General features: G+C 62.7%; 50 protein-coding genes (1 of these 50 running past the window's edge). 39 read left to right on the top strand and 11 right to left on the bottom strand.

The window, feature by feature from the left end; all coding sequences use genetic code 11:
* On the top strand, positions 1 to 13 hold the 3' portion of the coding sequence (locus DOM54_RS05715) for a TetR/AcrR family transcriptional regulator (protein WP_110715428.1). The gene continues 596 nt to the left of window position 1, outside the view; only the last 13 of its 609 coding nucleotides appear in the window; its start codon lies off the left edge, out of view; the stop codon is at positions 11 to 13.
* Positions 14 to 74: 61 nt separating this feature from the next.
* On the opposite strand, the gene poxB is transcribed toward DOM54_RS05715, so the two are convergent.
* Together poxB and rph are read right to left on the bottom strand one after the other, a co-directional pair.
* Positions 75 to 1,811 carry a ubiquinone-dependent pyruvate dehydrogenase gene (gene poxB / locus DOM54_RS05710; protein ID WP_110715427.1) on the bottom strand — a complete coding sequence of 579 codons (1,737 nt, stop codon included), beginning with the start codon at positions 1,809 to 1,811 and terminating at the stop codon, positions 75 to 77.
* Between the two features lie 295 nt (positions 1,812 to 2,106).
* Positions 2,107 to 2,829 (bottom strand): ribonuclease PH, encoded by a 723-nt coding sequence (gene rph, locus DOM54_RS05705; RefSeq protein ID WP_110707233.1) that lies wholly within the window; start codon positions 2,827 to 2,829, stop codon positions 2,107 to 2,109.
* A 173-nt stretch (positions 2,830 to 3,002) separates the two neighbouring features.
* Between rph and DOM54_RS05700 the strand changes: the two genes are divergently transcribed.
* The 6 genes from DOM54_RS05700 to DOM54_RS05675 all read left to right on the top strand — a co-directional run bounded on the left by DOM54_RS05700 (position 3,003) and on the right by DOM54_RS05675 (position 9,521).
* Positions 3,003 to 3,866 carry a YicC/YloC family endoribonuclease gene (locus DOM54_RS05700; protein ID WP_110715426.1) on the top strand — a complete coding sequence of 288 codons (864 nt, stop codon included), beginning with the start codon at positions 3,003 to 3,005 and terminating at the stop codon, positions 3,864 to 3,866.
* Positions 3,867 to 4,499: 633 nt separating this feature from the next.
* Positions 4,500 to 5,360 carry a tripartite tricarboxylate transporter substrate binding protein gene (locus DOM54_RS05695; RefSeq protein WP_240613786.1) on the top strand — a complete coding sequence of 287 codons (861 nt, stop codon included), beginning with the start codon at positions 4,500 to 4,502 and terminating at the stop codon, positions 5,358 to 5,360.
* Positions 5,361 to 5,493: 133 nt separating this feature from the next.
* Positions 5,494 to 5,979, top strand: a complete 486-nt coding sequence (locus DOM54_RS05690; RefSeq protein WP_162619772.1) for a tripartite tricarboxylate transporter TctB family protein — start codon at positions 5,494 to 5,496, stop codon at positions 5,977 to 5,979.
* A gap of 12 nt (positions 5,980 to 5,991) precedes the next feature.
* Entirely contained in the window at positions 5,992 to 7,503 is a 1,512-nt protein-coding gene (locus DOM54_RS05685; protein WP_110715423.1) for a tripartite tricarboxylate transporter permease, read from the top strand.
* Complete coding sequence (locus DOM54_RS05680; RefSeq protein ID WP_110715422.1) at positions 7,500 to 8,510, top strand: amidohydrolase family protein; 1,011 nt, start codon at positions 7,500 to 7,502, stop codon at positions 8,508 to 8,510. The genes DOM54_RS05685 and DOM54_RS05680 overlap by 4 nt, the downstream gene beginning before the upstream one ends.
* A 66-nt stretch (positions 8,511 to 8,576) precedes the next feature.
* Entirely contained in the window at positions 8,577 to 9,521 is a 945-nt protein-coding gene (locus tag DOM54_RS05675; protein WP_110715421.1) for a tripartite tricarboxylate transporter substrate binding protein, read from the top strand.
* Positions 9,522 to 9,559: 38 nt separating this feature from the next.
* On the opposite strand, the gene DOM54_RS05670 is transcribed toward DOM54_RS05675, so the two are convergent.
* The gene (locus tag DOM54_RS05670; RefSeq protein ID WP_110715420.1) at positions 9,560 to 10,441 is read right to left on the bottom strand and encodes a LysR family transcriptional regulator; all 882 of its coding nucleotides are present in this window, start codon (positions 10,439 to 10,441) and stop codon (positions 9,560 to 9,562) included.
* Positions 10,442 to 10,606: 165 nt separating this feature from the next.
* Between DOM54_RS05670 and DOM54_RS05665 the strand changes: the two genes are divergently transcribed.
* The 13 genes from DOM54_RS05665 to acuI all read left to right on the top strand — a co-directional run bounded on the left by DOM54_RS05665 (position 10,607) and on the right by acuI (position 23,943).
* Positions 10,607 to 11,599, top strand: coding sequence for a hydroxyacid dehydrogenase (locus tag DOM54_RS05665; protein WP_240613785.1), 993 nt, complete (start codon positions 10,607 to 10,609; stop codon positions 11,597 to 11,599).
* A 56-nt stretch (positions 11,600 to 11,655) separates the two neighbouring features.
* On the top strand, positions 11,656 to 12,330 hold the full coding sequence (locus tag DOM54_RS05660) for an RraA family protein (protein WP_110715419.1): 675 nt from the start codon (positions 11,656 to 11,658) through the stop codon (positions 12,328 to 12,330).
* A gap of 427 nt (positions 12,331 to 12,757) precedes the next feature.
* The gene (locus DOM54_RS05655) at positions 12,758 to 13,705 is read left to right on the top strand and encodes a Bug family tripartite tricarboxylate transporter substrate binding protein (protein WP_110715418.1); all 948 of its coding nucleotides are present in this window, start codon (positions 12,758 to 12,760) and stop codon (positions 13,703 to 13,705) included.
* Positions 13,702 to 14,178, top strand: coding sequence for a tripartite tricarboxylate transporter TctB family protein (locus DOM54_RS05650; RefSeq protein WP_110715417.1), 477 nt, complete (start codon positions 13,702 to 13,704; stop codon positions 14,176 to 14,178). Before DOM54_RS05655 ends, DOM54_RS05650 begins: the two co-directional genes overlap by 4 nt.
* Before the next feature lie 27 nt (positions 14,179 to 14,205).
* Positions 14,206 to 15,687: a tripartite tricarboxylate transporter permease gene (locus DOM54_RS05645; protein WP_110715416.1), complete on the top strand. Its 1,482-nt coding sequence runs from the start codon at positions 14,206 to 14,208 to the stop codon at positions 15,685 to 15,687.
* Between the two features lie 3 nt (positions 15,688 to 15,690).
* Positions 15,691 to 16,494, top strand: a complete 804-nt coding sequence (locus DOM54_RS05640; RefSeq protein ID WP_110715415.1) for an amidohydrolase family protein — start codon at positions 15,691 to 15,693, stop codon at positions 16,492 to 16,494.
* 531 nt (positions 16,495 to 17,025) lie between these two features.
* Positions 17,026 to 18,012 carry a TRAP transporter substrate-binding protein DctP gene (gene dctP / locus DOM54_RS05635; protein ID WP_110715414.1) on the top strand — a complete coding sequence of 329 codons (987 nt, stop codon included), beginning with the start codon at positions 17,026 to 17,028 and terminating at the stop codon, positions 18,010 to 18,012.
* Between the two features lie 17 nt (positions 18,013 to 18,029).
* Entirely contained in the window at positions 18,030 to 18,584 is a 555-nt protein-coding gene (locus DOM54_RS05630; RefSeq protein WP_110715413.1) for a TRAP transporter small permease, read from the top strand.
* On the top strand, positions 18,584 to 19,879 hold the full coding sequence (locus DOM54_RS05625; protein WP_110715412.1) for a TRAP transporter large permease: 1,296 nt from the start codon (positions 18,584 to 18,586) through the stop codon (positions 19,877 to 19,879). The genes DOM54_RS05630 and DOM54_RS05625 overlap by 1 nt, the downstream gene beginning before the upstream one ends.
* A 3-nt stretch (positions 19,880 to 19,882) precedes the next feature.
* On the top strand, positions 19,883 to 20,818 hold the full coding sequence (locus DOM54_RS05620) for an SMP-30/gluconolactonase/LRE family protein (RefSeq protein ID WP_110715411.1): 936 nt from the start codon (positions 19,883 to 19,885) through the stop codon (positions 20,816 to 20,818).
* 55 nt (positions 20,819 to 20,873) lie between these two features.
* Positions 20,874 to 22,013 (top strand): alpha-hydroxy acid oxidase, encoded by a 1,140-nt coding sequence (locus DOM54_RS05615; RefSeq protein ID WP_110715410.1) that lies wholly within the window; start codon positions 20,874 to 20,876, stop codon positions 22,011 to 22,013.
* Between the two features lie 29 nt (positions 22,014 to 22,042).
* The gene (acuR, locus tag DOM54_RS05610) at positions 22,043 to 22,891 is read left to right on the top strand and encodes an acrylate utilization transcriptional regulator AcuR (RefSeq protein WP_240613784.1); all 849 of its coding nucleotides are present in this window, start codon (positions 22,043 to 22,045) and stop codon (positions 22,889 to 22,891) included.
* A gap of 62 nt (positions 22,892 to 22,953) precedes the next feature.
* Positions 22,954 to 23,943 carry an acrylyl-CoA reductase (NADPH) gene (gene acuI, locus DOM54_RS05605; protein WP_110715409.1) on the top strand — a complete coding sequence of 330 codons (990 nt, stop codon included), beginning with the start codon at positions 22,954 to 22,956 and terminating at the stop codon, positions 23,941 to 23,943.
* A 262-nt stretch (positions 23,944 to 24,205) separates the two neighbouring features.
* Here the strand turns inward: acuI and DOM54_RS05600 are convergent, their stop codons facing one another.
* A complete protein-coding gene (locus DOM54_RS05600; RefSeq protein WP_110715835.1) occupies positions 24,206 to 25,108 on the bottom strand; it encodes a LysR family transcriptional regulator in 903 nt (300 codons plus the stop codon).
* A 218-nt stretch (positions 25,109 to 25,326) separates the two neighbouring features.
* On the opposite strand from DOM54_RS05600, the gene DOM54_RS05595 reads away from it, so the two are divergent.
* The 3 genes from DOM54_RS05595 (at position 25,327) to DOM54_RS05585 (ending at position 27,415) form a co-directional block, all read left to right on the top strand.
* Positions 25,327 to 25,893: a carboxymuconolactone decarboxylase family protein gene (locus DOM54_RS05595; protein WP_110715408.1), complete on the top strand. Its 567-nt coding sequence runs from the start codon at positions 25,327 to 25,329 to the stop codon at positions 25,891 to 25,893.
* Positions 25,894 to 25,969: 76 nt separating this feature from the next.
* Complete coding sequence (locus DOM54_RS05590) at positions 25,970 to 26,644, top strand: peroxiredoxin-like family protein (protein WP_110715407.1); 675 nt, start codon at positions 25,970 to 25,972, stop codon at positions 26,642 to 26,644.
* Positions 26,645 to 26,698: 54 nt separating this feature from the next.
* The gene (locus DOM54_RS05585; RefSeq protein WP_110715406.1) at positions 26,699 to 27,415 is read left to right on the top strand and encodes an SDR family oxidoreductase; all 717 of its coding nucleotides are present in this window, start codon (positions 26,699 to 26,701) and stop codon (positions 27,413 to 27,415) included.
* A 1,297-nt stretch (positions 27,416 to 28,712) separates the two neighbouring features.
* Here DOM54_RS05585 and DOM54_RS05575 read toward each other — a convergent pair.
* Positions 28,713 to 30,164 (bottom strand): aspartate ammonia-lyase, encoded by a 1,452-nt coding sequence (locus DOM54_RS05575; protein ID WP_240613783.1) that lies wholly within the window; start codon positions 30,162 to 30,164, stop codon positions 28,713 to 28,715.
* A 430-nt stretch (positions 30,165 to 30,594) separates the two neighbouring features.
* On the opposite strand from DOM54_RS05575, the gene DOM54_RS05570 reads away from it, so the two are divergent.
* The 3 genes from DOM54_RS05570 to DOM54_RS05560 are packed head-to-tail and all read left to right on the top strand — an operon-like array spanning position 30,595 to position 37,177.
* The gene (locus DOM54_RS05570; protein WP_110715404.1) at positions 30,595 to 32,772 is read left to right on the top strand and encodes a type I restriction-modification system subunit M; all 2,178 of its coding nucleotides are present in this window, start codon (positions 30,595 to 30,597) and stop codon (positions 32,770 to 32,772) included.
* Positions 32,769 to 34,100, top strand: coding sequence for a restriction endonuclease subunit S (locus DOM54_RS05565; RefSeq protein ID WP_110715403.1), 1,332 nt, complete (start codon positions 32,769 to 32,771; stop codon positions 34,098 to 34,100). Before DOM54_RS05570 ends, DOM54_RS05565 begins: the two co-directional genes overlap by 4 nt.
* Positions 34,100 to 37,177 carry a type I restriction endonuclease subunit R gene (locus tag DOM54_RS05560; RefSeq protein ID WP_110715402.1) on the top strand — a complete coding sequence of 1,026 codons (3,078 nt, stop codon included), beginning with the start codon at positions 34,100 to 34,102 and terminating at the stop codon, positions 37,175 to 37,177. The genes DOM54_RS05565 and DOM54_RS05560 overlap by 1 nt, the downstream gene beginning before the upstream one ends.
* Positions 37,178 to 37,353: 176 nt before the next feature.
* Here the strand turns inward: DOM54_RS05560 and fic are convergent, their stop codons facing one another.
* Positions 37,354 to 38,439, bottom strand: coding sequence for a protein adenylyltransferase Fic (fic, locus tag DOM54_RS05555; RefSeq protein WP_110715401.1), 1,086 nt, complete (start codon positions 38,437 to 38,439; stop codon positions 37,354 to 37,356).
* Positions 38,440 to 38,830: 391 nt separating this feature from the next.
* On the opposite strand from fic, the gene DOM54_RS05550 reads away from it, so the two are divergent.
* Both DOM54_RS05550 and DOM54_RS05545 read left to right on the top strand, forming a co-directional pair.
* Positions 38,831 to 40,078, top strand: a complete 1,248-nt coding sequence (locus tag DOM54_RS05550) for a CynX/NimT family MFS transporter (protein WP_110715400.1) — start codon at positions 38,831 to 38,833, stop codon at positions 40,076 to 40,078.
* An 83-nt stretch (positions 40,079 to 40,161) separates the two neighbouring features.
* The gene (locus DOM54_RS05545; RefSeq protein ID WP_110715399.1) at positions 40,162 to 41,001 is read left to right on the top strand and encodes an inositol monophosphatase family protein; all 840 of its coding nucleotides are present in this window, start codon (positions 40,162 to 40,164) and stop codon (positions 40,999 to 41,001) included.
* A 148-nt stretch (positions 41,002 to 41,149) separates the two neighbouring features.
* On the opposite strand, the gene DOM54_RS05540 is transcribed toward DOM54_RS05545, so the two are convergent.
* Positions 41,150 to 42,223, bottom strand: a complete 1,074-nt coding sequence (locus DOM54_RS05540) for an SDR family oxidoreductase (RefSeq protein ID WP_110715398.1) — start codon at positions 42,221 to 42,223, stop codon at positions 41,150 to 41,152.
* Positions 42,224 to 42,396: 173 nt separating this feature from the next.
* On the opposite strand from DOM54_RS05540, the gene DOM54_RS05535 reads away from it, so the two are divergent.
* The 7 genes from DOM54_RS05535 to DOM54_RS05505 all read left to right on the top strand — a co-directional run bounded on the left by DOM54_RS05535 (position 42,397) and on the right by DOM54_RS05505 (position 50,037).
* A complete protein-coding gene (locus DOM54_RS05535) occupies positions 42,397 to 43,353 on the top strand; it encodes a LysR family transcriptional regulator (RefSeq protein WP_110715833.1) in 957 nt (318 codons plus the stop codon).
* Between the two features lie 42 nt (positions 43,354 to 43,395).
* Entirely contained in the window at positions 43,396 to 43,845 is a 450-nt protein-coding gene (locus DOM54_RS05530) for a MarR family winged helix-turn-helix transcriptional regulator (RefSeq protein ID WP_110715397.1), read from the top strand.
* A 107-nt stretch (positions 43,846 to 43,952) separates the two neighbouring features.
* Positions 43,953 to 44,381: an organic hydroperoxide resistance protein gene (locus DOM54_RS05525; protein ID WP_110715396.1), complete on the top strand. Its 429-nt coding sequence runs from the start codon at positions 43,953 to 43,955 to the stop codon at positions 44,379 to 44,381.
* 258 nt (positions 44,382 to 44,639) lie between these two features.
* On the top strand, positions 44,640 to 46,031 hold the full coding sequence (gene dcuC / locus DOM54_RS05520) for a C4-dicarboxylate transporter DcuC (RefSeq protein WP_110715395.1): 1,392 nt from the start codon (positions 44,640 to 44,642) through the stop codon (positions 46,029 to 46,031).
* 76 nt (positions 46,032 to 46,107) lie between these two features.
* Positions 46,108 to 47,481, top strand: coding sequence for a lyase family protein (locus DOM54_RS05515; RefSeq protein ID WP_110715394.1), 1,374 nt, complete (start codon positions 46,108 to 46,110; stop codon positions 47,479 to 47,481).
* A gap of 83 nt (positions 47,482 to 47,564) precedes the next feature.
* Positions 47,565 to 48,536 carry an alpha/beta hydrolase-fold protein gene (locus tag DOM54_RS05510; protein WP_110715393.1) on the top strand — a complete coding sequence of 324 codons (972 nt, stop codon included), beginning with the start codon at positions 47,565 to 47,567 and terminating at the stop codon, positions 48,534 to 48,536.
* A 295-nt stretch (positions 48,537 to 48,831) separates the two neighbouring features.
* Positions 48,832 to 50,037, top strand: coding sequence for an OprD family porin (locus DOM54_RS05505; protein WP_206019023.1), 1,206 nt, complete (start codon positions 48,832 to 48,834; stop codon positions 50,035 to 50,037).
* A gap of 39 nt (positions 50,038 to 50,076) precedes the next feature.
* Here the strand turns inward: DOM54_RS05505 and DOM54_RS05500 are convergent, their stop codons facing one another.
* Positions 50,077 to 51,024: a LysR family transcriptional regulator gene (locus DOM54_RS05500; RefSeq protein WP_162619771.1), complete on the bottom strand. Its 948-nt coding sequence runs from the start codon at positions 51,022 to 51,024 to the stop codon at positions 50,077 to 50,079.
* A gap of 124 nt (positions 51,025 to 51,148) precedes the next feature.
* A complete protein-coding gene (locus DOM54_RS05495) occupies positions 51,149 to 51,514 on the bottom strand; it encodes an RcnB family protein (RefSeq protein WP_110715390.1) in 366 nt (121 codons plus the stop codon).
* 212 nt (positions 51,515 to 51,726) lie between these two features.
* Between DOM54_RS05495 and DOM54_RS05490 the strand changes: the two genes are divergently transcribed.
* The 3 genes from DOM54_RS05490 (at position 51,727) to nfsA (ending at position 54,367) form a co-directional block, all read left to right on the top strand.
* Positions 51,727 to 52,923, top strand: a complete 1,197-nt coding sequence (locus DOM54_RS05490; RefSeq protein WP_110715389.1) for an MFS transporter — start codon at positions 51,727 to 51,729, stop codon at positions 52,921 to 52,923.
* Positions 52,924 to 53,015: 92 nt separating this feature from the next.
* Complete coding sequence (locus DOM54_RS05485; RefSeq protein WP_110715388.1) at positions 53,016 to 53,564, top strand: DUF924 family protein; 549 nt, start codon at positions 53,016 to 53,018, stop codon at positions 53,562 to 53,564.
* A gap of 80 nt (positions 53,565 to 53,644) precedes the next feature.
* Complete coding sequence (gene nfsA / locus DOM54_RS05480; protein ID WP_110715387.1) at positions 53,645 to 54,367, top strand: oxygen-insensitive NADPH nitroreductase; 723 nt, start codon at positions 53,645 to 53,647, stop codon at positions 54,365 to 54,367.
* Between the two features lie 13 nt (positions 54,368 to 54,380).
* Here nfsA and DOM54_RS05475 read toward each other — a convergent pair whose 3' ends face one another.
* Complete coding sequence (locus tag DOM54_RS05475) at positions 54,381 to 54,980, bottom strand: LysE family translocator (RefSeq protein ID WP_110715386.1); 600 nt, start codon at positions 54,978 to 54,980, stop codon at positions 54,381 to 54,383.
* Complete coding sequence (locus DOM54_RS05470) at positions 54,980 to 55,759, bottom strand: alanyl-tRNA editing protein (RefSeq protein WP_110715385.1); 780 nt, start codon at positions 55,757 to 55,759, stop codon at positions 54,980 to 54,982. The genes DOM54_RS05475 and DOM54_RS05470 overlap by 1 nt, the downstream gene beginning before the upstream one ends.
* 127 nt (positions 55,760 to 55,886) lie before the next feature.
* On the opposite strand from DOM54_RS05470, the gene DOM54_RS05465 reads away from it, so the two are divergent.
* On the top strand, positions 55,887 to 57,284 hold the full coding sequence (locus DOM54_RS05465) for an aminotransferase-like domain-containing protein (RefSeq protein WP_110715384.1): 1,398 nt from the start codon (positions 55,887 to 55,889) through the stop codon (positions 57,282 to 57,284).
* Positions 57,285 to 57,671 lie beyond the last annotated feature (387 nt).

Here is a 57,671-nt window from a genome sequence, read left to right as displayed (position 1 = left end):
CAGCCCGAGCTGATCGGAGATCACCGTCACCCACCGGCGAGAGGGCCGGTCGACGACGTCATCGCGGTCGTCGTCTACTTCTTGCGCCGCCACGGCCAGTTGGTCTTGGCCAGATCGACCACTTCGTCGCCGCGACCGCTCATCACCGCGCGCATGGTGTAGAGGCTGAAGCCCTTGGCCTGCTCGGCCTGGATACGCGGCGGAATCGACAGCTCCTGCTTGGCGGTGCGCACGTCGACCAGCGCCGGGCCATCATGCGCGAACGCCTCGCGCAACGCATCGTCGATGGCGTCGGAGGATTCGACACGGACGCTGAACATGCCCAGCGACTCGGCGACCTTGGCGAAATCCGCCGCCGGCAGGTTGGTGACTTCGTCGACGAAGCCCGCCGCTTTCATCTCCATCGCCACGAAGCCCAGCGTGTGGTTGTTGTAGACCACGATCTTCACCGGCAGTTGATGCTCGACCAGCGTGATCAGATCCCCCATCAGCATACTGACACCACCATCGCCGGCCAGCGCCACCACCTGGCGCTCGGGGAAGGTCGCCTGCCAACCCATCGCCTGGGGTACCGCGGTGGCCATCGAACCGTGCATGAACGAGCCGGTCAGCCTTCGCTGGCCGTTCATGGCCAGATAGCGCGCCGCCCACACCGTCGGCGTGCCGACGTCGCAGGTGAACACGGCATCGCCAGTGGCCAGCTCGCTCACTCGCGCGGTCAGATATTGCGGATGCAGTGGCTCGCCGCTGCCTCGCGGGGTGGCGAGATCGTCGAGCCCCTTGCGCGCCTTGCGGTAGTCCTTCTGGGCATCGTCGAGGAAATCCCGATCGGTCTTCTCGGTCAGACGCGGCAGCAGCGCCTCGAGGGTCGCGCCGATATCGCCCACCAGTCCCTTCAGCAACGGGCTGCGCCGGCCCAGGTGGGGGCCACGCTCGTCGATCTGGACGATCCTGCCGTGCTCGGGGAAGAAGTCACGATAGGGAAAGTTGGTTCCCAGCATCAGCAGGAAGTCGCAATCCTTGAGCGCGTGATAGCCGGAGCTGAAACCGATCAGCCCGGTCATGCCGACGTCATAGGGATTGTCATACTCCAGCGACTGCTTGCCGCGCAGCGCATGGACGACCGGTGCCTTCAGCCGTTCGGCCAGGGCGACGACCTGATCGTGATAGCCGTCGCAGCCGTGGCCGCCGAGAATCGCCACACGCTCCTGGCCATTGATCAATTCGGCCAACTCATCGAGCGCAGGCGCGGGCGGCACCGGCACGGCGCGCACCGGATCGGACCAGCTCGAGGCCTTGACCGGTGCCGGCTGCAGCGCGATGTCTCCCGGTATCACGATCACCGCCACGCTGCGCTGGGTGATCGCCACGTTCATGGCGGTCTCCAGCACCCGCGGCATCTGCGCCGGCGACGACACCAGCTCGCAGTAGTCGCTGCACTCGCGGAACAGGTTTTCGGGATGCGTCTCCTGGAAATAGCCCAGGCCGATCTCGCTGGACGGGATCTGCGCGGCGATCGCCAGCATCGGCACGTTGGCGCGTTGGGCCTCGTACAGACCGTTGATCAGATGCAGATTGCCCGGGCCGCAGGAGCCGGCGCAGACCGACAGACGCTTGGTGGCATCGGCCTCGGCGCTGGCCGCGAGTGCCGCCACCTCCTCGTGACGCACGCCGCGCCAGAGAATCCGGTCCTGGCGTCGCAGGCTCTCGGTCAGGCCATTGAGCGAGTCGCCCGGCAGCCCCCAGATGTTGCGCACGCCGGCGCGGTCCAGCGTCTCGATGATGAGATCCGCAATATTCGGTTCGGCCACGAGTGTCTCCCTGGGTTGACTGGACTCCCGGCGAGATCAGATGCCGGGCAGCCCCGATGACTGAAGAGAACAGCCACTGAGGCCTCAAAGCCGAGGCCCAAGCGCTTAGACTTTAGTCTAGTAGAAATACCGAGCCCTGCCGCCGGGCCCGAGCCCGCCGAGCGACGGAAACCAGTCCGTAAGCCGGAAGTCGAAACCCCTAAGGGAGAGAACCGCAAAATAGAGACGAGAGAATCGGAGGCAGTAGGAGAGAACCCAGGATGGCGGCCCACGCGGCCACCATCACGGCATCGAATCAGCGGCGAATCCCCAGCGCTTCATGCTGCTTGGCAAACAGGGCCTGGCAGCCGCTCTCGGCCAGGTCGAGCATGTTGTTGAGCTCGGCGCGGGAAAACGCTTCGGCCTCCGCCGTACCCTGCACCTCGATCAGCTTGCCGTCTTCGGTCATCACCACGTTCATGTCGGTATCGGCGGCGCTGTCTTCCGGATAGTCCAGATCGAGCACCGGGGTGCCCTTGTAGACGCCCACCGAGATCGAGCTGACCAGCTGACGGAACGGATCGGTCTTGATCATCTTCTTGCGCTGCATGTACTGCAGCGCCTCGATCAGCGCCACGCAGGCCCCGGTGATCGAGGCGGTACGGGTGCCGCCATCGGCCTGCAGCACGTCGCAGTCGACCGTGATGGTGAACTCGCCGAGCTTCTTCAGGTCCACCGCCGCGCGCAAGCTGCGGCCGATCAGGCGCTGGATTTCCAGCGTACGCCCACCCTGCTTGCCTCGCGCCGCCTCGCGGCCACCGCGGGTATGCGTCGCCCGCGGCAGCATGCCGTACTCGGCGGTCACCCAGCCCTGGTTCTTGCCACGCAACCAGCGTGGCACACCGGCTTCGACGCTGGCGTTGCACAGCACCTGGGTATCCCCGAAGCTCACCAGCACCGAGCCTTCGGCGTGACGGGTAAAACCGCGGGTCAGCGTGACCTCGCGGGGCTGATCGGGTTGTCGTCCACTCGGGCGCATGAAAGCCTCTCGATCCAAAACATCAATGACAGAAGCGCCATGCCTTCGACGCTTCACAGCAGGCTGGCCATTCTACACGGCTCGGCTGCACATTCACCGCTGGCGAGCGGCGGCCAACGGCTTCACGGATGGGTTACACTCGAGCGATCAGCTCGACGATTCAAGGAATTCCCATGCCCCACAGCATGACCGCCTTCTCACGCCAGACCCGTGATGCCGACTGGGGCAGCCTGCAGCTAGAACTGCGCTCGGTGAATCAGCGCTATCTGGAACCGCATTTTCGCCTTCCCGACGCGCTGCGCGATCTCGAACCGCACTTTCGCGACGCCATGCGCCAGCGCCTCGCCCGCGGCAAGGTGGAGTGCTCGCTGCGTTTCGATCCCGTCGAGGATAGCGCCGCCCCCGGGATCAACGCCGATCAGCTCGCCGCACTCTCCCACGCGCTGGAGCAGGTTCGCGCCCAGCTTCCGGAAGCGCCGATGCCCAACGCGCTTGAGCTGCTCGCCCACCCCGGCGTGATGGCCACCCAGCGCCTGGATATCGCTCAGGTCAAAGCCGCCGGGCTCGAGCTGTTCGACGCCGCGCTCAAGGACCTGGATGCCGGCCGCGTCCGCGAGGGAGAGCGCCTGGCGGAACTGATTCGCGAGCGCCTGAACGGCATCCGCGAACAGGTGGCGACCGTGCGCGAGCACCTGCCGGCGATTCTCGAGCGTCAGCGCGCGCAGCTACTGGAGCGGCTGGAAACCGCCAAGACCGAACTCGACCCGCAGCGGCTGGAAGCGGAAATGGTGATGCTGGCCCACAAGGCAGACGTCGCCGAAGAGCTCGACCGACTGGAAACCCACGTCACCGAAGTGGAACGCCAGTTGAAACAGAAAGGGCCGGTCGGACGGCGCCTCGACTTTCTGATGCAGGAACTCAATCGCGAAGCCAACACCCTCTCCTCCAAGGCCATCGTTGCCGATACCACTCGCTGCGCGGTGGAACTGAAGGTGCTGATCGAGCAGATGCGCGAGCAGATTCAGAACCTGGAGTGAGCATTCACCGCAATGGTACGAGGCAACATTGTATAAAAAGGCGTGTGAGAGACTTCCACAGCGGGTCGAGTCAATCCTCCAGCAGGGGAGCCATATAGTGGCCACTCAAAAAAACCTTGTGCTGTTTATATTCTCACCGCCTCTGACATGCTGCCACAATGTGCTCGATAAAAGCGCAGGGGCATTACCCGTCGGCCCTGAACTATCGACATCCCGAGAGAACACGAACTGTCTGGCCCCGGATCACACCCCGCCTGCCAGACGACATGTCGTCAACCTGACAATTTAGATATTCGAAGCATCTGGCACTCTCGACACCCCGCGTAGCGGACGAACTCGCCACATCATTAGTCTGATTGACACAACTCCGGACATCAGTTAAGAAAATCTGCAAAAATTTAGACCAAAGTCTTAATTTACGACCCTAATCCTCCGTGTGAAAAAAAATTAACCACGCCCAATAAAAATATTCGCTTTAGCCCCCCTTTGATGTGCCCTTAACTGGCCGGACGAATTGAGAGTCTTGAGGGCACAAGAATGGGATTCAAATCGCTTTCGGTCGCGGCAGCGCTTATCGTTTCATGCATCACTACCACGAGCGCACTGGCAGAATATCCTGAAAAGAAAATCGACATGATCGTCGGCTTTGCCGCGGGTGGCGGCACCGACGTCATGGCCAGAAATATCGCCCCTTATCTGGAGAAGTACCTGGGTAACGGCGTGTCCGTGGTCGTCAAGAACATGCCCGGTGCCAGCGGACAGATCGGCATCACGGCCGTGGCCGAAGCCGATCCGGATGGCTATACGATCGGCACCTACAATCTGCCGGGGGCGATGGCACGAACGCTCGACCGCAATGCGGATTACGACGCTGACAGCTTCACCTATCTCGCCAACATCGTTAACGATCCCAATGTGATCGTGACGCCAAAAAGTAGTGACATCGACACCATGGACAAGCTCGTCGAGGCTGCCAAGGCACGCTCGGGCGCGGTGACGGTCGCGATGTCCAGCCTCGGCGGCGACGATCATTTCTTCCTGCAGAAGCTCTCCAGCGCGACGGGCGCCGACTACATCACCGTGCCCTTCTCGGGCTCGGCGCCGGCACGCAGCGCGCTGATGGGGGGCCACGTGACGATGGGTATCATCAACGTCTCCGAAGTGGTCAATTTTCGCGACGAGTTGAACGTTCTGGGGATTGCCTCGAAAGAGCGCTCCAACATGGCCGAGGATATCCCGACCTTCCAGGAGCAGGGTTACGACCTGGTCAATGGCTCCCTGCGCGGCTTCGTCGCGCCGGCCGGCCTGCCCGACGATGTCGAGTCAAAGCTGCTCGCCGCATTCCAGCAGACCTACGACGACCCGGACTTTCAGACCGCGATGCGCAAGTCGGGCAATCCCACCGAACTTGCACTGGGTGACGACTTCGAGGCGCTCAACGCCGAACAGCTGGAGCTCGCCAAGCAGATCTGGGAAACCCAGCCCTGGAAGTAAGCGTCACTCGCCCGCGCTATCCGACACCTCAGTAATGAACCCTGCGACTCTCGCCCCGAGAGAGTCGTAGTAGTCGGCTCGCGCCAACGGCGAGGCACGTCGGCCCCTCGTCCCTCCATTGATGAGACAGACCATGAATCACGAGTCCAACGCCCCATCGTCCCCTCGTTCGCGCCGCCTCGATCCGGACCTGATCGCCGGCATCGTCATCGTCCTGGCAGCTGGCGCCCTGCTCCTGCGGACCGCCGGGATGCCGGCGATGACGGCGTTACTACCGGTCTCGATGCTGTCGCTACTCGTTTTACTCGGCATCTTCTTGATCGCTCGCTGCTTGATCCGCCTCAAGCGGCAAGGCGAGACCTACGTGCCCATACAGGTCTTCGATAACGCCCGCCGTTTCCTTGGAATCGCAGCGTCCATCGTCCTCTACGTCGTGGGCGTCGCCCTGCTCGGTTTCTATACCACGACCGCCGTGATGATACCCGTGGTGGCCTGGTGTTTCGGTTATCGCAGCCTGAAGGGATTGCTACTCGCCGATCTGATCTTCACCGGCGGCATCGCGATCATCTTCGTGCTGTTGATGGGCCAAGAACTCCCCATCGAATTCTTTCTCCGCTAGCGAGGGCATCCCATGTACGGCAATCTCATCGACGCACTGCCGGCAGTGCTGTCCCTAGGCAACATCTTTGCAGTCGTGATCGGCGTGATCGCCGGCATCTGTGTCGGCGCCTTGCCAGGCCTCAGCGCCACCATGGCGATTTCGGTGCTCATTCCGTTCACCTTCGGCATGGACCCGCTAGTCGCGCTCGGCATGATGGCCGGCATCTACAACGGTGCCATGTATGGCGGATCGATTCCTGCCGTACTGTTGCGCATCCCCGGCACTCCGGCGGCCGTCGCCACGAGCTTCGACGGCTACCCGATGGCGCAACAAGGGCGCGGCGGCTATGCCCTGCAGGTGGCGGTAGTCTCCTCGGCACTGGGCGGTATCGCCTCGGCGCTGGTTCTGATGCTGCTGGCGCCGCCGCTGGCCAAGGTGACGCTCCTGTTCGGGCCGACCGAGATCTTCTGGGTCGCCGTGTTCGGCATGTCGGCGATCGTGTTCCTGCTCGGCGGCGACATCATCAAAGGGCTGATCAGCGCCGCTTTCGGTGTGTTCGTCTCCCTGATCGGCGTCGATACGATCACTGGCTACGAGCGTTACACCTTCGGCCATCTCGAGCTGCTGGATGGCATCAACATCGTCGTTCTGCTGGTGGGTCTCTACGCACTGCCACCGGCGATCGGACTGCTCGAAGAAGTTCGTGACTTCGACACCCAGAACACCGGGCGCCTCAATACGACCAGCATCTGGAAAGCGATACCCAGCATGTTGAAGTATTGGAAGACCTGGCTGCGCTCGTCGGTGATCGGGGTCTTCGTCGGCATCCTGCCGGGGGCCGGCGGATCGATGGCCGCCTTCCTCAGCTACAACGAAGCGCGGCGTGCCTCCAAGAATCCGGAAGACTGGGGCAAGGGCGAGCCTGAAGGTGTCGCGGCGTCTGAAACGTCGAACAATGCCGACACCGCTGCCGCGCTGATCCCGGCCCTGACACTGGGCATTCCGGGCACCGCCGTCGCCGCTGTCATGCTGGGCGGATTGCTGATCCATGGCCTCCAGCCGGGGCCGATGCTTTTCCGTGACAATCCCGAGATCGTCTTCGGCTTCATGTGGCAGTTCCTGTTCGCTGCCATCCTGCTGATCTTCCTGGGCGGCGCCCTGGCGACGAACAGCTTCGCTCAGGTACTGCGCCTGCCACGGCCGCTACTCGGCGCCATCATCATTGCCCTGGTCTTCATCGGCGTCTACTCGATCAACAATCGCATGTTCGATGTCTATCTGATGCTGGGCTTCGGCCTCATTGGCTACTTCATGGACAAGCTGAAGTTCCCGCTGCCGCCGGTGGTACTGGGCCTGATCCTCGGCGGCTTCGCGGAGCAGAACCTGCGCCTGGCGCTGAGGATCGGCGGTGGCGACTGGAGCATTCTGGCGTCGAGCCCCACCGCCAAGGTGCTCATCGCCATGGTGCTGCTGGTCATCGTCTCGCCAATCATCTCGCGACGCCTGCGCGCCAGAAAGGCCAGCAAGAAGGTAGCGGCATGAAAACGCCGCACGCGACGATCCGGGAGTCGTGGTTGGCCCGCCACCGGGAACCGATCCTGATGCCCGACCAGAAGATCCTCGATGCGCATCACCATCTCTGGGACCGGGAAGAGAGCCGCTACCGCACCGATGAGTTCCTGGCGGATATCGCCCTGGGTCACGACGTCCGCGCGAGCCTCTACGTCCAGTGCCGCACCGGGTATCGCGATGCGGGGCCCGAGGCCCTCAAACCGCTCGGCGAAGTCGAGACGGTGCTCGAGTGGAGCGCTGGCGCCCCGAATTACCCTCTCGGCATCGTCGCCTTCGCCGACCTGCTGGCCGGCAGCCAGGTTCGGGGCACGCTCGAGGCGCTGTGCGACATTGCGCCCGGTAGCGTGCGCGGCATTCGCAACACCACCGCCTACCATCCCGATCCGGTCGTACGCTCCAGCCCCCGGCCAGCACCGGATGGCCTGCTGCGTGCCAAGGCCTTCCACGAAGGCGCCGTGCAAGTGGCCCGGGCGGGACTCACGCTGGATGTCTGGGTCTATCAAACCCAGCTCCAAGAGGTAGAAGCGCTGGCCCGCGCCATGCCAGACCTCACCGTGGTGATCGATCACTGCGGCGGCCCGCTGGGGGTGGGACCGTTCCGCGATAGAACCCCCGCCGATTTCGCGGCATGGCGGCAGGGAATCCAGCGTCTGGCGGCGCTGCCCAATACCCGCATCAAGATCGGCGGGTTCGGCCTGGCGGTTTTCGGCAACGCCTATCACCTGAACCCCGAACCGCCGACTTCCGCGCAGCTCGCCTCGGATTGGTTGCCCTATGTGGAGACCTGCCTCGAGGCCTTCGGCTCGCATCGCGCCATGTTCGAAAGCAATTTCCCCGTGGACAAGGGCATGTACTCCTACATCGCGCTATGGAACGCCTTCAAACGGCTGACCCAACCCCTGGGGCAGGAGGATCGAGATCGCCTGTTCTGGCGCACGGCCGTCGAGACCTATGGCCTCGACCCTGGCTGGCAGTGAACCGCGACCAGGGCCTTGCGACGCCACCTCGCCCGCAATAACCCGACGACTATGAGGAAAGAGACAATGTTCAAGAAAACGCTGGCCACGATCTTGCTCTCCGCACTGAGCGCCACGGCCTTCGCCGATTACCCCGACAAGCCGATCGCGGTGATCGTAGGCTACTCGGCGGGCGGAGGCACTGATGTGCTGGCCCGCGTGGTGGGCAAGTACCTGGAGAAGGAATTGGGCGACGATGCGAGCGTCGTGGTCAAGAACCAACCCGGTGCCGGCGGCCAGATCGGCTTCACCAGCGTCGCTAAGGCCAAGCCCGACGGCTACACCCTGGGCACGTTCAACCTGCCGGCAGCACTGGCGTTGACCTTCGATCGCCATGCTGCTTATGACGCCGACAGTTTCGATTACATCGCCAACGTGGTCCACGACCCCAACACCATCGTCGTCAGTCGAAATTCGCCCTATCGCAGCCTCGACGAGCTGATCGAGGCCGCCAAGGCCAAGCCCAGGAGCCTGAGCGTGGCGCTGGCATCACTGGGCGGCAACGATCACTTCAGCGCGCTATTGATGGAAGCGGCTGCCGGCGTCGACTTCAACCTGATTCCCTTCGAGGGTGCCTCCATGGCGAGGACGACGCTGATGGGCGGCCATGTGGAAGTCGGGACCATGGCGCTGAGCCAGACGGTAGGTTTCGAGGACGATTTGCGAGTTCTCGCCGTGCTGGATGACCAGCGTTCGGCCTACGCGCCGGACGTGCCGACCGCCAAGGAGCAGGGATACGACGTCGAGATGGGTTCCTATCGCGGGTTCGTCGCGCCCAAGGGGTTGCCCGATGCGCTCGAGTCTCGCCTCGAAGCGGCCTTCAGGCACCTGGCCGACAATCAGGATCTTCGTCAGGAACTGACGGCTCAGGGCAACTCGCTGGATATCGTCGTGGGGGAAGACTACCGCGAATTGGCCGAGAGGCAGTCCGATATCGCGGGGGACTTGTGGAAGCATCAGCCGTGGAAGTGAATCACGGCATCTGGCGCGGCTTGAAACGATCAAGACGATCAAAGAAAGACGCCGAACTCCCCGGAAAGCTCAGCGAGCTTGTTGTGCATGGCGATCAACAGTTCGGACTTGGCCGAGTTGGCGCGCTGCACGGTACCGATCTGGCGATAGATCTGGGGCTTTCCGAAGGGGAGCTTCAACATGTCACGGCCGTTCTCGCGAACGGCGATGTCCGGCACCACGGAGGCACCCAGCCCGGCCGCCACACACTCGACGATGGCGGGGATGGTATCGATCTCGGCGATGTGCTTGACCTTGATACCTTGATGGGTCAGCTCGTTATCGATGAGCACTGCTAGGGAGACGTCACTGGTGAAATGCACGAAAGGCAAACTTTCCAGCAGCTCCTCCGCTGCCATCGTCGGCGTTCCCGGCGGCGCGATGACGACTAGCGGCTCACGCAAGAAAGGCGACCATGAGAGATTGCGAGGAGCATTTGCCGGTTCCGCAACCACCGCCAGATCGAGCCGTCCGGCATTGATGTCTCTCAGGAGCGCCGATGACATGCCGACGCGCAGGTCGACATGAAGCTCGGGATAGGTCTGACGCAGGGCCACGATCGCGCGTGGCAACAGGCCGATCGTGCTGGTTCGAACCGACCCGATGCTAAGCGAGCTGGAGATCCGGCTGCCTTTCAACGAAATCCGAGTCTCCTCGACCAGTCCCAGAATTTTCTTGGCCGTCTCCAGAAGCTTCAATCCATGCAGGTTGAGGCTCGGGGGTCGCGTCTCGCGGTTGAACAGCGGTGTATCCAGCTCCTGTTCGAGCGCGAGGATCTGCTGGCTCACGGCCGATGGCGTCAGATTCACTTCGCGCGCGGCCCGCGCGAAGGTGCCGTACTCGGCAATAGCCATCAGCGTGCGTAACTGACGAGTATCCATACCATCTCTTTATTAAGATTTACTTCACTTAATATAAAATATTAGTCGCTTTTATACAAAAAAACTACCTGTATTCTGGTTTGACCGTTTCATCGATTTGCGGCTCCTGCTACGCGACGGGCCGCCGGACAAGACAAGTCGGATAAGACAAAGAGAGACACGCCATTGGATAAGCAACCCGCCATTCTCGTCACCGGTCCCTACTTGGCAGACCAGGCAAGGCAACTTGCCGAGGACGCCGGATACGCCATCTTCCACACCCCGCCCTATCCGACGACCGAGGTACTCGTCGAGTACATCCAGCGTCACGATCCCGTCGGCATCGTCTCGCGCATGGGCCAGCTCGGAGCCGAGGCCATGGCGGCCGGACAATCGCTCAAGATCGTCTCCAAGCACGGCGCGGGCGTCGACAACATCGATATCGATGCCGCGACCCAGCAGGGAGTGCAGGTCATCCGTGCCGCCGGAGGCAACGCCATCTCCGTCGCGGAGCATGCGGTCGCCCTGATCTTCGCCATCGTCAAACGCCTGCGGCCGCTGGACACCGGCATGCGGGCAGGCCGTTGGGAAAAAGCCGAGTTTCTGGGCCGCGAGCTTTCCGGCATGCGTCTGGGACTGGTCGGTGCGGGCGCCATTGCCGCCGCCGTCGCAAAAATCGTGAAGGAAATGGGGTTGGAAATCAGCGTCTACGACCCCTATGCCCCAGCCGAGGCTATCGAAGCCCTCGGTGCGCGCCGAGCCGACCGAATCGAGGATCTTCTCGGTCAATCCGACATCGTCAGCCTGCACTGCCCGCTGACCAAAGATAACGCGCACCTGCTCAATGCCGAAACGCTCGCGTTGATGCCGCCCAACAGCTACATCGTCAATACCTCCCGGGGCGGCCTGATCGATGAAAAGGCACTGCTGGCTGCGCTCGAGAGCGGTCACATCGCAGGCGCCGGCCTGGATACCTTCGAGCAGGAACCCCCCGTGGGCACCAGCCCACTGGCTAACTCCGACCGGGTCATCCTGACCCCCCATGTCGCGGGCGTCACGGAAGAAGGCGGTACCCGGGTCGGCGTATTGGCAGTCGGTGGCATTGTCGATTTTCTTGCCGGAAAGGCGCTACCCAAAGCGCGCCTGGCCAATGAATTGCCAGAGTCGATCTTCTCCTGAGCGATTTCTACCAGTAACGCCATCTCGTTGGCGCTTTTTCACAATGGAGTCATACCATGCCAGTCGGAAACAGAATTCTTCAGCGTAAGCGCAGTGTCGACCAGCGCCTCGTCAAGGCCTTTGCAGAACTGCCTGTCGCCGTGGTCAGCGACAGCATGTCGCGCGTCTTCGCTGGTGGCTCCAACCTGCGTCCCATGCACCGCGACGGCAACCTGGCCGGCGTGGCGCTCACCGTCCGTACGCGTCCGGGCGACAACCTGATGCTGCACAAGGCCATCGACATGGCCGAGCCCGGCGACGTCATCGTCTGCGATGCTGGCGGCGATACCACCAATGCGCTCATGGGTGAGCTGATGCTGGCTTATGCGGTCAAGAAAGGAGTCGCCGGGTTCGTTCTCAACGGTGCGCTTCGCGACCTCGACGGCTTCCGTGAGACCAACCTGCCGACCTTCGCCGCCGGTGTCACGCATCGTGGCCCGTACAAGAACGGACCCGGAGAGATCAATACACCGATCAACCTGGGCGGCATGGTCATTGAACCCGGCGACCTGATCATTGGCGACAGTGATGGCATGCTTGCCGTGCCTTACGACGATGCCGAAACGGTACTGGAGGCAGCCAAAGCCAAGCAGGCGGCCGAAGAGAAGCAGATGGCCGCCATTCATGCCGGTGAAAACGATCGATCTTGGGTCGATACCGCGTTGAAAACAGCGGGATGTGAAATGGTCTGAGACCATGGACACCGGAATTCCCCGGCTGTCATCGACAACAAATATCGCTTTCAGCCGGCGCTTATAAGCGCTGAAAAAGTTCTACGAAAGCTGAAATATGCCGGCCTATCCCTCATGAAACAAGGCCGGCTTCGGCATGTCGAGACCAATTACAAACCACTGATATTGATAAAATAAATATTTTTATTTAAAACTAAGGTCTAATGCTTCAACCCTGCCATATTGGCTAACATCCCTTGTCGAATTCAAGACTAACCGTCTTCGAAACCCCTATCGAAAATGCGCCGAATCCGCTAGAAATGGCTCGCTCTCGTTAAGGTTTCAGCGCATCAGCTGTTGATACAGCAGCGGGGCCATTCGTTCGTTTCATCGCGCATCTCAGGCTCTGAGGCCGACGGTGTCGTACCATCAACAGGGGTTTGATGCCTTGCTCTTTCATCGCATTACCATTGCCCTCGCCACGGCGCTGCTGCTCGTCACGACGACGGCCTGGGCCGAGCCTTTTCCCTCGCGCCCCGTCACGCTGGTGGTGCCTTACGGTGCTGGCGGCACGACGGACATCTCGGCGCGTCAACTGGCCAAGCTCGTGGAGCCGATACTGGGTCAGCCCGTGGTCGTGGAGAACCATCCAGGCGGCGGCGGCATCAACGCCATGCGCTCCGTCGCTCGAGCCGATCCGGACGGCTACACCCTCATCGCGACGACCTCGTCTCCCGCGTTCGTGACACCGGCGCTGCGTGACGTGGGATACGATCCGATCCAGGACTTCCTGCCGCTATTGAACTACTCAGGCCCCTACCACGGGGTGCTGATCAACGCCGACAGCCCTTATCGAACCCTGGACGAGCTGCTCGAGGCGGCGCGTAACGGCACGCGACTGACCTACGCCACCGCCGGTGCGCTGGGCGGGGCTCATCTCTCTTTCACCGCGCTATCGCGGGAGACCCACGCCGATCTCCAACATGTCCCGTTCGACGGCGCCTCCAGCGCCACGGCGGCGCTGCTCGGTCATCATGTCGACATCGCACTGGTCCCCGCCTATTGCGACCTGGTCAACGATGGGCGGCTCCGGCTGCTGGCGGTGCTGGATGACGAGCGGGATCCGGATTTCCCCTCGATTCCGACACTCGCGCAGAGTGGTCACGATATCGAGTTTCCCTCCATCGTCGCGCTGATGGCACCGCGGGAAACGCCAGCCGACCGCATCGACACGCTCCGCGACGCCTTCACCCAGGCTGCATCATCGGATGCCTTCGCCCAGGTCATGAAGAAGCTGAACCAGCCAGTACGGCTGATGTCCGGCGAGGCCCTGGAAGCGGTCATCGAGAAAAACCTGACCGACTACCGCGAACTGGCCAGCGAGCTGAAAAAATGAAGCCCGGCATCGAGTCATCTCAGGAGAACGCCGATCGCCACGTCGGGCTGCAGACGCTGATCACGTCAGGGCTGCTGCTCGTCGCCCTGGTTGGGCTGTTCACGCTCTCTTCCCAGGTCACTGTCTTCGATTTCGGCGACAGCGGCCCGGATTCCCGCTTCTTTCCTCGGCTGGTCCTTTCGCTGCTGGCACTGATGGCCGGCTTGCGGCTATGGCGCCACCGCCACGCTGTGGAAACCGCCCTGGGTTCGACCAGAGACTGGAGTCGGACGCTTTTCGCGGTCGTGCTGATTGGCGTCGCCATCGCGGCGATGAACCTGGTCGGCTTTCTCGCCAGCGCCGCGGTGGTCGGCATCCTGATCTCCTGGCTGCTGGGCGAGCGGCGGCTGTTGCTGAGCGTGGTCCTGCCGCTGGTTGTCGCCGCGCTCGTCACGCTATCTGCCCGTCAGCTCTTGAACCTCCCGCTCCCCTGAATTCAGGCCACTCGAAGAGAACCCGTCATGCTGCTGGACGCTTTCTACGCACTGCTCGATGTATGGGTGGTGATCGCCGCCGTGGTCGGCGTCATCGCGGGAATCGTGATCGGCGCGATCCCCGGACTGGGGCCCACCATGGCCATCGCGTTGCTGATTCCGGTGACGTTCACGATGTCGCCGATTCCCGCCCTCATCCTGCTCCTCGGGGTCTACCAGGGAGCGATCTTCGGTGGCTCCATCTCGGCGATACTGCTCAACGTACCGGGCACCCCGTCGTCGGCGGCAACCGCACTGGATGGCCATGCGATGGCGCGTCAGGGCAAGGCGGGCGAGGCGCTGCGCATCGCGCTCTATGCCAGTGTCTTCGGCAATGTCTTCAGCTGTCTCGTGCTGATGCTCCTGGCACAACCGCTGGCTTCCCTCGCCCTCGATTTCGGCCCCGCCCAGATGGCGGCGCTGATGCTCTTCGCGCTCGCCATCATCGTGCTGTTCGGCGGCGGCTCCATCCTCGATTCGGCACTCATGACGCTCGTCGGTATCACCGCCGGCATCGTGGGACTGGATCCGATCGAGGGTCTGCCCCGGTTCACCTTCGGCAGTTTCGCCGCCGAGGATGGATTGCAGCTGATACCGGTCCTGATCGGCCTGTTCGCGATGTCGGAAGTGCTGTTGCAAGCCTTCGGCGGCCATCGACAGTCGCGCCCGTCGGCCGAGGTAGGCAGCGTTTCCGGCCATGTCGGGCTATTGGCGATGTGGCGGATGCGGGTGACGCTGCTCATTTCATCGCTCATTGGTACCTTCGTCGGCATCCTGCCCGGGATCGGCTCGACGGTACCCGCCTTCGTCAGCTACGGCTTCGCGCGTTCGCGCTCGAGACACAAGGAAACCTTCGGGCAGGGCGAGCCAGAGGGGGTCGCGGCTCCCGAGGCGGCCAACAATGCCGTCACTGGCGGGGCGCTGGTGCCGATGCTCTCTCTGGGCATTCCCGGAGACGCGGTCACGGCCGTCATCCTTGGTGCCTTCATGCTGCAGGGGCTGACGCCTGGGCCGTTCCTGTTCCAGCACCACGGCGTCGAGGTCTACGCGATCTTCGAGGCACTGGTCCTGCTGTCGATCCCCTGCGTCCTGTTCGGCCTGATGATGTTCAAGGGCGCCGTCCACGTGATCAAGCTCCAGCCTCGCCACCTGTTTCCGGCCATCGCGATTCTGGCCATCTTCGGTGCATTTTCCGTCAACAACTCGCTATTCGACGTTGGCGTCATGCTCGGCGCCGGTGTGATCGGCTTCCTGTTCCGTCGCTGCGGTTTCCCGCTGCCGCCGCTGCTGATCGGACTGATCCTCGGCCCCCCTCTCGAGGAGAGCCTGCGGCAGGCACTACTGACCAGCGGTGGCAGCGTCGATATCTTCCTGAACTCGCCAATCGCCCTGGGGCTGCTGGGTGTCACGGCGCTCTGTGCGCTGGGCGCCTCGTTACAGCGTCTTCGCCATCGACGCCAAGGAAACTGACCCATGCCGAACCACTCGTCGACGCCGCTTCGATGCGACTGCCATATTCATGTCTTCGACCGGGACAAGTCCTACGCCTCCTCGACCTACCAGCCTCCCGGCAAGGGCATCGAGGCGTTCCGCGCCGAGGGCATGGTGCGGGGAATCGGCCGGGCGGTGCTGATACAGGCCTCCATCGATGGTACGGATAATCGCTATCTGGTCGAGACGCTGCGTGCCCAGGCCGGTATCGAGCTGAGGGGGGTGGCGGTCATCGACGAGCAGACCGAGGGTCTCGACGATCTTGACGCCGCCGGCGTGCGCGCTATCCGCGTGCAGGACAGGACCCGCCTGGGTCGGAACGATCTCGACCGGCTGCCGGTGCTCGCTCGACGGGCGGCGACCATGGATTGGCACGTCGAGCTCAATACCGAGCCTGCACGTTATGGCAGGCTGCAGGCACTGATGGCCAGTTTGCCGGCAGACCAGCCCCTGGTACTCGACCACTTGGGTCATGTATCGCCACACGACATCGAGCATCTCGCCGGCCTGAGCCGCCTGCTCGACACCGGCCGCGTCTGGGTCAAGCTGGCACCGACACGGGTCAGCCAGTCCCCGGATCGCTACGACGATCTCGCCCAACTGATACATCACCTGGCAGGGCGCTACCCCGAACGGTGTCTCTGGGGCAGCGACTGGCCCCATGTGATGACGGCGCCACCGCTGCCCAGCTCTTCGGCCATGATCGGATTTCTCGAGCGCGAATTGACCAGCGCTCAATTCGAAGCCTGCTTTTCGAGTAATCCTGCCGCTCTTTATCGATTCTAGGCACTGCCTGAAAAGTACTGTGCTCGCCCATGCGGCGTTAAAAATCGGCTCAAAATGCTCATTTACAACCCGTAAACTCCGCGTTTTCGCCGATTTTTGCCTTGCCTGGCCTTCGCTCGTCGACTTTTCAGACAGCACCTAGCGTCGCCGCTCGGATCGTCTTCGGCAGCCTGGAATGACACTCGATCCGAAAACGATATCCCGGACATTTCGTCTCGGGCCTGCAGGCATCACGGTTTCCATCGGCCCTGTCGACTCTCGTCTCGAGACCAAAGTTTTATAGACTTTTCTTATTTATAAGCAGCGGTTTAAGTGAAAAATAACTAATCACGACAACCAGAAAAACGCGCTTTAGTGCCATCAGAATTTCATGTTCACTTTGGAAAAGTGAAGGCGTTCAAAGCGAGTCATCTCTCCCTGAAATTCGCCTCGATCACGCTCGCGGCGAAAACCTGTTTCCTGATCGCCGCTGAAAATTCGCCATCGGGCTTTCCCTCAACGAGCGCCGGCCGCCCCTAGGAAGGACAACTCATGAAATCTCTCAAGAATCGCCTGCTGTCGAGCTTGATACTGCTGGGGCTCACGGCAGCCGGCACGGCCCACGCCACCAATTGGACCGGATACACCTACTCCTCCGTTTCCACCACGGCTGCCGTCAAAGGCATGGAACGAATCGCGGACCGTGTCGAGAAGGAGACCGACGATGATCTGTCGATTACCCTCCATCTGGGGAAGACGCTGCAGATCGCCTCCAGCGACATCACCCAGGCCACCGGAGATGGCATCGTCGACTTCGCCGCGGATCTCTACTCCTCCGGCAACGTGCCCATTGCCCGCATTCTCAGCCTGCCGCTGCTCATCAACGACGATGAAGAGTGGAACAAGGCCTACGCCGTGATGATGCCCTACTTGAAAGAGGGGTTCGCGCAACAGGGCGTCACGTATCTCGGCAGCTACCGCTATCCGCAACAGGTCATCTTCACGAGCTTCGAGGTCGATTCACTCGACGATCTCTCGGGCCACAAGATCCGCGTCACCTCGCCGGAGCAGGGCGCCTTCGTCGAGGCTTTCGGCGGGTCGCCGATCACGCTCTCCGGTTCGGAAGTCCCGACGGCGCTGGAGCGCGGCGTCATCGATGGTGCCCTGACCGCCAGCGCCGGCGGGGCGAAGAACTGGCACGAGTTTCTGCCCTACAACTACCGCCTGCCGGTCAACTACACATTCAGCGCCATCATCGCCAACACCTCGTCTCATGAAGACCTCGACCCGGCGACTCGAAACACCCTCGACAAGATCGTCGATGAAGAGACCCGTCAGATCACTCGGGATTTCATCGCGGACGAAAAGGTCCAGAAGCAGAGTCAGGCGCAAGCGGGCATGACGATCGTCGAGGCCGATCCCGCGGATATCCGCCGGGCGCAGGAGGCCATGGTGCCCTGGTGGCACGAGTGGGCCAAAAAAGCGGGGCCTGACCATGAGAAGGTACTGGCCGAGGTGTTGGAAGCACTCGGTAAGTGAACCCGGGAGTCATGACGATGAGCGAGGCCCATTCGCACGAAATCTCTTCGCAAGCGCCCTCTTCTCGGACACCGCCCGGCCCGGCATCGGCCGGCGCCTTTTTCGACATCGTGGCGTCTGTCATCCGAACGATGGCGGGCGTCGCGCTGGTTGCACTCGTCTTGCTGGTCGCCGCGGAGATCGTTTCGCGCTTCTTCTTCAGCTATTCGCTGAGAATCGTCGAAGAACTTGCCGGCTATCTCGTCGTCGGGCTGACACTGCTCGGCGCGAGCCTGGCCGTGAGGAAGAACAGTCTGTTCCAGGTCGGTTTTCTGTTCGACGCGCTTCCGCGCGCCCTGCGCCACGGGCTGAACCTGTTCTATCTGGCGCTCTCGTTTGCCGTTTGCAGCGTGTTGATCTGGTACACCGCCCAACTGGTGATGAGTTCCTACCAGCGCGGCAACGTGGCGCCCACCTTCCTGATGACGCCACTCTGGATCCCCCAACTGGTAATGCCAGTCGGGCTCCTCTTCGTTGCCGTCTTCATCATCGAGCGCGGGCTGGTCGCCTTGCGCAACGGGGGGCGTGACTGATGGATGCACTCATCGCCTTTGGCGTGCTACTGATTCTGATCGTCGGCGGGTTGTGGGTTCAGTTTGCCGTTGGCGCTGCCTCGCTGATCTATCTCTGGCTGATGAAAGGTGCCGCCGGGTGGAAGGCGCTCGGGCTGGTGAGCTGGGGCGCCGCCAACAGTTTCACCCTGGCGGCGATCCCCCTGTTCATTCTGATGGCGGAAATCCTGCTGGCCAGCGGCCTGAGTGGGCGCCTCTACAACGGTATCGCCCCATTCATGAAGCGCCTGCCCGGCGGCTTGCTGCACACCAATATCGTCGGCAGCGGTATCTTCGCCGCCGTGGCCGGGGGCAGCGCACCGACGGCCGCGGCCATGTCCACCGTCGCCCTGCCGGCACTGACCGCACGCGGTTACGACCGACGCCTGGTCGCCGGCTCTCTCGCGGCAGGTGGCACGCTGGGGATCCTGATTCCGCCGTCGATCACCATGATCATCTACGCCACCTTCACCGAGACGTCGATCGCCAAGCTGTTCGCGGCGGGCCTGGTGCCCGGTATCCTGCTCGGCGCTTGCTACAGCCTGCTGATCATCGCGCGCGCACTGGCGAAGCCGAATCTCGTTCCCAAGGATACCCAGCAGCGCCAGTTCCAGGATTACCTGCGGGCCGCCTCCGACGTCTTTCCTTTCACGCTGCTGATCGCCTTCGTGCTGGGAAGCATCTATGCCGGTGTCGCCACGCCGACCGAAGCCGGCGCGCTGGGCGTCATCGGCGCAACGCTGATCTCCGCACTCTACGGCAAACTCAACGTCGCGATGCTGAAGTCCGCGTTGTCACGCACGCTGACGATGAGCGGCAACGTCCTGTTCATCGTCTTCATCTCCATGCTGTTTGCCTATGCCACCGCGCTCTCCGGCGTGGGAGAGGCGTTGGTCGATCGTGTCGCCGACGCGGGTCTGTCCCAGGTCTCGCTGCTGCTGATCCTGATGGTGGTGTTCGCCATTCTGGGCTGCTTCATGGAAGGGCTCGGCATGATCGCCATCATCGTGCCGGTGATATTCCCCACCCTCATGGCGATGGGCGTCGACCCGGTCTGGTTCGGCGTTTTCGTGGTGATCCTGGTCGAGCTGGGCCAGTTGACGCCGCCACTCGGGGTCATTCTCTTCGTGGTGGCCAGTTCGGATTCGAAAACCCGGGTCGAGGACGTCGTCATGGGCGTGCTGCCCTTCTTCGCCATCATCCTGGCGTTTCTCGTACTGCTGATCGGGTTCCCCGATATCGCACTGTGGCTACCCAATCTAACCACCGGAGGTTGATCCATGGCATTTCCGCACCCCGATCCCGTGCTGATCGAAGCCGAGGTTTTTACCACGCTACCACCGTCTTTGCGTAACACCGGACAACGTTCTCACTGGGCGGACAAAAAACGCCGAGGCGCTCCTGTCGACAGCTTTCTGGAGGGCCCGTCTTTCGATCTGGAAGGCAATCTCTGGTTCGTCGATATTCCCTTCGGACGTATCTTTCGTGCCTCACCTAGGGGTGATATTGAACTTGTCACCCAATACGACGGCTATCCCAACGGCCTGAAGATCGATGCCGGAGGGCGCATTTTCATCGCCGATGCCAAAAACGGCATCATGTCGCTCGATCCAGCAACGAGCAAGGTGACCACGGCGCTGGGGGATGCCGACTCTGAAAGTTTCAAGGGCTGCAACGATCTCCATATCGGCCCCGACGGTACCCTTTATTTTACCGACCAGGGGCAGACCGGGCTTCAGGATCCCAGTGGCCGCGTTTATCGCTGGGACCCCGATAGCGGCCGACTGGATTGTCTGATCGACAACGTTCCCAGCCCGAACGGCCTGGTGCTGGATACCTCGGGTCATACGCTCTACGTCGCCGTGACCCGGGCGAATGCGGTATGGCGTCTCCCGGTTTCCCAAAGTCAGCGCGTGACGAGAGCCGGACTTTTCCTCCAGTTTTCAGGCGGGCGCGCCGGACCTGATGGCCTCGCGCTGACGCGTGATAACGGCGTCGTAGTCTGTCAAACGGGGATGGGGCTGGTTTGGGTGCATGACGAGCTCGGCGTGCCTATCGCGGTCGTGAAATCCCCGAAAGGGCTAGGCACTACCAACTGTGCCTTTGGTGGCCCCGAAGGCCGAACGCTCTACATCACGGAATCGGATTCCGGTTCGATTCTGTGCGCCGAGCTACCAGTTGCTGGCCTTCCCATGGCTTCAGGCTGGGGGCAATAGTGTCACCGGCTTCTCTCATACTCGTGGCTTATCAATACAGGTCAATCCCAAAGCGATGATTCTCAATCTCGACGATTATGAAATCGCGGCCCGACGTCGCCTTCCGCGCCCGCTATTCCAATATGTCGCGGGTGCGTCGGAGACTTCCGCGGCACGCGAAGACAACCGCGCCGCGCTCGACGAGCTGAAGCTGGTGCCAAGGGTGCTTCGCGGCGTGGAGGGCCGGACCCTGCGGCAACGGCTGCTGGGGGAAGAGTGGGCGGCGCCATTCGGCATTGCGCCGATGGGCATCAGCGCACTGATGGCGTTTGACGGCGACAACGTCGCCGCGCGAGTTGCTGACCGCGAAGGCATCCCCTACGTACTGAGCGGTTCGTCTCTCACCTGCCTGGAAGAGGTCATCGAAACCAACCCCCGGGCCTGGTTTCAGGCCTACGTGCCCGGGGAAGAGGATCGGATCGAGGCGCTGGTGCAGCGAGTCGCCGAGGCGGGCTACCGGACCTTGGTCCTGACCGCGGATACGGCCGTACTGGCCAACCGGGAGAATAACCTGCGTGCCGGCTTCTCCACCCCGCTGCGCTTCACGCCCCGAATGTTCTGGGATTTCGGTATCAAGCCCCGCTGGTTATTTACGACTTTCCTGCCGACGCTCCGGCGCCAGGGTATGCCACATTTCGAGAACTCCTACGCCCAGCGCGGCGCGCCCATTGTCTCTCGCCAGGCAGCGCGGGATTTCGGTCGCAAGGATCACCTTAACTGGGACCACGTCTGTCGAATTCGAGACCAGTGGAAAGGCAAGCTGGTCGTGAAGGGAGTGCTCTCCCATCTCGATGTCGCGGTGGCCCGGGACATCGGTTGCGACGGCGTCGTGCTGTCCAATCATGGCGGCCGACAGCTCGATCACGCCATCTCCGCGATCCGAGCGCTGCCGCAGGCCAAAGCCGAGGCCGGCCACATGGCCATCATGGTCGACGGCGGCATCCGGCGTGGCACGGATGTCGTCAAAGCCCTGGCGCTGGGTGCCGACTTCGTCTTCATCGGACGTCCCTTTCTCTACGCCTCCACCATCGGGGGCGAAAGGAGTCTGGAAGGCGCGGTTCAGATCATGAAAAACGAGATCTATCGCGACCTCGGTCTGCTGGGCTTACGCTCGTCCGGCGAAACGAGTTCTGCGCCCGTGCTGCATCCAAACTAGAAAACACTCTCTCCAACGCCCGATGGTGGATGGTTACCACGGTCTACCCGGACCGGGTCTCGGGCAGCCCGTCGTTCAAGCGCCCAGCGATCCGTTTCACGCTACCGGCCTCGGTGCGAAAGGAATCCACGACGAGAACGGCATGTCTCGATGTGCCGGCACAAGGAAGCTGTGGCGAGGCGCCGGATGTCGACGACGATCTGGCTTTGATATTGAGAGACGATCGGTCTAAATTGGACGCCATGGAGACGCCAACACCCCCCAGCAAACGCCGTGGCCGCCCACCGAAGGTAGCGCGCGCCAACCCAGACACCCGGGACGCCCTGATTCGGTGTGGCGTCGAAGTGCTTACCGAGCAGGGATTCGTCTCGACCGGGATCGATGGTGTGCTGAAACGGGTCGGCGTGCCAAAGGGATCGTTCTACCACTACTTCGACAGCAAGGAAGCGTTCGGTCACGCCGTGCTGTCACGATATGCCGATTATTTCGCGCGCAAGCTCGACCGCCGGTTGCTCTCTTCCGAGTTGCCGCCCCTCGAACGACTCCGCCGGTTCACCCAGGACGCCCAGGAGGGCATGGCGCGCTACCACTACCGGCGAGGCTGCCTGGTGGGCAATCTGGGCCAGGAAGTCACGCTGTTGCCCGCAGGGTTCGATGCGCGGCTGGAAGCCATCCTCCAGGACTGGCAACGTCGAGTCGCCGACTGTCTACGACTGGCTCAGACGCAGGGCGCACTGGCCGCCGATACGGATTGCGACACCCTCGCCGCTTTCTTCTGGATCGGTTGGGAAGGCGCCGTTCAGCGAGCCCGTCTGCAGTGCGGGCCGACACCCCTGGCGCTCTTCAGCCAGGAGTTCTTCGCTCGATTGCCCCGTTGAGCTCGAGCTCACCACAGTCAAACGCCCTCTCCGAATCATCGTTCAATGCTCAGGAGGTTCACGTGTTCAACGCCATTGTCGTGCAGCAGACCGAAGCCGATCAGCGGAGCCGCGCCGTGCTGACGCAGCTCGATCCCGAATCACTGCCCCCGGGCGATGTTCGGGTGCGCGTCGAATGGAGCACGCTCAACTACAAGGACGCGCTGGCGATCACCGGCAAGGGAGCGGTCGTGCGCCGTTTCCCCATGGTGCCGGGCATCGACCTTGCCGGTGTCGTCGAGCAGAGTGAACACCCCGACTGGGTGCCGGGTGATCGTATCCTGCTCAACGGCTGGGGCATTGGCGAAGAGCACTGGGGCGGCCTGGCCCAGTGCGCTCGGGTCAATGGCGACTGGCTCACCCGGCTGCCGCGCTCGCTGAACACACATCAAGCGATGGCCATCGGCACCGCCGGCTACACCGCCATGTTGAGCCTGCTGGCGCTGGAGCGCCACGGCCTGACGCCGGATCGCGGCGAGGTACTGGTGACCGGCGCCAACGGGGGCGTCGGCAGCTACGCCATCGCCCTGCTGGCGGCACGCGGCTACCGCGTCGTCGCGGCGACCGGCCGCCCTCAGGAGTCGGCCTTTCTCGAGCGGCTGGGCGCCGCCGAGATCATCGATCGCAGCGCACTGTCAGGCCCCGGAAAGCCCCTGGCCAAGGCGCGGTGGTTTGCCGCCATCGACTCGGTGGGCAGCCATACCCTGGCCAACGTCTGCGCCCGAACCTGCCCCGACGGCCTGGTCGCCGCCTGCGGCCTCGCCCAGGGCATGGATTTCCCCGCGACCGTGGCCCCCTTCATTCTGCGTGGCGTCAGCCTGCTCGGCATCAACAGCGTCACCCGCCCCGCCGAGGAGCGCCGGCACGCCTGGGCACGACTCGCCGAGGACATCGAACCCGCCCTGCTCGACGAAATCTCACGAGACATCCGCTTGAGCGAGACGCTGGAGGCGGCCGAACACCTCCTGGCAGGAACGGTGCGCGGCCGGCTCGTAGTGGACGTCAATGGCTGACTGCCCGAGGAGCGGCGACACGCTGGCGCGGACGGCAACGAGGACAGATGGACGAAAGACTCCACGACGCCCCGCCCAATGCGTAGTCGTGGCTCACTGGAACGCACACGGTCAGGTCTCCAAGCTCCATATCAGCTTCGCGCCGATGGACGCAGCGTTGAGCTTTTCCACCCGCCGGGCAGAGAAGCTCGAAGCGACGGCCTGAGCGAGGCCGCGCGCCACGGCCACTCCCCGACGCAAGTTCGCCGAGGCCCGTTCACCTTCACCGCGGATCGGAACGGGCGTCGGCAAACTCGGTTTCGATGAAATCGACGAACGCTCGCGTGCGGGCGTTGCTCTGACGGCCGCTGGGGAACACGGCCCACAGGTCGATCGAGGGCAGACGCCAGTCGGTCAGCACGGGGATGACCGTGCCTGCCGCCAATTCCGGCGCAAACATCCACTCGGAGGCAATGGCCATCCCCATCCCGGCCAGGACGCCTTCGCGCACGCCTTCGGCGGCATTCGTTCTCAGCCGCCCACTCACGGAAACGCTCATACGCTGGCCATCGCGTTCGAACGTCCACGGGTGGTCACGACCGGAAAGGTCGTGGATCACGACATCGTGTTCGGTGAGCGCGGAGGGGTCTTCGGGAGTCCCGGCACTGTCGAAATAGCCGGGCGTTCCCACTGCCCAGCGAGGGCACTGGCTGATCTTGCGCACCGTCAGCGAGGAGTCCGCCAGTTCGCCCATCCGCAAGGCGAGGTCGATCCCGTTCTCGATCAGATCGATATTGCCGTCATGGAGCACGACATCGACTTCGATCTCCGGATGCCGGGCAAAGAAGAGCGGCAACCGGGGAATCACGTGCAGGCGCGCGAACGTGACCGCCATGCAGACCCTGACCCGGCCGGTTATGGCGGCCTTGTCTCCCCGGGCGACGCGTTCCGCTTCGTCGGCCTGCTCCAGCGCGAGCCTGGCATGCTCGTAGAAGTCATGCCCGGCCTGGGTCGGCGTCAGCCCCTGGGTCGAGCGCAACAACAATCGCACCCCGAGTCGCGCCTCCAGCTGCGCCACGGCCTTCGAGACTGCCGGCTGTCCCACATGCAGCAGACGGGCGGCGCTGGAGAACGAGCCCGACTCGTAGACCTTCACGAAGGTTTCCATCGCGGTAAAGCGATTCATGATCATGCCCCAGAAGTGCGCAAGGCCATGCCGTTCGATGCCCGGTCAAAGAGATATCCGGCTCGTGGCAATGCAGGAGAACGGCCCTGACGAAACAAGCGGCCTATTCCTGAAAGGAATAAACGATAGTCCAACCCCCTGTCTACCTGGCACCGGCCAAATCCTCGAATCTGCACCTGTCGCATCCCATATGCCTGCCACGACAGCGAGGAATCCCCATGACGACGTTTACCACGCATACCGCCGATACCGCTCCGGAAGCTTCCCGGCCAGGGTTGGTTGCCACCAAAGCCGCTTTCGGCTTCGTCCCGAACCTGCAGGGCAACATGGCCGAATCGCCGGAACTGCTGGCGGGCTACTCCACCCTGTGGGACCTGTTCGGCAAGACGACGCTCACGCCCCACGAACAGCAGGTCGTCTACATGAGTTCGAACTTCGAGAACGAATGCCATTACTGCATGGCCGGCCACAGCACCCTGGCCAAGATGCAGAAAATGGACCCCGCGGTCATCGAAGCGCTGCGCGCCGGCACCGCCCTGCCGGACGCCAGACTCGAAGCCCTGCACCGGTTCACCACGCTGGTGGTACGCCATCGCGGCTGGATCTCCGATGACGATACCGAGGCCTTCCTCGCCGCCGGTTATACCCGTCGCAATGTGTTCGAAGTGATTCTCGGTGTCGCGACCAAGGTGATGAGCAACTACACGAACCATATCGCCCATACCCCGCTCGACGACTTCATGAAAGGCAACGAGTGGACCAAGCCCGGCACCGCCGGCGCCTGAGCTCGACGCCATCTGCAACGCGGCCTGACGACAACGCAGCCTGACGGCAACGCGCCGCACTACCCAGGGAAACCTCATGTCACTTCAAGCCAGACTGGACGCTTTCAAGGCGGACTTCGAAGCCGGTAACCCGCCCTACAACATGTCACCGGCGATGATCGAGACGATGCATCGCGCGACCGCCGCCCTGATCGAATCCGGCGCTGCCGAAAACGCCAGGCAGGTCGGCGACAAGGCCCCCTCGTTCGAACTCAAGGACCCGCAAGGCAGGGTCGTCAGATCGGAGAACCTGCTGGAGTACGGGCCGCTGATCGTGAGCTTCTACCGCGGGGTATGGTGCCCCTACTGCAACATGGAGCTGCAGGCACTCGAGGCCGCCAAGCCGGCATTCGAGCGCCTGGGCGCCTCGCTCGTCGCCATCTCGCCCCAGACGGCCCCCAATAGCCGCAAGTCAGCGCGGCAGAACCGGCTGACGTTTCCGATCCTGTCGGATACCCGGGGCGACATTGGCGCCGCCTTCGGCCTGCGCTTCTCGCTTCCTCCCGATCTGGTCGACCTTTACAAGACGCTGAAAAACGACCTGCCGACATTCAACGACGATCCGAGCTGGTCCCTGCCGATGCCGGCACGCTATCTGATCGGACAGGATGGGACCATCCTCTACGCGGACGTGAACCCGGACTATACCCAGCGGCCCGAGCCCGAGGCATTGATCGCCGTGCTGGAAGCAAACCAGGCCACCAGTACCTGATACCACCAACTGACATGACGGCCCTGGCAAGGGCCGTTATCAAGGGAGTTCGTCATGAACCCACGCACGTTTCTCATCACCGGCGCGACCAAAGGTATCGGGCTCGCGCTATCCCGACGGCTCGTCTCGGCCGGGCACCACGTCGTGGGGCTGGCGCGCAGCGATGCCGAGTTCCCCGGCGAACTCGTCACCACCGATCTCGCGGATCGGTCACAGACGGCACGAGCGCTCGATGGCCTGACCGAACGTCATGCATTCGATGGCGTGATCAACAACGTCGGCCTGGTGCGTCCGCAACGGCTGGGCGAGATCCGGCATGACGACATGGACGCGGTGTTTTCCGTGAACCTGCACGCCGCCGTGCAGGTGGTCCAGGCGACGCTGCCGGCCATGCGCCGGCAAGGCTGGGGGCGGATCGTCAACATCTCGAGCCTGACGATTCTCGGGATCACCGATCGCACCGCCTACGCCGCAGCGAAGGCCGGCCTCGTCAGTTTCAGCCGCTCGTGGGCACTCGAACTCGCCGACACCGGTATCACCGTCAATGCCATCGCCCCTGGCCCGACCGAAACCGAACTCTTCCGCGTCAACAATCCACCTGGCAGCGAGGGGGAACGGCGCTATCTTTCCGGTGTGCCCATGGGCCGTTTTGGCAAGCCCGAAGAGATCGCCGCCGGCATCGAGTTCTTCCTCTCGGAAGAGGCCAGCTTCATTACCGGACAGACACTCTTCATCGACGGCGGCGCCTCGATCGGCAAGGCCGCTTTCTGACATCCCCCGACACTAACCGCATTGGCCACAGTGCAGGCGAGTCAATCGGCAAGGCCATCGATCATCCGGACACCAGGCAGCAGATCGATTCGGCTTCATGAGAGGTCAACTCAAGGTTCCCGAAGACTTCGACCCCAATCTGTCATCGTATACGAGTACCGCAATATCAGAAGATGGGGGGACGGCACGCGTCAGAATCGGAGCGACCAGCCCCAGCGCCGCCTGGCATTGGCGCGACGCACATCGGCCATCGACCTCCACGACAAGAGGAAATGAAGTACCGGCGGCAGGCTGGAAGGCGGGAATTAAAAGAGGGCCAAAGCGCAAGCGCGAGGGCCCTCAGTAGCAGTGCCAAAGATGCTCTCTTATACGGCCCTCGCGATCCGTACGTCCATGGCGTCAGACAGATCCCTGTCCCAGGTCCTTGCGAGTGTCCATCCGGTGGACAGACGCAGAATACCCCAAAGCATGATTAGGTAAAATGATCTGTGGTAAGCCAAAATACAGATAGGTAACTTAATGTAATCATGGGTCGCCGCCGGCTGGCCCCTCCAGGTCCCGATCCACCCCGAGAATCGACTCCAAGCTCCCTTGGCGTCCCACGACCGCGTTGCACGGACGAGACTTCATCCTGAAATCAGAATGACTGTGGTGAAAGAACTGGCAATAAGCGTCATATAACGGTGCCAAACCCAAAAACCGCTGAACGGCCAGGGTGCAGGTGAAGAAAAGCGTCCAGAACTGCATTTCTGCTGATCGGCATCGAGACATCGAAAACGGTAATGCCGGCTGTCGCCAGCCGGACCCATCCACGACGACCATCATAAGCATCCCTTCTTACCGTCCCGAATGCTCGCCACCTGTGGACACCGCTCAATCCCTGAAACGCCGGAGATTTTATAAACTTGAAGAACAGAATCCAGCATTAATTTAATTCATAAGAAGAATGAATATTACAGCCGAAAAGCGACGCCGAGTTACACCTTGAAACAAAAATCGCACTCATTAGGACGGTTTCCTGTCCCGGTTCATTATCGACCCGATCGCGCCACCGAGGCGGTGCGGAAGAAAGGTCCCCCGGTCCTCACGGCAAAGAAAGCGGGGCGGTTTGGGGTCGACACCGGGGTGAGTCTAGCCCCTCGTCGGATAGCCGTACCTGCTATGTCGACGATTTGATCGCCGTCAAAGGCTTGCCATTCGGGTCGCGTTGAAAAGTCGCCTTGCTAGATCGAGTCAACAAGGAGGCGGTGCCCCGGGGCACCGCCTCGGTCTACGCCAAAGTCCAACGACTTCGACGCTAGACCCGCAGCGGCGCGAGCCTGGGCGCAATCATATTCTCCGGTCGCAGGATATCGGCGAGCGAGGCTTCATCCAGCAGGTTCTCCTCCAGCACCAGCTCAAGCACGCCGCGGCCGGAGACCAGCGCCTCGCGGGCGATGCGCGTGGCGTTGTCATAGCCGATATGGGGGTTGAGCGCGGTGACCAGCCCGATCGAGCGCTCCACCATCTCGCGGCAGTGGGCCTCGTTGGCGGTGATGCCCTCGATGCAGTGCTCCCGCAGCATGTGCATGGCGCGGGTCAGCAGGCGGATGGAGTCGAACAGCTTGTAGGCGATCAGCGGCTCCATCACGTTGAGCTGAAGCTGCCCGCCCTCGGCAGCCATGGTCAGCGCCAGGTCGTTGCCGATCACCTCGAACGCCACCTGGTTGACCGCCTCCGGGATCACCGGATTGACCTTGCCGGGCATGATCGAGCTGCCGGGCTGGCGCGGCGGCAGGTTGATCTCGTTGAAGCCGGCGCGCGGGCCGCTGGAGAGCAGACGCAGGTCGTTGCAGATCTTGGAGAGCTTCACCGCCAGGCGCTTCAACATGCCCGAGAAGAGCACGAAGGCGCCCATGTCGGAGGTGGCCTCGATCAGGTCCTGGGCCGGCACCAGCGGCTGGCCGCTGATCGCGCCGAGGCGCTCCACCGCCAGGCGCTGATAGCGCGGGTCGGAGTTGATCCCGGTACCGATGGCGGTGCCGCCCAGGTTGACCTCGCACAGCAGGCGCGGAATCTGCGCCTCCAGGTGGCCCAGATCCTCGCCCAGGGTGGTGGCGAAGGCGTTGAACTCCTGACCCAGCGTCATCGGCACCGCATCCTGCAGCTGGGTGCGGCCCATCTTGAGCACGTCGGCGAAGGCCGTGCCCTTGTCCGCCAGCGCATCGCGCAGCTGCGCCAGGCTGCCCAGCAGCGCATCGTGGCCCAGCAGCAGGCCGAGGCGGATCGCGGTTGGGTAAGCGTCGTTGGTCGACTGCGCCATGTTGACGTGGTTGTTGGGGTGCAGGTGGGCGTAGTCGCCCTTGGCGTGGCCGAGGTGTTCGAGTGCCAGATTGGCGATCACCTCGTTGGCGTTCATATTGGTCGAGGTACCCGCCCCGCCCTGGATCATGTCGACCACGAACTGATCGTGGTGCTCGCCGGCGATCAGCGTCTGGCAGGCGTGGCGGATCGCCGCCAGCCGGGTGGCATCGAGATAGCCCAGCTCGTGATTGGCCTCCGCCGCGGCCTGCTTGACCATGGCCAGCGCGATCACCAGCTTGGGATAGTGCGCCAGCGGCACGCCACTCAGGTGGAAGTTCTCCACCGCGCGCTGGGTCTGGATGCCGTAATAGGCGCTCTGGGGTACGGGCAGCACGCCCAGCAGGTCCTTCTCTTCACGGGTGGGGATCGCGTCGGCGTCAGTGCCGAGATCCGGGGTCGCCATCATGGTGGGTATCGTCTTCAGTCAAAGGGTTCGAACGGCCTGGGCGCCGGGGTGCCGGCGCCGCTGGGCGTAAGGTAACGCCGCGCCGGGTCGCCTGCCCAATGCCGTTACGTGGTGGTGCATACCGGGAAGGTATGGGGCAGTGCCGGAGGAGGATGACCAACGGCGTTGACGGATCGGCTGCCGATGCCGAGACTTCAAGACAAGTGGATTGGGAGTGCCCGGGCCGCGTCTAAACCTCGGTGAGTGCGTCGAGGTTTTTCGCTGTCTGGTAATTAATAATTTAACATCGCGTCGTGCTTACTGGGCCAATACCTTACTAAACATGCGCTCGCCTCCGTAGAAACCTTCTACGGGAAAGGTTGGCTGCCTGGCCAGGCAATTCAAATTGCCTATTAACCACACTCAGCATGGCGCCAAGGATGCTTTTCAAATGAACCTGCAAGTGCATGAACAACTCAAAAACCACATCTGGGAAATTGCCAACCGCCTGCGCGGCCCCTATCGCCCGCCACAGTATCGGCTGGTCATGCTTCCCATTGTCGTACTACGACGGCTCGACTGTGTATTGGCACCGACGAAAGACAAGGTTCTCGATCAGTATGAAAAGCTGACCGCCCAAGGGATGCCGGAAAGTGCCATGGAGAGAATGCTTGGCAAGGCGGCAGACCCGGATCGCAATCATCCGCTCTACAACACCAGTCCCTTTACCTTTGAGAGGCTGCTGGGCGATCCGGACAATATCGCGCCCAACCTGGTGGCCTACATCAACGGTTTCTCGCCTACGGCACGAGCCATTTTCGAGCGCTTCAAGTTCACCGATCAGATCGAGAAGCTCGATGCCAGCAACCGACTTTTCACCATCGTCAAGGCGATGGCAGAAGTCGATCTACATCCGAAGCGCATCGACAATCTGCAGATGGGGTATTTGTTCGAGCACCTGGTCATGCGCTTCAACGAACAGGCCAATGAGGAAGCAGGGGATCACTTCACGCCACGTGAGGTCATTCGTCTGATGGCGAATCTGGTCTACACCGGCGAGCAGGATGTCTATACGCCGGGCATCTACCGCACCATTTACGACCCGGCCTGCGGTACCGGCGGCATGTTGTCGGAATCCGAGAAATTCATTCTCGATCAGAACGATCAGGCCAATCTGGCCCTGTTCGGTCAGGAGTACAACGACGAATCCTGGGCCATCTGCTGCTCAGATATGCTCATCAAGGATGAAGACACCAGCAGCATCGTGCTGGGCGACACCCTGGGCGACGGCAAGACCCGCGATGGTTTTGAGGGCAAGCAGTTCCACTACCTGCTGGCCAATCCGCCTTTTGGCGTGGAATGGAAAGACCAGAAAAGCGTTGTCGATAAGGAACACAAGGAGATGGGCTTTGCCGGGCGTTTCGGCGCCGGGGTGCCGGCCATTAACGATGGCTCTCTGCTATTCCTACAACACATGATCGCCAAGATGTACCCCTACAAGGAAGGGGATGAGGATGCCGTCGGCTCCAAGATCGCCATCGTCTTCAATGGCTCGCCGCTGTTTTCCGGTGATGCCGGTTCCGGGCCGTCGAATATCCGCCGCTGGATCATCGAGAACGACTGGCTTGACGCCATCGTCGCGCTGCCCGATCAGCTGTTCTACAACACCGGCATCTTCACCTATGTCTGGCTGGTGACTAACCGCAAGGCCCCGGAGCGGCGCGGCAAGGTGCAGCTTATCGACGGCACCCGCTTCTTTCAGAAGATGAAGAAAAGTCTCAACAACAAGCGCAACGAGATCACCGAAGAGCAGATCCGCGACCTGACCCGCCTGTATGGCAACTACCAGGATGGCGAGACCGCCGAGGTTCAAATCAACGGCGACACCGAAACCCGCGTCGTCTCACGCACTTTCGAGAACCGCGAGTTCGGCTTCCTCAAGGTAATGGTGGAACGCCCCCTGCGCATGAACTTTGAGGCCACGCCCGAGCGCATTGCGCTGCTGGATGAGCAGACCGCCTTTGCCAACCTGGCGAACTCAAAAAAACGCAAGAACGAAGCGGCTGCCGCCAAAGAAATCGCAGAAGGCCAGCAACTGCAGAACGTCATTCGCGCTCTTCTGACCGATTTGGCCGACAATGGAAAATACAACGACCGCGCCGTCTTCGATGCTAATTTGAGCGCCGCTGCCAAGGCCGCCGGCCTGAAGCTTCCCGCGCCGGTCAAAAAGGCGATCTTCAACGCCCTGGGCGAGCGCGATCAGAGCGCCGAAATCTGCCGCGACAACAAGGGCCGCCCCGAACCTGACAGCGAACTGCGCGACACTGAAAACATCCCCTTGCCAGAAGGCACCGAACTGCCACTGCCCATGCGGATGGGACCAGACAAGCCTAACGACGAGTTGATAGCTACTTTCCGCGAGGACATCGATGCCTACATGGCGGACGAGGTGTTGCCTCATGTGCCCGATGCCTGGGTGGACTACAGCAAGACCAAGGTGGGCTATGAAATACCCATCAATCGCCATTTCTACGTCTACAAGCAACCGCGGCCGCTGGATGAGATCGAGACGGAGATCAACGCGCTGGAAGGTGATATTGCCGGGCTGTTGAAGGGATTGGTGGGATGACAAACGCTCCGGAAAAAATTCAGGATGCATACGGAAAGCTGCCCAATGGTTGGCGACTCGAGAAACTGAAGTTCTTCGCCGATGTGCGTAATAGCAATGTAGACAAAACTATTTCGGATGACGAGCAGCCGGTGCAGTTGTGTAACTACACCGATGTTTACTACAACGACCGAATAACTCCAGACCTAGAATTCATGAATGGGTCAGCGACCGAAGGAGAGATCGTAAAGTTTCAGCTGAAACGCGATCAGGTGATTATCACCAAAGATAGTGAAGGGTGGGATGATATCGGCATTCCCGCGCTGGTCGCCCAAGATATGCCGGATGTTTTGTGCGGCTACCACCTATCAGTGCTTGAGCCAGGTGTCGAACTCGACGGAGCATTTCTCGCGTGGCTTTGCCGCTCTGACCCTCTAAACGACCAGTTCAAACTAGGAGCAAACGGAGTAACGCGCTATGGGTTGGGCCAATACCCATTGAAAAATTCATATGTTGCCCTTCCGCCCCTCGAAACTCAACGCCGTATCGCGCAGTTTCTGGATGAAAAAACCGCCCGCATCGACAACCTGATCGAAAAAAAGCGCGTGCTGCTGGAACGGCTGGCCGAAAAGCGCCAGGCCCTGATCACCCGCTCCGTCACCAAAGGCCTGAACTCCGATGCTCCCATGAAACCCTCCGGCATCGACTGGCTGGGGGATATTCCGGCGCATTGGGAGGTTAAGCGCTTGCGATTTTTGCTGGACGGCGGAACCATAAATGGCGCCTACAAACCGAAAGATCAGTTTTCGCCCGAAGGAGTGCCTTTTGTTCAAATGGGAGAAGCTTTCAGGGGCGTTACTTTTGATGGTGGCACAAAAGACAGAGTCTTGGCGTCCGATGCTGAAATTGACAAGTACGGGCTCAAAGCGGGCGATTTCCTGATTGCGCGCAGATCGTTGGTATTCGAAGGCTCAGGGAAATCGGTCAGAATCAATAGTCTTCCAGAAGCGTACTTGTTTGAAAGCTCGATGATTAGAATTAGGCCATTTTGCGCAGATCAGATTTCGGGCTTTCTATCCTACTATTTCCAATCTGCCGTTTGCCGGGCCTTTTTTCTATCAATTACTAAACAAGTAACGATAAGCGGTATAGATAGCCGGCAGCTTAAGGATGTTTGGGTCCCAATTCCTCCTACAAATGAGGCGTCAAACATCTGGAATGCTTGCGTGAGCGCGGATAGAGCTCACGACACTGTTTCGACATCCATAATGAAATCGATACGACAACTAGAAGAATACCGCTCCGCCCTGATAACTGCCGCTGTAACCGGCCAACTGGAGGTTGCCTGATGCCTGGCCATTCTGAACTGGCCTTTGAAACCGCCATAGAAGCGGGCCTGATCGACGCGGGCGGCTACGAAAAGCGTGACGCGACTGACTACGACGAGGCGCTTGCGCTGTTCCCCGACGACGTGGCCGGCTTCCTGCAAGACAGCCAGCCGGCCAAATGGGGACAACTGGAAGCGCTGCTGGGTGAGAAAACCCGCGCCACGGTACTCGACAGCCTGGCCAAGGAGCTGGAGATCAAGGGCACCCTGCATGTGCTGCGCTATGGTTTTAAGTGCTATGGCAAAACCTTCCGGCTGGCCCACTTTCGCCCCAATTCCGGCATGAACCCGGAGGCGGCTGCCGCCTACGCGCTGAACCGGCTGACGGTGACCCGGCAGGTGGCGTTTACCTCAGTGATGAAGAAGGCGGGCGGCTCGGGTAAAAATCAGCACCGCCGCTGCATTATCGATGTGACCCTGAGCCTGAACGGCTTGCCGATAGTCACTGCCGAGCTAAAAAACCCGCTCACTGACCAGCGAGCGACCGATGCGGTTAAGCAGTACATGCAGGACCGTGATGAACGCGACTTGCTGTTTGCCTTCAAAAAGCGTGCGCTGGTGCATTTTGCCGTGGACCCGGACGAGGTGTGGATGACCACCCGCCTGAAGGGCAAGGACACGGTATTCCTGCCTTTCAATCGTGGGCATGACCACGGCGCAGGCAATCCACCCGTGGAGAACAACTGGAAAACCCACTATCTGTGGGATGAGGTGCTGAGAAAGGACAGCCTGCTGGATATTCTACAGCGCTTCATGCATCTGGAAGTAAGGGAGCGGCAGGTCAAGACCGACAAGGGCGCACGTACCGTGCGTAAGGAAACCATGATCTTTCCGCGCTATCACCAGCTCGATGCGGTACGCAAGCTGGTGGACCATGCGCGAACCCATGGCTCGGGGCACAACTACCTAGTGCAGCATTCGGCCGGTTCCGGCAAGTCCAACTCCATTGCCTGGCTGGCACATCGGCTGGCCAGCCTGCATGACGCCAGCGACCAGAAGGTCTTTCATTCGGTAGTGGTGGTGACTGATCGGCGCGTGCTAGACCAGCAGCTACAAAACACCATCTACCAGTTCGAGCACAAGGCCGGGGTGGTGGAAAAGATCGATGAGAATACCCAGCAGCTTGCCCAGGCTCTGTCAGGCGGCACGCCCATCATCATCACCACTCTGCAGAAATTTCCCTTTATCTCTCAGGCACTTTCCCGGCTGGAGGAGAAGGGCGAAGGCGTGAAAATCAGTACGGCGGGCAAACGGTTTGCCGTGATCGTGGATGAAGCTCACTCGTCACAAAGTGGCGAAACGGCCAATGAACTGCGGGGCATGCTGAACAAGGAGGGCATTGAGGCAGCGATTGGCGCGCAGCTATCCGATGAGGAAGACGATGCACTATCGGAGGAAACCAAAGCCGCTGTTCTTCGTGCCTCCCTGAAACGGGCGCGGCAGCCGAATTTGAGCTTTTTCGCCTTTACCGCCACCCCAAAGTTCAAGACCAAAGCGCTGTTTGATGAGCCCGGCCCTTCGGGTGCTTCTCCGTTTCATGAGTACTCCATGCGTCAGGCGATTGAAGAAGGCTTCATCATGGATGTGCTGCAAAACTACACCACGTACAAACGCTTCTTTGGCCTGATCAAGCAGGTAGAAAACGATCCAGACGTGCCGCGCAAAAAGGCTGCCAAGGCCTTAAGCCGGTATCTGGAGCTACATCCCTTCAATATCGACCAGGTAGTCTCGGTCATTGTCGAGCACTTCCGGCTTTATGTGATGAGTGAAATGGCCGGGCGGGCCAAGGCTATGGTCGTTACCGGTTCGCGTCTGGCAGCCGTGAAATACAAGCTGGCGTTTGACCACTATATCAAGCACAACGGCTACGGCGGTATCCGCTCACTGGTCGCCTTTTCCGGCAGCGTGGAAGATCCGGACAATCCCGGCTCTGCTTATACCGAAGTAGCGATGAATAACGGCTTGGCAGAAAGTGAACTGCCTGAAACCTTCGAGCGGGACGATTACCGTGTGCTGCTGGTGGCAGACAAGTACCAAACCGGTTTCGATCAGCCTTTACTGCAGACCATGTATGTGGTCAAGCGGCTGGCCGGGGTTCAGGCAGTACAGACGCTATCACGCCTCAACCGCATAGCACCCGGTAAGGCGCGCACCTTCGTGCTCGATTTTGCCAATGACGAAAATGATATTTATCAGGCCTTCAAGCCTTATTACGAGACGACACCGGTAGGCGATAATGCCGAGCCTCACAAACTGTCAGAGTTGCAGCACAAGCTATTGGCATGGGCGATTGTGACGCCTGATGATGTGAATGCCTTTGCGGAGGTCTGGTATCGCAGCAAGCGCGATCACTCGGTTTCAGAGCATCGCGTCATGAATGCGACGCTCGATACGGTTGTCGCTCGCTTCAGCGAGTACGAAGAGGCAGAGAGGGAGGATTTCCGTGGCCAGTTGACGGCCTATCGCAATCTTTATGCCTTCCTGTCGCAGATCATTCCCTATCAGGACAGCGAGCTGGAGAAGTTCTATGCCTTTGCTCGTAATCTATTGTCCAAGCTACCACCGCCCGGTGATGGACAGGCATTCGATCTCGATGATGAGGTGGCCCTGCGCTATTTCCGGCTGCAGCAGGTCACAGAAGGATCTATCAACCTTGGCCAGGGTGATGCTTATCCTCTTAAAGGGCCGACCGATGTCGGCACTGGCGGTGTACGAGAAGAACCGGTCAAGCTTTCATCGCTGGTGGAGAAGCTTAATGAGCGTTTCGGCACAAGCTTCACTGAAGCAGACCAGCTGTTCTTTGACCAGATAGCGGTTAGCGCCGAGGAGAACGAAAATATTGTTGAAGCCGCCAAAGCCAACAATCTATCAAATTTTTCAGCTTATCTGGAACGTAAGCTAGATGAGTTGTTTATCGAGCGTATGGAGAATAACGAAGAGATTTTTTCACGCCTGATGACCGACAAGGAATTTCGCTCAGCGGCGCATGATCATCTGGCTACAGAAGTTTTTAAACGAGCGCGAAACAATCGAGACTAGGTTACCCCTATCGGAAAATAGATTCTCCCTTTCCGGTGAAGTTGAAATAGACAGCAAGGTTATTTCAACTTCGCCGGCAACCCGACTATTTCACCTACACCACCCTCACCACTCTCCCCTCGATTTTCAATTACAGGACTTCGCTATCGGCATCGACACCGCCCTCGTAACGATCGTTACATGTCATCCCGCATCAGGGCCATCAGCGGCGCGTTGATAAAGAGCTTCTCTTTCCCCACCTGCCGCGTTTCCAACACACCGACTTCCACCAGCTGCTTGAGATAGACAGACGCCGTCTGACGCTTGGCGATGTCCCGCTCGACGAGGTTGCCGATGCGGCAATACGGCTGCTCGAAGATCAGCTGTACCAGCTCGTGACTGTAGAGCTTGGGTAGCGCCTGCTGAATATGGTCGCGCGTCTCGTCCATCAGACGCCGAATCGCGGCGATCTTTGCCGTCGTCCAGCGTGACGTCTGTTCGACCGCCTTCAGCATGAACAGAATCCACGGTTCCCAGTCGTCGTGCGCGGAAACGGCCAGCAGCAGGCGGTAGTAGTCGACTTTGTAGCGAACGATATAGCGGCTCAGATAGAGGCTGGGCAGCGTCAGCAGATTGCGTTCGATGAGAAACAGAATATTGAGAATGCGCCCGGTGCGGCCGTTGCCGTCCAGGAACGGATGAATCGCCTCGAACTGATAGTGCGCAATTGTCATTTTGATCAGTGGGTCAAGATCATCCTCGGCATGGAGAAACTGCTCCCAGTTCCCCAGCAGCTCACGCAGCAGCGGCTCGCCGACGGGAGGTGTATAGATGACTTCGCCGGTGCGCTGATTGCTGAGCGTGGTGCCCGGCACCTTGCGTACGCTCATCTCGATGCCCTTGAGCGTCGTGCAAATAATTTCTGCCGTGCCGACGGTCAGCGGGCGGGATCGGATCTGGCGGACGCCGTCGTGGAGCGCCGTCCGATAACGCAACGCTTCCCTAGTGGCCGGGTCGGCGAGAGTATCCTCTTCGGCAAACTGGAATAGTTTGTCGGTCGTGGTGACGATGTTCTCGATTTCGGAGCTGTCCTGCGCCTCTAGCATCGGGAGCAGATTGATCAATAGCCCCTGGTCCGGCAGCAGCTCGCCGGCTTGTTTCAGTTCGGCTAGCGCCGCGCGCGCTTCGATACAGGTTTTGAGGATGGCCCTAGTCTCGATATCGCCGACTTCTGGCGGCAAGCGTGGAATGTCATTGAACGGCGTGTCGGGCTGCCAGGGCATGTGGGAGTTCTCGAGACATATTCAAGTTGGCTCGTGTCGATGTTATCGACTCACCCGACAGGTCATGTTCGTGGTACTAAAAAAATCGACATGACGCAGCGGTCATGTCGATGCTATCGACACGTCTGCGCGTCGTATAGAGAAAACGCCGAAATTTCGACATGACTGGCGCCACCGGTATAGAAAAGTCGACTTTCTATACCTATTGCTCGGCCTGGAGTGCCTAGTTCAAACCTTCTGATATGGCGGCCGGCGTCCAACCGCCCGCCTTGCAGCTAAAACCACTACCACCCTCGACCATTGGCGTAGAACCGCCCCGATATTGACCGCGATCGGCTACCCTTGCTCCCCTGGCTTGCCGCCGTGCAGCAATATCTTTCGATTTCCAAGGATGGTTCTCTTGTCGACTTCCGCGATGCCCCGCCCGAGCGTGCTGACTCTCGTCGCGCTGCTGCTGGTGGCGCTCAACCTTCGTCCGGCGCTGACCAGCGTGTCGCCGGTGCTCGGCAGCATTGCCGAGGCGTTGGCGCTTTCCCCCAGCTGGCAGGGCATTCTGACCACCCTGCCGGTGCTGTTCCTGGGTCTGGCGGCGCCGCTGGCGCCACGGCTGGTGCGTCGGATCGGGCCGGAACGCAGCGTGTTTGCCGCGCTTGTGGTGTTGGCATTGGCGCTGCTGGCGCGGCCCTATGTTGTTACAACGGTCGGCACGGCGGGTCTGTTCCTGGGTACGGCGGTGGCCGGGAGCTGCATCGGCATCATCGGGGTGTTGCTGCCGGGCATCGTCAAGCGGGACTTCCCCCGCCGCGTCAGCATCATGACCGGCCTCTACACCGTGGCGCTCAATCTCGGCGCTTCCGCTGCCGCGGGTACCACCGAGCCGCTGCGTCAGGCGTTGGGCCGGCTGTGGCAAGACGCGTCACACGGCGCTTCACACGGTCCTTGGCAAGGTGCGCTGGCGTTCTGGCTGCTACCGGCGGTGATCGCCGCCCTGTGTTGGCTGCCGCAGCTCAAGGGCACCAAGCCCGTTCGCGTGCCCGTCCGACTCGGTGCGCGCCTGCGTCACGACCCGCTGGCGTGGCAGGTATCGCTGTTCATGGGGCTGCAGTCGTCGCTGGCGTACATCGTGTTCGGCTGGCTGCCGACGATCCTGCAGGATCGCGGGCTGACGGCGGTCACCGCGGGGCTGGCGCTGTCGGTGTCGATCCTGCTGCAGGTGATCACGGCGATCCTGGCGCCGTGGATCGGCAGCCGCATGCGCGATCAGCGGGCGGTACTGGTCGGGGTGATGGCGCTGACCCTGGTCGGGTTGCTGGGCTGTCTCTATGCGCCGATCGCAAGCATATGGCTGTGGATCGTGATCCTGGGGCTGGGCCAGGGCGGCACCTTCAGCATGGCGTTGACCCTATTGGCGCTGCGCGCGCCGGACGCCACCACCGCGGCCAGCCTCTCGGCGATGGCCCAGGGCATCGGCTATACCCTGGCGGCAATGGGGCCGTTGCTGGTCGGCGTGCTGCACGACTGGGGCGGCGGCTGGAACGTGGTGGGCATCCTGGTGAGCGCGATTGCGCTGGGCGCGCTGGTCATGGCACTGGGCGCCGGTCGCCATCGCCAGGTGGCCTCGACCCAGGGTGTGGACTGACGGCGCAACGCGGCACACGCCGACGAACCCGGACGGCGGAATCGGTTACCCTAGGAACGAGACCCACGACCCAGGAGATTCGCATGCCAGCCAGAGCCATCAGCCTCGAGCAACAGCAGCAGTTGATCGAGATCGTGCGCGACGCCGCCAAGACCGAGATCCTGCCGCGTTTTCGCAACCTCTCCGAAGACGCGATCCGCTCGAAGAGCGCGCCGGACGATCTGGTCACCGATGCCGACCAGGGGGCAGAGCGGATGATGACGGCGGCGATTCGCGAGCTGCTGCCGGAGGTGACGGTGATCGGCGAGGAGGCGGTGGCCGATGGCAGCGCCAATCTCGACGATATCGCCGGCGCCGAGCTGGCGCTGATCATCGATCCGGTCGATGGCACCTGGAACTTCGCCCGCGGGCTCAACCAGTTCGGGGTGATCCTGGCCGCCACCAGCTTCGGCGAGACGATCTTCGGGCTGCTCTACGACCCCATGGCGGATGACTGGATCGTCGCCCGCCACGGCGAGGGTGCCTGGTTCGGCCGCCCCGACGGCACCCAGCGCCGGCTGCAGGTCTCGGATACCGACCAGTTCGACGAGATGGTCGGCTCGACCTCGATCCGGTTGTTCGCCAAGCCGCAGCAGTATCAGCTGGCAGCGACCTTCCCCGACTTCCAGCGCATGATGGCGTTTGGCTGTGCCTGCCACGAGTACCGCACCATGGCGTTCGGCTTCGTCGACTTCATGCTCACCGGCAAGCTGATGCCGTGGGATCACGCCGCAGGGCTGATGATTCACGCCGAGGCCGGCGGTTATTCGGCACTGCTCGATGGCACGCCCTACCAGCCGACGATTCACCAGGGCACGGTGCTGGCGGCCAGTTCGCGGGGGCATTGGGAGCAGTTGCGCGAGAAGTTCGCGTTCCTGGTCTGAAGACCGGTGTCTTCTGACCCGCCATGACGACGAAAACCGGCGCCGAGAAGGCGCCGGTTCTCTTCTGTCGTCGATAACGACCTGCCATCGATGAAGGCTTACGTCGACAGAGGCGTGCAATCGATCAAAAAACGATCACCCGGATCGGTCAAGGAATGATCTTCTCCGCACGCAGGCGGGCGAACAGATCGAAAAACGCCGCTCGCGTTTCGCGGAAGTGATCGAAGCCGAAGTCGCGAGACTTGGTGGTGTCATTGACGCACTCCTGATCGCGGCCGAGATCGGCATCGGTGTGCCACCAGGAGGCCAGCTTGGCGACGTCCGGCTCGACCAGATCGTGCTTCTCGGCAATCTCGCGCCAGGTCGATTCGGCACCGGCCATCTGCGTTTCCAACGGCTGCATTGACGCCGGGTCGTCCGAGGCTTCGGGCCCGTGCACTTCGAGACCAAAGTACTCACCAATCTCGCGCCACATCCGGCGCCAGCGGAATACGTCACCGTTCACGGTATTGAACGCCTGATTGGCCGCGCCCGGCGTGGTCGCCGCCCACTCCATCTGGCGTGCCAGTACCAGTGCATCGGTCATGTCGGTGAGCGCGTTCCACTGCGTCTGGGAGCCAGGGAAGACGAAGGGTCGCCCGGTCTCGCGGCAGATCGAGGCGTAGACCGCCAGCGTCGTGCCCATGTTCATGGCATTGCCGCGGGCATAGCCGATCACCGTATGCGGGCGATGCACGTTCCAGGCGAAGCCGTGACGCTCGGCGGCTTCGAACAGCACGTCTTCCAGCGCATAATAGAAGTTCTCTCCCGGCACCCGCGGCTCGGATTCACGAAACGGCGTCTCGATCCGCCCGCTGCCGTAGGCTTCGAACGAGCCCAGATACTGCTTGGTCCCCGTCACCAGCGAGGCGTGATCCAGCTTGTCGCTGTCGAGCGCCTCGAACAGGTTGCGCATCATCTGGCTATTGGCCTCGACATTGGCCTTCTCGTTGTCGCGGCGAATCCAGGTGCAGTAGAAGACGTGGCTGATCGGTAGGCCGGCCAACGCCTGCTCGGCAGCGGCCTTGTCCAGCAGGTCGGCGGCGACAGGAATCACGCCGCTCTGCTCGGTGGCACGACGTGACAGGCCGTAGACGGTCCAGCCGCTGGCGACAAGATGGCTGGCCAGATTGCCGCCGGTGATGCCGGTCGCGCCGACGACGAGTGCAGTCCCTTTACGCATGGTCGATGACCTCCTTTCGAGTCAGGGAGATCCGGCATCGCGCCGGATCGATGAGCACAGTCTGGTATCGCCCGATCGTTGCTACAATCGAAAGCATCGCAAATCTTTATTGCATGAGGCGCAACTCGATGACAAACAGGCCGAAAACGCGTCAGGCGATGAATCTCAACGCGCTGGATCTCAACGCCCTGCGCGTCTTCGAGCGCGTTGCCGCCAGCGGCAGCTTCACCGCCGCCGCCCGGCATTTTCATCGCGCGGTCTCCTCGGTCTCGCGTCAGATTCGCGGTTTGGAAGAGGCGCTCGGCCAGCCGCTGCTCTACCGGCACACCCGTGCCGTCGCGCTCACCGAAGCGGGCTGGCGATACTACGAGGAGATTCGCGAGATTCTGGAACGGCTGGATCTCGCCACGGAGGCGCTGGCCTACCCCGACGCCGAGCCCAGCGGCGTGCTGCGCATCAACGCCCCCGTCGCCTTCGGCCAGCGCCAGATCGTGCCGCTGCTGCATACCTTCCAGCGCCGCCACGGCGGTATCACCGCCGAGCTGCAGCTGAGTGACCAGGTCATCGACCCGGTAAGAGAAGGCCAGGACATCACCTTTCGTGTCGGCGACCTGGCCGACTCCTCGCTGGTGGCACGCCGCCTGGCACCGATGAACTACGTGGTGGCCGCGGCACCGAGCTATCTCGAGGTGCACGGGGCGCCCCGGACCCCGGAGTCGCTGAGCGATCACAACTGCCTGCTCTACCAGGGCGAGATGGGCCGCCAGCGCTGGTATTTCCAGACGCCGGACCAGAGCGGTTCGACGCCCCACGAGGTCAGCGGCAACCTCTACAGCAACGATGCCGAAAGCCTGCTGCGCGCCGCGCTGCTGGGCCAGGGGCTGGTGCTGTTTCCCACCTGGCTGATCGGCGATGCGCTCTCGCAGGGCGAGCTGGTGCCACTGCTGGAGGCGTGGCGCGGCGAGGTGATGCCGGGTCGCCGCGATATTCACGTTCTGACCACCGAGCGCCGCCTGCGCACGCGAAAGGTGCGTGCCTTTCTCGACTATCTGCAGGAATCGCTGGCGCCACAGCCGGCCTGGGATCAGTGGCGTGAACGCATAGGCGGCCTCTCGAACGACCATAGATAAAGCTAATTAGCGATTGAATCGTGCACTATCTATATTGCTCGCATGACGACACCCGATGACACCGACAACGCCCTGGCCCTCGAATCGCAGCTCTGCTTTGCGCTCTATTCGACCCAACTGGCGATGAACAAGCTCTACCGCAGCCTGCTGCGCGAGCTCGACCTGACCTACCCCCAGTATCTGACCATGCTGGTGCTATGGCAGCGGGATCGTCAGACAGTGTCGGAGATCGGCGAACACCTCTACCTGGATTCGGCGACGCTGACGCCACTGCTGAAGCGCCTGGCAGCGGCCGGCCTGGTCACTCGTCAGCGCTCGCGTCAGGACGAACGCCAGGTGGAGATCGCCTTGACCGAGCAGGGCCGTTCGCTGCGGGAGCGGGCCAAGGCCGTCCCCCAGGCCGTCGGCTGCGCGGGTCAGTGTACGCCCGAAGAGGCCGCCGAACTGCGCGATGCCCTGCACGGGCTGCGCCAGCGACTCGACAGCCAGTAAGGTTGTGACGCGATAGACAGCAGCGAGATATACCCAATATCGCCTTTACCCAAATAGATCGCGCACGATTCAATTGTTAGCGATCTTTAACCCGAAGGAGAAGTTCCATGTCACTCGATAAAGTCCTCTACCGCGCCGAAGCCACCGTCACTGGCGGCCGCGACGGCCGTGCCACCGCCGCCGACGGTGCCATCGACCTCAAACTGTCGACACCCAAGGAGCTGGGCGGCGCCGGCGGCGACGGCACCAACCCCGAGCAGCTGTTCGCGGCTGGCTACTCCGCGTGCTTCATCGGCGCGCTCAAGCTGGTCGCCTCGAAAGAGAAGGCCAGGCTGCCCGAAGACACCCGGATTCAGGGTGAAGTCGGCATCGGTCCCAAGGGTGACGGCTTCGGCATCGAAGCCACGCTGACGGTGAAGCTTCCGGGCATGGAGCGCGAGCAGGCCGAAGCGCTGGTCGAGAAGGCGCATCAGGTCTGCCCCTACTCCAACGCCACCCGCGGCAATATCGACGTGACGCTCAACGTCGAGGTCTGAGCCGGCGTCGGCAGCGGCAATGCTGGCCTCACACCAGTGTTCACATCCCTGCGCCCCGCCCCCTTGACCAAGGGGGCGGGGCGTCGTGCTTTGGTCGTAGCGGCCACCGTCACCACTTCGTGACCATCTTGAAAAACAAATTAAATCAATAACTTGAAGAATCATGCAAAAACGCGATGCGGGCATAGCGACAACGCAATAGTCTCGCACCGCCGACGCTGACTACCGTGTCGACTCCAACCACCAAGGGATTCGATCATGGTCGCGTTTCTCATCGCCATGGCGGTAACGGCTTTCGCCGGCACGCTGGTCATCAAGAAATACCAACCGCAGACCGTGCTGCTGCTGGCCGGCCTGGCCCTGTTCGTCGCCACGGCGCTGTTCTTCCCCGCCCAGTCGATCCTGTTCAAGGAGACCCAGACCAGCGGCTGGGCCGGCTTCGATATCTTCGAGTTCATCCACCAGATCATGTCCTACCGCCTGGCCGGGCTGGGGCTGATCATCATGGCCGCTGGCGGCTTCGCCAAGTACATGGACCATATCGGCGCCACCCAGGCGATGGTCAATATCGGCACCCGGCCGCTGGCCCGGATGCGTGCACCCTACCTGGTGCTGGCACTCGGCTACGCGGTGGGCCAGGTGCTCAATATCTTCATCCCCAGCGCGGCGGGGCTGGCCATGCTGCTGCTGGTCACGCTCTACCCGACGCTGGTGCGCCTCGGCGTCAGCAAGGCCTCCGCCGCCGCGATGATCGGCATGACCTCGGTGCTCGACCTGGGTCCGGCCTCCGGCACCGCCAACCTGGCGGCGCATACCGCCAACATGGACGTGGCGATCTACTTCGCCCAGTACCAGATTCCGGCGTCGCTGTTCATCGTGCCGGTGATCTGCGTGCTGACCTATTTCAGCGCCAAGTACTTCGATCGCCGCAGCGGCCACGTGGTCGATCCCGACCCCACCGCCCATGCCGTCGCCGATGGCGAGACGCAGCCCCAGCGCGTGCCCGGCTTCTACGCGCTGCTGCCGATCCTGCCGCTGACGCTGATCCTGGTCTTCAGCAAGCTGCTGATCCATCAGATCGAGATCGGCGTGGTGACGGCGATGATCATCGGCGCGGTGCTGGGCCTGTTCTGCGAGATGGTGCGCAAGCGTCGCGAGCTGCAGGCAGTGTTCAAGGGCTTCATGACCTTCTTCCAGGGCATGGGCCAGATGTTCTCCTCGATCATCTCGCTGATCATCTGTGCCGAGTTCTTCGCCGCCGGGCTCACCGCCATCGGCGCCATCGACTTCATGATCGGCGCCGCCCAGGGTGCGGGGTTCGGCCTGTTCGGCATGACCCTGGTCACCTGTCTGCTGGTCGCGGTGACCGCGATTCTCACCGGCTCCGGCAACGCGGCGTTCTTCTCCTTCGCCGGCCTGGCCCCCAACGTCGCCGCCGCCACGGCCGCCGGCCCGGTGGCACTGCTGCTGCCGCTGCAGTTCACCGCCGGGATCGCGCGCTCGCTGTCGCCGGTGTCGGGCGTGATCATCGCGGTCAGCGAGGCCGCCGGCTGCTCGCCCATCGATATCGTCAAGCGCACCGCGATTCCGCTGATCGGCGGCCTGGTAGTGCTGTTCGTCTATACCGCACTGTTCGTCGGTGTGAAATGAGCCGCGATCTTCCGCGAACCGATGGTCTGAACCTGCGACGTCGACCGACTCCGCACACCTTGGGCGAGAACCGACCATGAATACTGATCAGCTTCCCGATTCGACCGACCACCTCTTTTCCCGCGACGCCACCTGGCAGGCGTGGCTGGAGGTCGAGCGTGCGCTGGCCCTGACCCAGGCCGAGCGGGGCATGATCCCCGCTGCTGCTGCCGCGGAGATCGCACGTTGCGCGACCCTCGACCAGCTCGACCGCGAGGCGCTGGCCGCCGATATCGAACGCACGATGTCGCCGGTGATGTCGCTGGTGAGGGCGCTGGCCGCGCGCTGCGACGGCGACGCCGGCGGCTATGTCCACCTCGGCGCCACGACCCAGAACATCATCCTCAGCGGCAAGATGCTGCAGCTCGCACGCTCGCACCGCTGGCTCAAGGCACAGCTCGCCGCCCAGCTCGAGTGCCTGGCGGATCTCGCCGAGCGCGGCGCCGAATGGCCCTGCGTCTCGCGCACCAACCGCCGCCACGCCCTGCCGATCACCTTCGGCTACAAGGTCGCCGGCTGGATCGAGGAGCTGGAGCGCAACGTCGAGCGGCTGGAGGCGGTCGAGTCCCGCGCCTTCGTGCTCACCTTCGGCGGCGCCAGCGGCGCCATGCACAGCTACGGCGACGAGGGGCAGGCACTGGCCCAGGCGCTGGCCGCCCGGCTCGGCCTCGGCGTATCGCGGGTTCACTCCCGCGCCGCCGTCGACGGCCTGGTCGATTACGTCACCACGCTGGGCCTCTATGCCGCCGGCTGCGAGCGCCTGGGCCAGGAGCTCTACACGCTGATGGCCAACGAATTCGAGGAGGTCAGCGAAAACCAGGGCGAGGAGGTGGTCGGCAGCAGCACCATGCCGCACAAGTTCAACCCCAAGTATGCCGTCAACCTGCTGGCCGAGGCCGGCGAGCTGCGCAGCCTGGTGGCACCGGCGCTGGAGACCGCGCGCCCCTCCCACGAAGGCGATGCGGCGTGCAACTTCCGCCTCTACAAGCTGCTCGACCAGGCCGGTGCGCTCGCCTATCGCGTTGCCGCCACCCAGCGCACGCTGCTGACCCGGCTGGTCCCCCACCCCGAGCGGATGCGCGAGATCCTGATGGCGAACGCCGCACCGCTGATGTCCGAACACATCATGCTAGAACTGAGCAAGGAGATCGGCCGCCAGCGCGCCCACGATCTCGTCCATGACGCCATCGTCGCCAGTCGCGACGGAGCGCACACCTTTGCCGGGGCGCTGTTCGAGGACGACACCGTGCGCCGCCACTATGGCGACCGGGACGCGCTCGAACGTGCCCTGAGTCCCGAGCACTACACCGGCCAGAGCCGCCAGATCGCGCTGACGATGGCCGTCTCCGCCCGCGACCTCGCCGCACGCCTGAACCGGGAGCGTAGGGAAGTCCCCGCGTCGTTGCGCTGACAGCACGGAGTGAGAACCACCCCATCGATGCCAGGCGCATCGGTGGCACAACGCCGAACCGACAAGAAAAAAGAGGAAGGATCATGCCAACCCTACCAAGACGCTATCTCAGCCTCCTGCTCGCGCTGGGCGGCCTCGCCCTGTCGCCGCTGGCACAGTCGCAGACGCCCCAGACCTCCCCACCCCTGGCCACGGGCAGCCATGAATCGACCTTCACCCTGCCGGAGAGCCAGCGCCGGATCGAGGTGGCCAGCTACGTGCCCGAGGGGGCCGATGCCGAGACGCCGATCGTGTTCGTGCTGACCGGCCTCAAGCGCAACGCCGAGGACTACCGCGACGCCTGGATCGAGGCCGCCGACGAATACGGCTTCACCATCGTGGTGCCGCGCTTCTCCAAGCAGGACTATCCCGGCGTCGCCGGCTACAACCTGGGCAACCTGGTCGCGAAAGATGGCCAGCCCAATCCACCCGAGGCGTGGTCCTACACCGTCATCGACGAGCTCTTCAGCGATCTCGAACAGTCCGGCCAGACCGAGCGCCAACGCTACTACCTGTTCGGCCACAGTGCCGGCTGTCAGTTCGTCCACCGCATGCTGACCTTCGTGCCGCAGTCGCGAATCCAGGCGGCGATCTGCTCGGCAGCCGGCTGGTGGACACTGCCCGACACCGACAACGAGTGGCCCTACGGACTCAAGGATGCGCCGGTCGCGGTCGATCGTGATGCCCAGCGCCAGCTCGCCGGCCTCGACCTGCTGGTGACGGTCGGCGCCAAGGACACCGATCCCTGGCACAAGTATCTGCGTCGCAGCTACCAGGCGATGGCCCAGGGCAACAATCGGGTCGAGCGCGCCTGGGTCTACTACAAGACCGCCGAGCAGAAGGCCAACCGCTACGGCTTCGACTTCCACTGGGCGTTCCAGACCGTACCCGGCGTCGGCCACGACAACGCTGGCATCGCGCCCTTCGCCGCCAAGCAGTTCGCCGCCTTCGAGCGCGATGGTGCCTTCGATGTCGTGACCCCGGAGACACCCCCGGACAGCCAACCCCAACGCTAGCGCTAGCCCTCACCACACTTTTTCCGATCACTGCCCCTCGTTCGCTCGGCGGGCGGGACAGGGAACCTGCGTCCGCTCGATGGCCAGCGTCGAGCCGCGAGCGGCCGCGCCAGACGCTCCCCACAACACGAAAAACGAACAGGAGTTCAGCATGAATACGCCACGCCACCGCAGCACGACCCGGCAATCTCGACTTGCACGCGCGCGCCGGCCGCTGTCAATAAAGACGCCGATAAAGACACTTTCAGCAATAGCGACGCCTTTATCGATAGCGACTTTCGCGGGCACCTGGACTTTGGCACTGGCCCTCGCCGCTCCGGCCCAGGCCGATTTCCTGGCGGACAGCACCGCCTCGCTGGAGCTCAAGAACTACTTCATCACCCGCGACTATCTCGAGGGCGACCAGGACAACAACAAGCGCGAGGAGTGGGCCCAGGGCTTTCTGTTCCGGGCCGACTCCGGCTTCACCGAGGGCCCGATCGGGTTCGGCGTCGACACCATCAGCATGCTGGGCGTAAAGCTCGATTCGAGCCCGTCGCGGGCCGGCACCGGCCTGCTGAAGATCGATGACGATGACCATGCCGAGGACGACTACACCAAGTTCGGCGCCACCGCCAAGATCCGCGCCGGCGACAGCGTATTGCGTTACGGCTATCTCGAGCCGCGCCTGCCGTCGCTGCGCCCCAATGCCAGTCGGCTGTTCACGCAGTCGTTCCTCGGCACCCAGATCACCTCCACCGACATCGAGGGCCTGGAGCTGACGGCAGGCCAGCTCAACCGCACCCGACAGCGCGACGAGACCGAGCACGAACCGATGGCGCTGAACCGCAAGAGCGGCGCCTACGGCAGGGCCTCCAGTAACCGCTTCCAGTTCATCGGCGGGGAGTACCATCTCGGCAAGCGCGCCCGCCTCGGCTATCACTACGCGCAGCTGGAGGACATCTATCGCCAGCACTATGTGGGGCTGAGCGACGGCATCGGTCTGGGTTCGGGTCGGCTGGGCGCCGACATCCGCTATTTCGACGCCAGTGAACAGGGCGCCGCCGAGGCCGGCAAGGTGGACAACCGCGCCGTCAGCACGCGGCTGCGCTATCGGCTGGGCGCACATACCTGGAGTGGCGGCTACCAGTCCCAGTTTGGCGATACCCCGTTCACCTATCTGAGCGGTACCAACGTCTACCTGTTCTCCCAGTACCAGATCAGCAACTTCACCGAGACCGGCGAACGGGTCTGGCACGCCCGCTACGACTACGACTTCAGCGATCTCGGCCTGCCCGGGCTGACCTTCATGCTCCGGTATGCGACCGGCGACCAGGCCAGCGTCCGCGATTTCGACGGCGAGGCGAGGGAGTGGGAGCGGGATGTCGACATCGAGTACATCGTCCAGGGGGGCATGCTCGAGGGGCTGTCGCTGCGCTGGCGCAACGCCTCACGCCGCGCCAACTTCACCCGCGACGCCAACGAGAACCGCATCCTGCTCGGCTATACCCTGAAGCTCTGACGCGGTCAACCCCGTCACCGCCAAGCCGTCTTGCCCGCCTCAGGAGAGCAGGGTGACACCATCACCAAACGCGCGGTCCTGTCGGCCGCGCACCTCGAGCGTCTCGCGCAAGGTCTCGATGAAGCGCCGCGCGATGGGGCGCTGCCCCGCCGGCGGCAGGATGCAGGCGTAGGTCAGCTCGGTGGCAGGCGTGATCGGCCGCATCACCGTGCCGGCCGTTCCTGCGCCCGATCCGACGGCGGCGCCGCAACAAGCCAGATCGAGCAGCCCCAACCCGAAGCCGGCCTCGACGAAGCGCGGCACCAGTTGCGTCGAGCCGACCTCCAGCGCGATCCGGGGCTTGCGCCCGACCCCGTCGAACAGCCGATCCAGTCGTTGGCGCCAGATCTGTTGCGGCTTGAGGGTGACGAAAGGCGAATCGACCAGCGCCTCGACCGGTATCCGTTCGAGCGCCGCCAGCGGATGGTCGGCCGGCATCAGCACCTGGGTGGTCGCCTGCAGCAGAGGCTCCACCGCCAGCTCGACGATGACGTTCTCCACCGGCAGCGACAGCAGGCCGACGTTGTAGCGCCGCGACCCAACCTGGCGCTCGACATCGAACCGGCTGCCGATATCGATCTTGCAGTTGAGCCCGCGGCAACGCTCGCGCAGTTCGGCAATCGCCGCCGGCAGCAGCGTGGCGCCGATGGGTGCGGAGGTGATGATGCGCAACGCCTCGACCGTCTGCTGGCGGATCTCGCCGGCAATGGTGGGAATCTCCTCGACCCCGTTGAGGATATGCTCGGCCTCTCGATAGAAGCGCTCCCCTTCCAGGGTCAGCAACAGCTTCTGGTGGGTACGCTCGAACAGCGTCAGCTTGAGCTCCGCCTCCAGCGAGGCGATCAGCCGGCTGGCGGCGGGCTGGCTCAGGTTGGCCGCCTGCGCCGCCGCCGACAGCGAGCCATGCAGCACGGTCAATCGGAACAGCCGGAGCGCCTTGAGATTCATGGGAAGTCGACTTTGCCAGGCCATCGGATCGACGAGCCTACCAGAAGCCCGGACAGAGACACTGCCGCTTTGGTCAAAGCCAGTGACGACGCATCAGGCGGCCGCAACGGGGCGGCAGCCGGGATCAATGGTTGAGAATGATCGCCGTGATCACGCCAGTGGCGACCGCGGCAAGTACGTAATCGCCGTCGATGTTCAACCAGCGATGTCCCCGTGGCGGTTCCCGCAGATGCCGCGCATGCCAGTCGCGTACCCAGTAGCGGTCGTCGCGGTAGTAACGATCGGCGAGATGGCCGCCCTCGTGCCAGCCGCGATGGTCCCGGTAGCCGTCATGGCCCCTGGTATGTCGATCGTGATGATCGTGGCCGTGAGGGCCTTTGCCTTGAGGGCCATGCCCTTTTCCATGGCCATGACCCGGATCGGCCTGGGCGATTCCGGCGGTGCCCAGCGCGGCGATCAGGACGCCGATGGTGACGACGCGATGTTTCATGGAAATCTCCTATCATTGCCGTCGATGACGAGATGGGTCCAGCATGAAACCTCAATAAGAAAACAGTGTTCACGAATTGTGCATTCTGGCTGATCGCCCTGGCGCCAGCGGCGCCATTGGGGAAAGCCGGCGTGCAAACTGCGGCGGATCTCACTTAGCATGCTAATATCGCAGAATCCCATCCTTCCACCCTTCACCCGGACTTGCCGCCCGTGTCAGCGACCACCTCCGTAGCGCCCACGCCCTGGCCCACCATCGTTCTGCTGGCGATGACCGCCTTCTGCGCCTCCGCCACCCAGCGAATCCTCGATCCGATGCTGCCGCGCCTCGCCGAGGTCTACACCACCACCCTGAGCGCCGCCTCCTGGGCCATCACCGCCTTCGCCATCGTCTATGGCTGCCTGCAACTGGTGCTGGGCCCCAGCGGTGATCGCTACGGCAAGCTGCGCGTGATCTCGCTGTTCTCGCTGCTCGCCGCCGTGGCCAGCCTGCTCTGTGCGCTATCGGGGACGCTGGCGACGCTGATCGCGGCGCGCATGCTGGCGGGAGTGGGGTGCGCGGCGGTCATTCCGCTGGCAATGGCGTGGATCGGCGACAACGTGCCCTACGAGCAGCGCCAGGCGGTGCTGGCGCGTTTTCTGATCGGCCAGATCTGCGGACTCGCCTGCGGCCAGACGTTCGGCGGGCTGGCCGCGGAACAGGATTGGTGGCAGTGGCCGTTTCTGGTCTACACCTTGCTGTTCGCCGCCGCCAGCGGACTGCTGTGGTACCGCGCAGGGCGTCACGAGCGGCCCCAGGGGCGCAAGCCGGAGTCGCTCGGCGTGAGCCTGCGCTACGTGTTGCAGAAGTCCTGGCCGAGGGTGGTGCTGGTCGCGGTGTTCTGCGAAGGCGCCGCGGTATTCTGCGGTTTCGCCTTCGTCGCCAGTCACCTGCATGTCGTCGGGGGGCTGCCGCTGACCGAGGCCGGATTGATCCTGGCGGTGTTCGCCCTCGGGGGCTTGAGCTTCGCCCTGCTGGCGCGGCGGCTGGTGCCGAAACTCGGCGAGAGCGGGCTGTGCCAGTTGGGCTGCGTGCTGATCGCGATCGCGCTGGCCGCCATCTGCCTGAAACCGACGCCCGGCGTCGGCGTCATTGGCTGCTACCTGTTCGGGCTGGGCTTCTACATGCTCCACAACACGCTGCAGACCACCGCCACCCAGATGGCGCCGGAGCGGCGTGGCGCGGCGGTATCGCTGTTCGCCACCGCCTTCTTCACCGGGCAGTCGCTGGGTACCGCCGTCGGCGGCGGGATCATCGCGCTGTCCGGCACCACGCCGACCCTGGCGCTCGCCGCCGTCGCCGTGCTGCCGGTCGGCTTCGGCTTCGCCTGGCAGATCCGTCGGCGCGACCGGTCGCTGGTGCCAGCCTGACCTTCGCGCTGCCCACCGGTTATTGCCCCGGGCCGCAGTGCGATAAGCTGCCGGACTCGATGCCACCATCCGCCGGCCCGGAGACCGACTTCATGACCATCGCCACGCCGCACCAGGTTCTCGACTTCTGGTTCGAGACGCTGACCCCCAAGGAGTGGTTCCGCAAGGACGCCGATCTCGACCGCACCATCGCCGAGCGCTTCGGCGACACTCTGGCCGCCGCCGCGCATTGCGAATGCTGGCAGTGGCGCGAGACGCCGGCCGGCCGACTGGCGGAGATCATCGTGCAGGACCAGTTCTCGCGCAACGTTCATCGCGACACCCCGGGCGCCTTCGCCCAGGACCCGCTGGCCCTGGCGCTGGCCCAGGAGTTGATCGCCCGCGGGGAGGATGCCGAGCTGCCCGTCGCGCAGCGCATCTTCGCCTACATGCCGTTCATGCACAGCGAGTCGCTGGCGATCCATGCCCGTGCGGTCGCGCTGTTCGACGTTCCCGGCATGGAGACGCAGCTCGACTACGAGCACCGTCACCGCGAGATCATCGAGCGCTTCGGCCGTTATCCGCATCGCAATGCCATTCTGGGGCGGGAGTCGACGCCGGAGGAGGTCGCGTTCCTGCGCCAGCCGGGGTCGGCCTTCTAGCAGAAAATAAGCAGGCGAACTTTATTTTCGGACTGCAAACGCGCGATCATGCGGCCCTGACACTCATCCGGAGCCAATCCATGACGCCGACCATCGACCTGTTGCGCAGCCATCGCTCGATTCGCGCCTTCACCGACCAGTCGATCAGCGATGACCAGCGTGAGGCGATCATCGCCGCCGCGCACTCCGCCTCGACTTCCAGCTTCCTGCAGTGCTCGTCCATCGTGCGCATCACCGATACCGCGATGAGAGAAGAGCTGGTGGAACTGACCGGCGGCCAGCAGTGGGTCGCGCAGGCGGCAGAGTTCTGGGTGTTCTGCGCCGACTTCAACCGCCACCAGCAGATCTGCCCGGAAGCACAACTGGGTCGCGCCGAGCAACTGCTGGTGGGCTGCGTGGATACGGCGTTGATGGCCCAGAACGCCATGATCGCGGCGGAGTCACTGGGCATGGGCGGGGTGTTCATCGGCGGGCTGCGCAACAACATCGCCAGCGTGACCGAGCTACTGGAGCTGCCGAAGTTCGTGCTGCCGCTGTTCGGCTTCTGCGTCGGCTGGCCGGATGCCGAACCCGATCTCAAACCTCGCCTGCCCCAGGCGATGCTGGTCCACGAGAACCGCTACCGGAAGATCGACCCGGCCGTGCTGGCCGATTACGACGATCAGATCACGCGCTACTATCAGCAGCGCGACAGCCAGCAGCGCACCGAGACCTGGAGCGCGATGATCCAGCGGATGATCATCAAGGAAACCCGACCGTTCATTCTGGACTACCTGCACAGCCAGGGCTGGGCGACGCGCTAATCCCGAGCAGACCTCACGTCACGATGAACCCCACGCAGGCTGCCGTGGCGAGCCCCATCGCGCCATTGAAGATCCGCCAGGCTCGCGGCGTCTTCAGCAGCCGGCCGAGCGCCATGCCAAACCCGGCCCAGCACGAGATACAGAAAAAACCGACGATCTCCATGAACGCCGACAACACCAGCGCATTGGCGAGCAACGGGCCGTCGGCGGGCATGAAGCCGGCAATCAGCGCAATGCCCATCACCCAGGCCTTGGGATTGACGAACTGGAATACCGCCGCCTGCCAGGCCGTCAGCGGCTTGGCGCCCTCCCTGGCCGCCAGGTTCGGCGGTGGTGCCTTGGCGATCTTCCACGCCAGATAGAGCAGATAAACGGCGCCGACGATCCTGAGCCCTTGCTGGATCACTGGGAAACGCTCGAACAGCACGCCGAGCCCCAGCGCCACCGCCATAAACAGCACGAAGCAGCCGGCCATGATACCGAAGATGTGCGGTAGCGTGCGGCGATAGCCGTAGAGCGCGCCGGAGGCCGTCAGCATCACGTTGTTGGGGCCAGGCGTACCGGTCATCGAGATCGAAAACAGCGCTACCGAGAACCACCAGGTCAGTGACATCACCGGCTCCCCCCGACGGCGGTGCATGGCGCCGGCATCGCCGGCCCGGCCCAGGTCAGCGTGAAGCGGCGGTTGCGCGCGCCGCGATTCTTGATACTGGCGACCTGAATCGGGCCGATCTCCGCAGTCGAGGCGACGTGGGTGCCGCCACAGGGCTGATAGTCGACGTCGCCGATGCGCACCATGCGAATTTTCCCGGCGCCCCGCGGTGGTGTCACCGACATCGTCTTGACGAGCTCGGGATGCGCGTCGAGCTCGGCTTCGCTGATCCACTCGCTGGTGACCGGATAGTCGGCGGCGATCAGGGCGTTGAGCCGCTCGCTCAGCTCATCCTTGTCGAAGCTGGCCTCGCCCAGATCGAAGTCGAGTCGGCCACGCTCGGCACCGATGCTGCCGCCGGTGACCCCGTGAGGGACGATGACGGAGAGCAGATGCAGCGCGGTATGCATGCGCATGTGGGCATAGCGCCGCTCCCAGTCGATCTGCTGGGTGACACTCTGCCCCGCCTCCAGCCCGTGGGCCGGATCGAGCAGATGATGGACCTGCCCGTTGTCGCCCTTGCGCGTATCGAGCACCTTCAGCGTGCGGCCGTCGGCGGTGATGAACACGCCCTGGTCCCCCGGCTGGCCGCCGCCATGGGGATAGAACAGCGTCGCATCCGTAATGACCACGCTGTTCGCCACCACACCACCCTCGCCAATTGCCCCTGTCGTTGCCAACACGGTCGCCAGGCTCTCGCGGGCGTAAGGGAGTTCGCGAAACGTCAGTGCGGTAGACATCGGACACCTCTCGAGGAGGTCGTTCCTCAAAAATTGAATGGGTACAATTTGTTGACTTTGCGGCCAAAAGACCGAACAATTCGAGCATAAACCGCCTAATCTTCCGGTCAACTCGATTTTTGTCACCATGACAATTTGGATTCCTGCTCTACCCGGGCAAGGCCCGCGCTACCGCGAACTGGCCGATGCCATCGCCAACGCCACCGCCAGCGGCGAACTGGTGGCGGGCGCCAAGCTGCCACCGCAACGACGCCTGGCGGATGCCCTCGGCGTCACCGTCGGTACCGTGACTCGCGCCTACGCCCTCGCCGAACAGCGCGGTGTCGTCACTGCACGGGTCGGCAGCGGTACCTACGTGCGCGGCGCCGGAGCACCCCATCCGGCTTTCGATCATGTCCGTCGCGCCGCGCCGGACAGCGGCATCGTCGATCTCAGTTTGTCGCTGCCGCCCCCCCACCCGCAGCGCGAGGCATCGCTGGCGCGGGCGATGCAGTCGATCCAGCACGACCCCGAACTGTTGCGGGCGGCCATCGATTATCAGCCGGAAGCGGGCCTGACCTGGCAGCGGGAAGTCATCGCCGGCTGGCTGACCACACTCGGACGCCCGGTTCCCGCGGACGAGCTGGTGATCAACCAGGGCGGCATGCACGGCATCTTCCTCAGTCTCAGCGCCCTGCTCTCCCCCGGTGAGCGTCTGGCGGCGGAACGGCTGACCTATCCGGGCCTGATCAGCGGATTGCAGCAGCTGTCGCTGAAGAGCGTGGCGATCGCCCACGACGAGGCAGGGATCGACATCGATGCGCTGGCGCGTGCTTTCGAACAGCAGCCGTTCCGCGCGCTCTATGTCATGCCGGACTGCCACAACCCCACCACCGCGAGGCTGAGCGAGGCACAGCGCCACGCGCTGGTCGCCCTGGCCCGGGAGCGACAGTTCTGGCTGATCGAGGATGACATCCATCCCCAGCTCGATGACGAACCGGTGACACCGCTCTATCGATTGGCCCCCGAGTGCACGGTCACGCTGTTCTCGGTGGCCAAGCTGCTCGGCGGCGGCCTGCGCGTCGGCGCCATGCGCGCGCCACCGGTGCTACACGGGCGATTGACGGCAGCGCTGCGGGCGCAGAGCTGGATGCCGCCGCCATTGATGGCCTCGCTGGTCTGCCGCTGGATCGAGAGCGGCGACGCCGATTCACTATTGCAGTGGCAGCGCGAAGAGCTCGAGTGGCGCTTCGACCGCGCAATGGAGAGGCTGGGCGAGTTCTCTCCACGCGGGCATCGCGGCGGTTTCTATCTGTGGCTGGCACTCCCGGGCGAGTTGCGCACCAGCCATGTGGTGGGCCAGCTCCAGGCGCAAGGGGTCAACGTCAGCACGGCGGAAAGCTTCTGCCTCGGTAGCGTCAGCGCCCCCCAGGCGATTCGTGTCTGCATCAGCGCCGCCGAGAGCCGCGAAGCCCTGGAGCACGCCCTGCAGGTCATCGCCGCGACGTTGGGCGATCCGGATCCGATGCTGTGGCAGACGGTTTGAAACACTGACCGCAGCCTGGTTCAGCTTTAGCGGCTTCGCGGCCCCAGCAACCGTACTGCCCGGCTGCTGCTCGAAGCCAAACGCCAGCTCACCGACACCCAGCACCGCATCGCCCAGGTCAGCGAGCGACGGGGTTCTCCTAGCTCACCGACTTCACCCACTTCTTCAAGCGCGGCACCGGCATGACGCCAAAGACACTTCGACAGCGGGATATTTCATGAGTTAAGTGCCCGCTCGAGACTCGTTGAATATCGATAATCCCTAGCCATTCATGGCTGATCTCTTACAAACATCCTGCGAGCAACACGCTATGCTGGCCCATGCAGATTCAGGGCCGACCAGCGGGGCAATAATATGCTCAACGATCTCCTCGACACCTTCGATATC

This window comes from Salinicola acroporae, from assembly GCF_003206615.1.
Lineage (GTDB): Bacteria > Pseudomonadota > Gammaproteobacteria > Pseudomonadales > Halomonadaceae > Salinicola > Salinicola acroporae.
This window is presented reverse-complemented; position numbering and strand designations above follow the sequence as displayed.

Coding starts and splice junctions, on each gene's coding strand:
- rph (WP_110707233.1), bottom strand. CDS start 2,829: ATGCGCCCGAGTGGACGACAACCCGATCAGCCCCGCGAGGTCACGCTG.
- DOM54_RS05700 (WP_110715426.1), top strand. CDS start 3,003: ATGCCCCACAGCATGACCGCCTTCTCACGCCAGACCCGTGATGCCGAC.
- DOM54_RS05695 (WP_240613786.1), top strand. CDS start 4,500: ATGATCGTCGGCTTTGCCGCGGGTGGCGGCACCGACGTCATGGCCAGA.
- DOM54_RS05690 (WP_162619772.1), top strand. CDS start 5,494: ATGAATCACGAGTCCAACGCCCCATCGTCCCCTCGTTCGCGCCGCCTC.
- DOM54_RS05685 (WP_110715423.1), top strand. CDS start 5,992: ATGTACGGCAATCTCATCGACGCACTGCCGGCAGTGCTGTCCCTAGGC.
- DOM54_RS05680 (WP_110715422.1), top strand. CDS start 7,500: ATGAAAACGCCGCACGCGACGATCCGGGAGTCGTGGTTGGCCCGCCAC.
- DOM54_RS05675 (WP_110715421.1), top strand. CDS start 8,577: ATGTTCAAGAAAACGCTGGCCACGATCTTGCTCTCCGCACTGAGCGCC.
- DOM54_RS05670 (WP_110715420.1), bottom strand. CDS start 10,441: ATGGATACTCGTCAGTTACGCACGCTGATGGCTATTGCCGAGTACGGC.
- DOM54_RS05660 (WP_110715419.1), top strand. CDS start 11,656: ATGCCAGTCGGAAACAGAATTCTTCAGCGTAAGCGCAGTGTCGACCAG.
- DOM54_RS05650 (WP_110715417.1), top strand. CDS start 13,702: ATGAAGCCCGGCATCGAGTCATCTCAGGAGAACGCCGATCGCCACGTC.
- DOM54_RS05645 (WP_110715416.1), top strand. CDS start 14,206: ATGCTGCTGGACGCTTTCTACGCACTGCTCGATGTATGGGTGGTGATC.
- DOM54_RS05640 (WP_110715415.1), top strand. CDS start 15,691: ATGCCGAACCACTCGTCGACGCCGCTTCGATGCGACTGCCATATTCAT.
- dctP (WP_110715414.1), top strand. CDS start 17,026: ATGAAATCTCTCAAGAATCGCCTGCTGTCGAGCTTGATACTGCTGGGG.
- DOM54_RS05630 (WP_110715413.1), top strand. CDS start 18,030: ATGAGCGAGGCCCATTCGCACGAAATCTCTTCGCAAGCGCCCTCTTCT.
- DOM54_RS05625 (WP_110715412.1), top strand. CDS start 18,584: ATGGATGCACTCATCGCCTTTGGCGTGCTACTGATTCTGATCGTCGGC.
- DOM54_RS05620 (WP_110715411.1), top strand. CDS start 19,883: ATGGCATTTCCGCACCCCGATCCCGTGCTGATCGAAGCCGAGGTTTTT.
- DOM54_RS05615 (WP_110715410.1), top strand. CDS start 20,874: ATGATTCTCAATCTCGACGATTATGAAATCGCGGCCCGACGTCGCCTT.
- acuR (WP_240613784.1), top strand. CDS start 22,043: ATGGTTACCACGGTCTACCCGGACCGGGTCTCGGGCAGCCCGTCGTTC.
- DOM54_RS05600 (WP_110715835.1), bottom strand. CDS start 25,108: ATGAATCGCTTTACCGCGATGGAAACCTTCGTGAAGGTCTACGAGTCG.
- DOM54_RS05595 (WP_110715408.1), top strand. CDS start 25,327: ATGACGACGTTTACCACGCATACCGCCGATACCGCTCCGGAAGCTTCC.
- DOM54_RS05590 (WP_110715407.1), top strand. CDS start 25,970: ATGTCACTTCAAGCCAGACTGGACGCTTTCAAGGCGGACTTCGAAGCC.
- DOM54_RS05585 (WP_110715406.1), top strand. CDS start 26,699: ATGAACCCACGCACGTTTCTCATCACCGGCGCGACCAAAGGTATCGGG.
- DOM54_RS05575 (WP_240613783.1), bottom strand. CDS start 30,164: ATGATGGCGACCCCGGATCTCGGCACTGACGCCGACGCGATCCCCACC.
- DOM54_RS05570 (WP_110715404.1), top strand. CDS start 30,595: ATGAACCTGCAAGTGCATGAACAACTCAAAAACCACATCTGGGAAATT.
- DOM54_RS05565 (WP_110715403.1), top strand. CDS start 32,769: ATGACAAACGCTCCGGAAAAAATTCAGGATGCATACGGAAAGCTGCCC.
- DOM54_RS05560 (WP_110715402.1), top strand. CDS start 34,100: ATGCCTGGCCATTCTGAACTGGCCTTTGAAACCGCCATAGAAGCGGGC.
- fic (WP_110715401.1), bottom strand. CDS start 38,439: ATGCCCTGGCAGCCCGACACGCCGTTCAATGACATTCCACGCTTGCCG.
- DOM54_RS05550 (WP_110715400.1), top strand. CDS start 38,831: ATGGTTCTCTTGTCGACTTCCGCGATGCCCCGCCCGAGCGTGCTGACT.
- DOM54_RS05545 (WP_110715399.1), top strand. CDS start 40,162: ATGCCAGCCAGAGCCATCAGCCTCGAGCAACAGCAGCAGTTGATCGAG.
- DOM54_RS05540 (WP_110715398.1), bottom strand. CDS start 42,223: ATGCGTAAAGGGACTGCACTCGTCGTCGGCGCGACCGGCATCACCGGC.
- DOM54_RS05530 (WP_110715397.1), top strand. CDS start 43,396: ATGACGACACCCGATGACACCGACAACGCCCTGGCCCTCGAATCGCAG.
- DOM54_RS05525 (WP_110715396.1), top strand. CDS start 43,953: ATGTCACTCGATAAAGTCCTCTACCGCGCCGAAGCCACCGTCACTGGC.
- dcuC (WP_110715395.1), top strand. CDS start 44,640: ATGGTCGCGTTTCTCATCGCCATGGCGGTAACGGCTTTCGCCGGCACG.
- DOM54_RS05515 (WP_110715394.1), top strand. CDS start 46,108: ATGAATACTGATCAGCTTCCCGATTCGACCGACCACCTCTTTTCCCGC.
- DOM54_RS05510 (WP_110715393.1), top strand. CDS start 47,565: ATGCCAACCCTACCAAGACGCTATCTCAGCCTCCTGCTCGCGCTGGGC.
- DOM54_RS05500 (WP_162619771.1), bottom strand. CDS start 51,024: ATGAATCTCAAGGCGCTCCGGCTGTTCCGATTGACCGTGCTGCATGGC.
- DOM54_RS05495 (WP_110715390.1), bottom strand. CDS start 51,514: ATGAAACATCGCGTCGTCACCATCGGCGTCCTGATCGCCGCGCTGGGC.
- DOM54_RS05485 (WP_110715388.1), top strand. CDS start 53,016: ATGACCATCGCCACGCCGCACCAGGTTCTCGACTTCTGGTTCGAGACG.
- nfsA (WP_110715387.1), top strand. CDS start 53,645: ATGACGCCGACCATCGACCTGTTGCGCAGCCATCGCTCGATTCGCGCC.
- DOM54_RS05475 (WP_110715386.1), bottom strand. CDS start 54,980: ATGTCACTGACCTGGTGGTTCTCGGTAGCGCTGTTTTCGATCTCGATG.
- DOM54_RS05470 (WP_110715385.1), bottom strand. CDS start 55,759: ATGTCTACCGCACTGACGTTTCGCGAACTCCCTTACGCCCGCGAGAGC.
- DOM54_RS05465 (WP_110715384.1), top strand. CDS start 55,887: ATGACAATTTGGATTCCTGCTCTACCCGGGCAAGGCCCGCGCTACCGC.